Source organism: Streptomyces sp. NPDC002742 (genome assembly GCF_042888885.1).
Lineage (GTDB): Bacteria > Actinomycetota > Actinomycetes > Streptomycetales > Streptomycetaceae > Streptomyces.
The window spans coordinates 55,696-113,366 of record NZ_JBIAQF010000029.1; the positions used below are offsets into that span (position 1 = coordinate 55,696).

The window sequence follows — 57,671 nt, forward strand, 5'->3', positions numbered from 1 at the left end:
CGACCTGGAGGGTGAGCAGCGAGTGCCCGCCGAGCCCGAAGAAGTCGTCGTCGGGCGTGACGTCACCGCAGTCGAGCAGCTCGCGCCAGATGTCGGCGACGATCTGCTCGGTCCCGGTGAGTTCCCGGGCGGCCATGCCCCGGACGGCGCGCTCAACGACCGCGGGGTCCGCCGCGAGCCGGCGCAGCTGGGTGCGGTCCGCCTTGCCGTTCGACGTGAGCGGTAGCTCGGACAGCGGGACGTAGTGGGTGGGAAGGACCGGTTCGGGGAGCCAGCGGCGTACGTGGGCGTCGATCTCCGGAATGATCATTGCGCAGGCCCGGCGCCAGTGCGGGTCGTTGGTGTGCCGCCGTCCGTCGAAGACCTCGGCTTCCCGGCCTGTGGCGACGGCCGGGAGCGCGGACGGCTCGGCTGCCGCGTCGCGGCGCGTCAGGATCACGTCGTACGCGCCGTCGGCCCGCCCGTCCCGCCAGCTCAGCTCCACCTCGTACGCGCACTGCTCCGCAAGCTCCCACCAGTCCTCCGGCGCGTGACCTCGCGAGGTCAAGGCGCCGGCTCGCGCCCGGAGTTCACCCACGGAGGAGGAAGGCGCCCGCTGCTCGATGAGGTCGCGCAGGCTCAGTGCGGCGGACAGCCGGGCGTTGGGCACACCGGTGAGGCGCAGCCGCTCGGGGCGCTCCCGTTGGACGAGGCGCAGGAGCTCGTCCGGCGCGAGAGGTGATGCGGCCCAGTCGAGCACCGTGCCGGAGGGCTCAGATGCGGCCGTCTTGGGGCCGACGGCGAGGACGACGTCGTACCGATAGTGGGTGAGCTCGTTGTCGTCGCGGCCGCGCTTGGGCTCCACGCGGACCTGCGCCACCCGGGGCCAGCGCGCCGCGAGTTCCTCGAACAGGGCGGGATCGATGCACAGTTCGGGATCCAGGTCGCTCTGGCGGCGGATCTTGGAGCGGAGTTCGGCGATGCGCATGTTCACCGGGGCCCGGTGCGCCTGGACAGACGTGTGGAACAGGTCCAGCAGCGGCAGGCTGCGCAGATCGCCGAGGAAAACATGGCCGCCGTCGGGCACCGCGTCGACGGCCTGCCGGAGCACGTCGAGGAGGTAGCCGGCCGAAGGGAAGTACTGGACGACGGAGTTGAGCACCACCGTGTCGGGCGCCGGTTCCGTCGCCTGCGGGGTGATGCTTCGGTGCGCGGGAGCCGTGCGGACATCGACCCGTCCCGGCGGGAGGTCCATGGCGTCCACGGTGCTCCGCACGTAGGCGACGGCGGGGGCGGAGATGTCGGTGGCCCGGTAACTCCGGCAATCGGCGGCCAGGTTGAGCAGGATCATGCCGGTGCCGCTGCCGATCTCCAGGACGTCGCACGGCCGCAGGGCACTGATGCGGCCGAGCGTGTCGTCCAGCCAGGAGCGCATCTGTCCCTCGTCCAAGGGCCGGCCTGTGTAACTGCTCAGCCAGCCCGCGAGGTTGAAGGATGCTTCGTCCCGGCCCGTCGGCAGATCGCCGTACGTGGTCTCGTAGAGCCGACGCCACTCCTCGACGCGGTCTCCGTCCCAGTTCCTCTCGCTCCGGGAGCCGTCGCGCAGGCGGACGAAGGCGACGATCCGCTCATCGCCCGGTGCGCGGCTCACCACCTCGACGGCGCATTCGTGGACCTCGGGATGGCTGCGCACCGCGGCCTCGACCTCGGCGGGTTCGAGCCGGTGGCCCCGCACCTTGACCTGCTCATCCCTGCGGCCCAGGTATTCCAGGTCGCCGCCGGGCAGCAGCCGGACCAGGTCCCCCGTCCGGTAGAGGCGGGCGCCCGGGACGGTGCTGAAGGGGTCGGGCACGAAGCGGTCGGCGGTGAGCGCCGGACGCCGCCAGTAGCCCTGGCCGACTCCGGCACCGCCGACGCAGGCCTCGCCCGGCACGCCGACCGGCACCGGGCGCAGCGCCTCGTCCAGGACGTGTACGCGAACGTTGGCGATCGGCCGCCCGATCGGCACCCGGCCCGCGCCGCCTTCCGGTGGCGCGCTGCCCGCCTCGTACGCGGTGCAGGCCACGGCAGTCTCGGTGGGCCCGTATTCGTTGATGATCCGGGCCCCGGGTGTGCCGGCGCGGAGCGCCGACAGGGCGTCGTCGTGCAGACCCTCGCCGCCGAGGATGACGGTCCGGGCAGGCAGGGCGAGCGGGGCGCCGTCGGCGTGCTGTTCGAGGAGCCTCAGGTGCGAGGGCGTCAGTTTGACGAAGCTCAGGTCGGCGGCGTCGGCAAGGAGGTCGCGCAAGGTCACGTCCGGGGCGTCGGCGGCGGTCGCTGCCGGGAGCACCACGCGCTGCCCGGCAAGCAGGGGCGCGAAGATGCTCGTCACGGTCAGGTCGAAGGCGAGCGACGAGTGCACGGGCACGCCCGTCCCCATGGACGCGGAGTAGTGATCCCTGGCCCACAGCAGGTAGTTGACGACGTTGCGGTGGGTGAGGAGCGCCGCCTTGGGGCGGCCGGTGGAGCCCGAGGTGAACATGAGGTAGATCAGGTCGTCCGCCGTCACACGGACGTCCGGGGCGGTCGCGGGCCGCCGGGCGACCGCGTCGGCCTCGGCGGTGAGCCCGAGGACTCGGGCGTCGCCGGGTTCCACTTCCACCGGCAGGCCGTCGTCCACCACCAGGACGGTGGCCTCGCTGTCGGCGAGCATGGCGTTCGTCCGGGACGGTGGGTGCGTGCGGTCGAGCGGCACGTAGGCGGCGCCGGTCTTGAGGATCGCGAGCAGCGCGGTCACGGTACGGGGCCCGTGACCCATCAGGACGGCCACCACGGTGCCGGGCCGCGCTCCGGCGTCCCGCAGATGGTGGGCGAGCCGGTTCGCCGCGCCGTCGAGTTCCCCGTACGTCATCGAGTGGCCCGGCGCGCGTACAGCGACCGCGTCGGGCGTGCGGGAGGCCTGGGCCGCCACCAGTTCGTGCAGGGGCGTCTCGCAGGTCTCGGTGCCGGTGTCGTTCCACTCGGTCACGATCCGCCGCAGTTCGCGCGCGGAGAGCACGGGCAGGGCGGACAGGCGCCGGTCGGCGTCGGCGGTGACGGCCCGGAGCAGTTCGCCGAGGGAGTCGCAGATGCGGGCGACGGTGGTGGTGTCGAAGAGGTCGGTGGCGTAGTCGACCAGACAGTCGAGGCCTTCGTCGGTCTCCAGGATGTTGAAGTCGAGGTCGAAGCGCGATGACTCGGCCGCCGTGTCGAGCAGCTCCACCGTCAGGCCGGAAGGGTGCCCGGTCACGGCCGGCGTGTTGTGCAGGGTGAAATTCACCTGGTAGAGCGGGTTGCGCGCGAGGTCGCGCTCGGGGAACAGGCGCTGGGCGATCAGGTCCACCGATGCGTCCTGGTGGTCGTGCGCCGCCAGGCAGGTGCTGCGTACGCGGGCCAGTTGCTCGGCGAAGCTCGGGTCGCCGTCAAGGCGCACCCTGAAGAGCACCGAGTTGGCGAAGAAGCCCACCAGGCCGTGCAGTTCGCTCTGCCGCCGGTTGGCGACGGCGCCGCCGATGAGCATGTCGGCCTGCCCGCTGTAGCGGTACAGGACGGTGGCGAGCGCGGCGAGCAGCGTCATGTGGAGCGTGGTCCCGTGGCGTACGCCCAGCTCGTACAGGGCCTCGGTCAGCTCCGCGTCCAGCACGAAATGGTAGGTGGCGCCCCGGTGGCTCTGCACGGGCGGGCGCGGCCGGTCCGTGGGCAGGTCGAGGCGGTCGGGGGCGCCGCTGAGGTGCGTTTCCCAGTAGGCCAGCTGCCGCCGGGCCTCCGTGCCGTCCTCGCAGACCGCCTGCCAGCGGGCGTAGCCGCCGAACTGGACCGGCAGGGGCGGCAGCGCACTGGGCAGGCCGAGCGAGAACTCCTCGTACAGAGCGGTCAGTTCGCGGCCGAGGACGGCGAGCGACCAGCCGTCCACGATGATGTGGTGGAAGACCGCGACGAGCACCGACTCGTCGGCGGTCAACCGCAGCAGCCGGAACCGCACGGGCGGCGTGTCCGCGAGGTTGAAGGGGATGCCGTGTTCGGCCGCGATGAGCCGGTCCGCCTCGGCGGCGCGCCGGGCCGGCGGGAGTCCCCGCAGGTCGACGACGGTCAGCTCGACCCGCGCGGCGGCCCGGACGCGCTGCACGGGGACGCCGTCGACCGTGGGGAACACGGTGCGCAGGATCTCATGCCGGGCGGTGATCTCGTCCAGGCAGCGGCGCAGCAGGGCGGGGTCGAGCCGCCCGGTGAGCCGGAAGGGGTTCACGCTGGTGTAGGCGGAACTGTCCGGCTGCAGCGCGCCGAGGAAGAGGATGCGGCGCTGCGCCGACGACACCGGTGCGTCGCCGTCGGCGGGTCCGACGAACAGGCTCAGCGGCGGGGTGATGCCGCGTTCGCCCAGCTGCCGGAGCAGTTGTGCGCGCTGCTTGGCGGTGAGGTTCTGGATCCGCTCGGCGAGATCGGCTTCAGGCATGGTCCTCCTGTCGCTCCAGGGCGTCCACGAGCGCGCTCAGTTCATCGGCTTCCGTGCTGCCGCCGGGCCGGGTGCCGTCCGGCGAGGCGGCGGCGATCGCCTCGGCGAGGCCCGCGGGGGTGGGGCCGCGGAAGAAGGCCTCCAGGGTCACATCGGCGCCGTAGCGCTCCTGGACCCGGGTGATGAGCACCGTCGCGAGCAGCGAATGGCCGCCGTGCTGGAAGAAGTTGTCGTGCCGTCCGATGCCGGTGCGGCCGAGGAACTCCTCCCACAGGGCGGCGAGTTCACGCTCCATGGGGCCGTCGGGTGCGGAGTGGGCGAGCGGCTCGGTTTCGGGTTCGGGTTCGGGAGCAGCCTCCTGTGAGGGCGCGGCGACCAAGCGTCCGCTCCCGTCCGACTGCACGGCGACGCCGGTCGGCCGTGCGGGGGCGTCGGGCCCGTCGCGGCGGACGAGTTCACCGACCGATCCGCGTGGCGCGGGGTGGCCGTAGGCGTCGTGGACGGTCAGCACGGCGTCGGCGGGCAGGTCCGCGAGGGCGGTCGAGCGGCGCAGCTCGTCCGGGAGGGCGTCCGGTGCGTACGGGTGTTCCTCGGCCAGGGGGATGTCCCGCACGGCGCGGTCGGGCCGCTCGGCCAGCTCCCGCAGCGCCCGCTGCCAGGCCTCGCCCAGGGCGGCGACGGTGTCCTCGTCCCACAGCTCGGTCGCGTAGTCCAGGGTCGCCGACAGCCGTCCCGCCGTGTTCGTGACGGTGCACACCAGGTCGAAGGTGGTGACGGTGGTGGCCGCGTCGCGCATCCGGATGCGCAGCCCCGGCACGGACAGCTCGTCGTCCGCCTCGACGATCATCTGGAACACGATCTGGAACAGCGGGTTCTGGTTGGCGCGGCGGGCCCCGCCGTGCGCGGCCACCAGCCGCTCGAAGGGCAGTTCCTGATGCTCGTACGCGTCATGGCAGGTCTCTGCGGTGGCACGCAGCACGTCGCGCAGCGTGTGGTCGTCGCGGACCAGGGTGCGCAGCACGACCATGTTCACGAAGGAGCCGATCACGTTCTGGGTCTCGGAGCGGGCCCGCCCGGACGTGGTGCCGCCCACGGTGAGGTCGGCCCGGCCGCTGTGGCGGTGCAGCGCGACATAGAAGCCGGCGAGCAGGGCCATGAACAGGCTCGCGTCCTCCTCGCGGCCCAGGGTCTTCAGCCGTGCCGTGAGGCGGTCGTCGAGCGGTACGGAGAGTTCGCGGCTTCGGTAGGAGAGCTGTTCGGGGCGCGGACGCCCGGTGGGCAGCGGCAGTTCGGGCAGTGCGTGGATGCGTTCGCGCCAGTGGTCGAGGAGCCGGTCGTGGCCGCCGCTCGCCTCGGCGCGCTGCTGCCAGGCGGCGAAATCCGCATACTGCAGGCGTGGTTCGGGCAGACCGTGCGGGGATTCGGTGACGTGGGCGCGGTACAGCGCGGAGAGTTCGCGCAGGAAGAGGTCGAGGGACCAGGCGTCGGCCACGATGTGATGGAGCGTCACCAGGAGGACGGAGCGCTGGTCGGTGAGGCGGATCAGCGTGGTCCGAAGGAGGGGCACGCGCCGCAGGTCGAAGGGTTCGGCGGCCTCCTGCCTGGCCAGCCCTGCGACCAGGCCCTGCTCGTCGACCGACGTGTTCCGCCCGAGCAGGGAGCGCAGGTCGATGATGCGCAGGGCGGGCTCGTGGTCGGTGACGATCTGGCTCAGCCGGCCGTCGAGGACGCGGAAGCAGGTGCGCAGGCTCTCGTGGCGGCGCACGCAGCCCCGGACGGCCGCGTCCAGGGCCGCCGGGTCGAGGACGCCGGTCAGGTCGAGGACACGGGCGACCGTGAACACACTTGTCTGATCGGCCAGTTCATCCAAGAAGTACATCCGCGACTGGGCGTACGACGCGTCGCTCACCAGGGCTGAACCGGTCGGTCCCGTCGGTCCCGTCGGTGCCGTCACGCCGCTCACCTCCGCCCGGTCGTCGCGAGCGCCTCGGCCATGGCGACGGCGATCGTACGGGGACGGGTGTAGGGCTCCCTGCCGTGCGCGGTCAGCATGTTGTCGATGACCAGGACGTCGTCGCGGGACCAGTCGAAGCGGGTGGCCGAAGAGCGGTAGCAGTCGCGTACGTGCGCCATGACGTCGTCGGGGATGTCCCCGCCGTCGCCGAAGTAGCTCTGGTTGGGCAGGTCCTCCTCGCCGAAGAGTTCGAGCATGCCCTCGCGGTTCTCCGGCGACAGTGTCGAGAGGTGGAAGACCGCGGCGTGGTTGAACCACACCTCAGCCCCCGTCTCGGGGTGCCGGTGCACGGCCTCGCGCACCGATGACGTACGCAGCCTGCCGTCCGCGCGCCATTGGGCGGTGACGCCGTTGGCCGCGCAGAACCGCTCCACCTGCGACCGGTCGTCGGTGTCGTAGACCTCCTGCCAGCTCAGCCCGAACTCGGGGCCGAAGTTGCGCACCACCTTCCAGCCGCGCCGCTCGAACTCCTCGCGCACGGCGGGGTCGAGGGCGCGCAGGACCTGGCGGGTGTCCGACAGCGGGGTCGCCCCGCGGCCGCCCGGTGGCTCGACGCAGTGGAAGTACAGGCTCATCGGCCAGGAGACACGGTAGGAGTTCTCGTTGTGGAAGAAGATCTCCTCGTGCGGCGGATAGTCGGTGGAGGTGTAGACGTGGCCCTTGATGGTGCTGCGCGGCGAGGACCGTTCCTCGTACGGCAGCGGGTCCTCGCCGGACAGTCCACGCACGGCGGACTCGAACCCGTCCACGCCCCCGACGGCGAAGCCGCGCAGCAGCACGGCGCCCTCCATGCGCAGCCGCTGCCGGATCCCGGTGCGGTCCCTGCCGATCCGGTCGAGGAGGTCCTCGCCCTCGTGTGCCTCGATGACGTGGGGCAGCTGCACGGCCGTCACTTCCGTCCGGCGGGCGGCTCGAACCGCAGCTCGTCGGTGCAGTAGGCGCGCCACTGCGGTGTCGCCGCGTCCCACAGCACCCCTTGGTCGGCGAGCACGGGGTGCCGTACGACGGCCAGGTCCTCGCGCAGATACACCACGGTGTCGTCGGGAAGATCCCGCTGCTCCCGCGCCGCCGATTCGGCCCAGCCGGCGAATCCGCGCACATCGCCGAGGAGGCAGCCCTGGTAGTACGGCGTCATCCCGCGGCCCCCCGCTCGGTCCTGCGGCGCAGGCTCAGCGGCCGCATGTCGGTCCACACCGTCTCGATGTGTGCCAGGCACTCCTCGCGCGCCCCGCCGTACCCGGCGTCCTCCCAGCCCGCGGGCCGCGGCTGGTCGACGGGCCAGATCGAGTACTGCTCCTCGTGATTGACGACGACCCGGTATCCGCCCGGGTCTCCGCCGATGGGTCCAGTCGTCACTTAGCCCTCCTCGTACGCGATGCGTTGGCGGACGACCGGGACGATCCGGTCGGGCCCGCCGGGTGTCTGGTCCGTCCCGCCGCGTGCGGCGGTCTCGGCGAGCAGCTTCTCGACCAGCGGCGCGAGGCGGCCCACGGTCGATGCGCGGAAGAAGGCCCGTACGGTGATGTCCACGCCCCAGGTGTCGTGCGCGGCCGCGATCACGCGCATCACCATCAGGGAGTCGCCGCCGTGGCTGAAGAAGTCGTCGTTGACGCCGATGTCCGTGCGGCGCAGCGCGGTGCGCCACAGGTCGAGCAGGGTGTGCTCGACGGGGGTGCGGGCGGGCCTCGCGGTGCCGGGTGGAGCGACCTCGGTGCTGTGGACCCGCGGCAGCGCGGCGCGGTCCAGCTTGCCGTTCGGGGTGAGCGGCAGCTCGGTGAGGAGCGCCAGGCGGTCGGGCAGCATGTAGAGCGGCAGGTGTTCGCGCAGCACGCCGTGCCAGTCCACGCCGTCCTGGCCGGCACTCGGTACGAGGTAGGCGTGGAGGCGCTTGGCGTCCTGCTCCCCCTCGGTGAGGACGACGGCGTCCCTGATGTACGGGGAGCGGCGGAACGCGGCCTCGATCTCGCCGAGTTCGACGCGGTAGCCGCGCACCTTGAGCTGGTGGTCGCGGCGGCCGAGGAACTCGATGCGCAGGCCGTGCGGCCCCTGCCGGTAGCGGCCGCGGTCGCCGGTCCGGTACATCCGCGCGCCCGGCCGGTCGGCGAAGGGGTGCGGCACGAAGGCGTCCGCGGTGCGGCCGGGGGCGCCCAGGTAGCCGCGGCTGAGGGTGGGGCCCGCGATGTAGAGGGTGCCGGGCACGCCCGGGGGCACCATGCGCATCCGGTCGTCGAGGAGGTACGCCTCGGTGCCGGGCAGGGGCGTGCCGATGAGCACGGATTGCGTGTCGTGGTCGTCGGCGCCGACGGTGAAGTAGGTGCTGTCGATGGTGCCTTCGGTCAGTCCGTAACAGTTGACGACGTCCGTGTCAGGGCCGCACAGCCCGCGGATGCGCGCCAGTTCGTCGGCGGGGAAGGTGTCGGAGCCGACGATGAGCAGCTTGAGGAAGGCCAGGTCCGCGCCGCTCTCGGCGACATGCGCGGCAAGGGTGCGCAGCACCGTGGGCACGAAGTCGGCGACGTCGATGTCCTCGTCGCGCATCAGCCGCAGCAGCCTGGCCGGAAGGAGCAGCGTCTCGCGGGGGCAGACGACGAGGGTCGCGCCGGAGCCGATGCTGCGGACGAGTTCGCCGAGGTAGCCGTCGAAGCTGAAGTTGGCCATCTGCAGATGGCCGCGGATCCGTCCGCGCAGCGCGAAGGCGTGCTCCCATGCGAGCTGGATGCGCCGCAGCGATCCGTGCGTGGCCATGACGCCCTTCGGACGCCCCGTCGAGCCCGACGTATACATGACATAGCAGAGGCTGTCGGCGCCGAGCAGGCGCTCGGGCCGGGTGCCGGGGAAGCGGGCGGGGTCCGCGCCGTCCGGGCCCGCGACCAGGACGCGTACGGAGTCGTCGGCCAGGTCGGGGACGAGCGGCTCCTGGGTGACCACCACGTCCACCCCGGCGTCGGCGACGATCATCGCGCGGCGGGACGCTGGGCTGTCGAGGTCGAGCGGCACATGGGCGGCGCCCGCCTTCCACACGGCGAGGACCGCGACGACGCTCTCCGCGGAGCGCTCCATGTAGATGCCGACCCGGGATCCGGGCGTGACTCCCTCGCCGCGCAGCCGGTGGGCGAGACGGTTGGCGGCGCGGTCCAACTCGCCGTAGGTGAGCCGGGTTTCGCCGTGCACCAGGGCGGGGGCGTCGGGCTGGAGCTCCGCCCACTGCTCGAACACGTCGAGCACGCTGTCATCGGCCTCGGCGGGCTCGACGGGGGCGCCCGTCGCGGCGCGCAGCAGCGGCGTACGGTCCTCGGGGCCGGGGGCGCCGGTCAGGGTGACGGGCCGCTCCGGGTCCCGGGCCATGTCGCCGAGCACAGATTGCCACAGGCGCAGCAGCGCGTCGATGGTCTCGGGCCGGTAGAGCCCGCTGTCGTACTGGGCGAGTGCGTCGGTGTGCCCCTCCTCGGCGCACACGTCGACGGTCAGGTCGAACTTGGCGACGCCGATGTCCACTTCCTCGGCACTTGCGGTCAGCGCGCCGGGTCCGGTGCGGGTGGACGGCGTACCGATGCACTGGAAGGTGACGCCGAAGAACTGGCCGTCGCCCTCGGCGTGTTCGGTGTCTATGGCGGCGACGATGTCCTGGAAGGCGACCCTCTGATGGCCGTACGCGCCCAGGCAAGTCTGCCGCACCCGGGCCAGGGCCTGCCGGACGGTCGGGGCGCCGGAGAGGTCCGTGCGCAGGGCGAGCATGTTGAGGAAGGGGCCGATCAGCAGGTCGGCGTCGATGTCCTCCCGCAGGGCACTGGGCGTGCCGACCACGATGTCGTCCTGGTCCTGGTGGCGCGAGAGCGCGATCACGAAGCCGGTGAGCAGCACCATGAACGGGGTGGCACGCTCGGCTCGGGCCAACTCCCGTATTCGCTGCATCAGTTCGGGGTCGAGCGTGCGGAGCGCGACGGCGGCGGGCGGCGTGGCCCGCTCGGGAGGTGTGCGGTCCGGGGGCAGCCGCCGCAGTTCCGGGAGCCCGGACAACTGCTCGCGCCAGTAGGCGAGTTCGGCCTCATGGGCAGGGTCGCCCGCGCCCGGGTGGTGGCTCCGGGCGACGAGATCGGCGTACTGGACGGGCAGCGGGGGCAGCTCGGCGGGGCGGGACTCGGCCTGGGCCGCGACGAGTTCGAGGAACTCGTCGATGAAGACCTGCCGGGACCAGCCGTCGCAGATGATGTGGTGCCAGTTGAGGAGCAGGGTGTGGTCGTCGGCGGCGGAGCGCAGCAGCGCCGTGCGGATCAGCGGGCCGGTCCCCAGGTCGAAGGGGCGCCGGGCGTGCTCTTCGGCGATGCGCCGCGCCTCGGCGGCACGGAGCTCGGGGTCCAGCCCTGTGAGGTCGATCAGCTGTGTGGTCAGCGGCAGTTCCGGCTCGACGTGTACGCGCGGTACGCCGCCGTCGGCGGGGAAGCGGGCGCGCAGGACGTCGTGCCTGCGGACGATCTCGCCCACCGCCCGGGCGGCCGCGCCGGGGTCGAGCGGTCCGGTGAGACGGATCGCCGAGCACACGTTGTACAGCGCGGTGCAAGGATGCATCCGGTCCAGGAACCAGAAGCGTTCCTGGGCGGGTGACAGCGCGTCCGCTCCCGGGGAGGCTTGAGGGGTCAGGGGCCGGATACCAGGTGTGCCGAAGCTCATGCGACCTCTCCGGGGCTCATGCGACCTCTCCTGCCGGGCGGTCGACGGCGTGGGGCCGGGCGATGCCGGTGAGCAGCCCGGTCAGGGCGATGCCCAGGACGACGACGCCGATGACGACACAGACCGTCGTGACGCCGGCCCCGGCGGCGGCCGCGGTCGTGATGGCCGCGCCGATCGGCCCCAGCGCCGTATGGATGGTCCAGAACGAGGACGTGACCCGGCCGAGGAGATGACTTGGGGTCACTTCCTGACGCAGGGACATCGACGAGATGCCCGCGATGCCCGTGCACATCAGGGTGACCGTCATCAGTACAGCGATCACCGGGACGCTCCCGGACAGGCCGATCCCGGCGACGGCGAGACCCGCGAGCGAGAACGCACTGATCCAACTCACCCCGAAACCAAGCCGTTCGCGCACCCGGGCGACCGCCGCCGAGGCGATGAACGAGCCGACGGTCCCGGCCGTCAGCACATAGCCGACGGTGGTGTCCGGGTGGTGCAGCTCATCCTTGACCAAGTAGATGACGAGGTCGGTCAGGCCATAGATGAGGAAGGTGATCAGTGAGAGCAGAAATGTCAGCGGCCGCAGCACGGGGTGCGCCCACAGGAACTTCGCCCCGGCCAGGAACTCGTTGCGGATGTTGCCGCGTTCGGCGGTGTCGGCCCGCCGTGGCTTGCCGTCGAACTTGACGAGCAGCACGCCGAGCGCGGAGACCGCGAAGGTCGCCGCGTCGATGCCGATCGCGGCGGCAGGACCCGCGGACGAGGCCACGAAGCCCGCGAGCGCGGGCCCCGCGACGCTGGCCACGGCGTACGTCGCGTACATATGGCCGTTGGCCTTGGTGATCTGGTCCGGCTGGACGATGGCTGGCACCACGGTCACATAGGTGACCTGGAAGAGCATCGAGAAGCAGCCCGCGATGGGGACGACGGTGTAGATCAGCCAGAGCGGCGACGCGGAGATCCACGCCAGCGGGATCAGCAGATAGAGCAGACAGCGCGCCCCGTCGGCGAGCATCAGCAGCCGTCTGCGGTCGAAGCGGTCGGCGACGACACCGGCGAACAGGCCGGTCAGGATCGACGCGACACCGGTGAGCCCGGTGACGAGGCCCATTTGAAGGACCGATCCCGTGGTGTGGAGCACCAGCAACGGCAAGGCGACATACGAGAAGGAGTCACCGAGCGCGGAAAGAGTCTGAACGCCTAAGAAAATTCGATATGCGGGGTTGCTCCATAAAGAGGGCGAACCGCCCCCCGCACCCGTCGGCCGCGCCTGATCCTGGTCCTGGTCATCGGACAGTTTATCTGACGGCACGGGTTCCCCAATCCGGATCTGCCGGCGGGTAGTAGATCACAGGCCCACGAGGGCGTCAAGGTCGTCCAGGGTGTGGTGACTTGACGCACGTCTTGACGGTACTCCGTCACGCATGATAGGAATTCGATTTTGCCAGTACCGTCTGTGCGCAGCCCCATCCCCCTCTTCCCTGGAGAGAAATTGCGGGTCGCTTTTGTGCATACGCCCATGTCTACCGTTCCTATTGCGCAGCGCAAAGATTTCTGGCGGAACTTCGACATTCAATACCACGCGGCACATCCGGATCTCGACCATATGCGCAAGAATATGTGGGAGCTTCCACACTGGATGCACTGGCTGGCCGGAGTGCTCGTAGCGCACGGCTACGACGACATCGACGTGGTCGATCTCTACACCGATCCGGACACCTTCACACGGCCGGGCCATATGGCCGTGGACGTCGTGGAGGCAGCCGTGCGCGATCATCCGGCGGACGTCTACCTGTTCTCGCCGATGACGGTGAACCTCTGCTTCGCGTACGAGATCTCGGACGCCGTCAAGCGGATCCGGCCCGCGTCCTTCGTCGTGTACGGCGGGGTCGTCGCCACGCCGCTGAGCCACGAGGTGGCCGGCCACCCCAGCGTCGACTACGTCGTGGTCGACCGGGGCGAGCAGGCCCTTCCCGCGCTCCTCGACGCGCTGTCCTGCGGAGGCGACGTGGACGGCGTGGGCAACCTCGTGTACCAGCGCTCCGACGGCACGACGGCCCGGACGGCGCCCCGCTATCCGCAGCTGCACCCGGCCGACATCCCCTTTCCGAAGGTGGACCTTTTCCCTGCGAGTGCCGGGGAAGACATCCGCTATTTACGTCAGGTCTATGCGCTCGGCTGCCCCTATCAGTGCACCTTCTGCACGATCCAGACCATCGGCAGGCGCCCCGACTATTTCCCGCTGGACCGCGTGATCAAGGAGATCCGTGCCTACCGGGCCCGCTACGGCGAGCGCCACAACATCTACTGGGGTGACGAGACCTTCACCCTGCACCCGGAACGCACCCTCGAACTCCTCGAGTTACTGGAGAAGGAAGGTGACATCAATTACGACTGCCAGACCCGACTGAATTGCCTGACGGACGACCGTATCCTGCGCAAGCTGAAGAGCAGCGGCTGCCAATGGGTGGAGATAGGCCTGGAGACCGCCTCCCAGGAAAGCCATGAAACGCATAAGCATCACATGAAGCTGAGCGCGACAAGGGAAACCCTCAAGAAGGTCAGGGACGCCGGGCTCGCCGCCTGTTCCTTCACCGTGAACGGCTTTCCCGACCAGACACCGGACGACATGCGCCGCAGCATCGACTGGGTCTGCCAACTCCTCGACGAGGACCTGCTGCAGGCGACGTACCTCTTCGGCCTCGTGCCGTATCCGGGAAGCGCCATGTTCGACAACCCGGAGCGCTTCGGCATGAAGCTGCTCCACCGGGACTTCCGCCTCTACCACGAGGACCTGCCCCCCGTCTTCGCGACCGACAAGGCCACCCCTGACCAGGTGTACGACGTGTTCCTGGAGGGTCAGGTGAAGTTCGCGCAGGCCATGGACAAGACCCCGTACTTCGGTTCCGCGCCGGTCCCCGGCACCGCCGACGAGTACGGCACCTTCTGGGCCGATGCCCACGTATAGCCTTCCGCGGCCACGGACAGACGGGAGCACCATGACTTCTTCTCGATGGCAGGTACTGCGGGACGGCGACGCGGGCCTGATCCTCACCGTGGCCTTCGACGCCGGACGCGGCGATGCCCGGTTCGCCGACCTGGCGTCCTTCCTGGAGGGACGGCACGTCCTGGAGGGCGTGCCGCTGCGCAGCACGGTCGCCGAACTGGTCAAGGAGGGGCCCGACGCGTACGTGGAGCCGTGGCTCGAGGCCGTCCAGGAGCTCGGGCAGCCGGTGCGGGCCGTGTTCGGTCACTGCGCGGGAAGCGGCCTCGCGCGCGATTTGTTTGGCCGATTAAGGACGTTGGGACTTGGCGAGCCCACTGACGAACCCTCTGGAGAACCCTCCCTCATCACCTTCGACCCGATCCTGGTCGACAGTCACATCCTGGCCGACGACTACCGCACGGCTGTGCGCACGCTCGCCGCCCAGCTCTCCCCGCAGGACCTGGAGACCGCCCTGGTGGCCGCCGGGCCGTGCGATGACGGACCCGCGCTGACCGGAGCGGACGTCCTGCCGCTCGCCGAGGCGCTGGAAACGGCCTACGGAACGGCGGTGGCCGCCGCCTGCGAGCGCCTCGACGTCGCCCCGGCGGTCCAACAGCAGCTCTCCGACCGCTTCTCCCACTACCTCGCCTACCTCGCCGCCGCGGCCTGGGCACAAGCGGCTCCCCCGGCACGGGACACACCACCCGCGACGACGGTCCTGTCCACCACGGGCGGCGTCGGCACCGACGACGCCGACCCCCGCGGCACCATCACCCGGTTCACCGTGGACCGCACCCGCCTCCTCGCGGACCCCGATGTGGCGGCGTACGTCTCCCGTGCGACGGGCGGGTGACGCTCATGGACCCCAGACCGCTCGCTGTACCGGAGGCCCTGGCGCGCAGCGTGCGCCGGGCGCGCGCCGAGCGAATAGACCGTGAGCTGTACGAGGAGGAGAAGCGCTGGCGCTGGCACCCCGGCGACGGCGGGGACCCGCGCACCGTCTCGCAGGAGGCACTGCTCCGCGAGACCTCGCCCGAGCACGGGACCAAGTACTTCCCGGTGCTCTTCGTCAGCGCCCCGCACATCGAGGAGGGCGCGACCGGCGCGTTCCCCGGCATGCCCACGCCGCTGCTCTACGCGACCTGTGTCCTCGACCGGATGCTGCGCATCGACGAGTTCCCCGGCAGCCGCGTCCCCGACGTGGTGGCCGTCCTCAACCCCCCTGCCTACTCGGCCGCCTTCGAGAAGGAGCTCGTCGGCTGTCTGCGAGAGCACCGCCCGGTCGTGGTCGGCATCAGCAACCTCTCCGAGGGCCACCACTTCGCCCTGCGCATCGCCGCCACCGTCAAGAAGGAGTGCCCGCAGGCCATCGTCCTGCTCGGCGGCCAGCACGAGGACGCCGTGAACCCGGACGCCTACCGGGCGGCCTCGCGGCGCGTGTCCGGGATGAGCGGCCGCAGGCAGGAGAGCCACGACGACTTCCGCATCGGCGCGGAGGAACTCGGCCGGCTCACCACGCTGCAGACCTTCGCCCGCCCCGAGGAACGGGAGCTCGCGGACATCGTGTTCGCGGGCGACTCCGCGTTCGCGCTGCCCGAGGTGCTCAAGCTGGTGGCGGAGTGCCTGCCCGCCGACGCCGAGACCGTCAAGAAGCGCATGCTCGCCGAGCCGGACCGGTTCACCGAACTGCCGGGCGTGGGCAGCCTGTTCACCTACGACTGGAACGCGCGGCGCATCGAGTCGCTGCCGCTCAGCGGCGTGCCGATCGACGGCGACCGGCTCCCGTACATCGACGTGACCCGGATGACGCACGAGAACCGCTTCCCGGTCTTCGGGCATCGCCGCACCGCGCAGATCATGGCCTGCCTGGGCTGCAAGTACGCGTGCTCCTTCTGTCACGAGTCCGCGGACGCGTTCCTCTACGAACAGCCCAAGATCCGCCAGCGCTCCCCGCAGCACGTCATCGGAGAGATCCGGCTGCGCATCGAGCAGGGCTTCGAGGCGGTGTTCTTCGACGACAGCACCTTCACCCAGAACCCCCGCTGGCTGAAGGAGTTCCTGACCCTCCTCGAAGAACTCGCCGCCGACCACGGCACCTTCGAATGGGGCTGCCAGACCACCGTCAACGACGTGGACCGGGATCTCCTGCGGCGCATGGCGGCGGCCGGCTGCAGCTATATCTACTTCGGTGTCGAATCGGCCGAACCCGACGCCGTACGCGTCCAGAAGGTCCGCCAACTGCTCCTGGTCTCCGAGGGCGACTGGACCGAGCGCTTGCGGGAGGTGGCCCACTGGTGCCGCGAGGCCGGGATCCGGGTCGGTACGTCCCTGCAGTTCGGTCTCGGGGAGACGCCCGAGCAGCGCCTTGAGACGCTCGACCTCATCGCCGAACTGCACCGGGCAGGCTGCATCCCCGACGGGTGCGTCGCCCTCAACGTCAACAGCCCCTACCCCGGCACCCGCCAGTGGCTCCAGATGCTGCAGTCGGGCGCCACGCTGCCCGACTACCGCGAGAAGCTGGTGCGCCACCCGGCCTTCGAGACCGCGCACCAGTTCTCCTCGATCACCGGCCAGGACGTCGAGGCCCTGTATCTGCTGGCCGCGGACCGCCTCGGCCGGGCACTGCACCAGGAGGAACCGGCGTGACCCAACCACCGCGCCGGGGCCCTGCCGGGCTGCGGCAGGCCGTTCCCGCCCAAGTCAGCCTCACCTCCGACTCGCTCGTCAGCCACGCACCGCTCGCGGCCGACGGCGAACCGCCCCTGGTCGTCCGCCCTGCCGCCGCCGGTGTCGACGTCGCGGCCTGGGCCGCCCACGCGAGGGCCTGGCTCGACGAGACCCTCGACGAGCACGGCGCCGTGCTGCTCCGCGGGTTCTCGGTCACCACGGCACACGCTCTGGAGCCGCTGGCCGAAGCGCTCGTCGACGAGGTCTACCGCGACAACGGCGAGCATCCCCGGGCCTCGCTGAGCGGCAGCATCTCCTCTCCGGTGTTCTTCCCGCCGGAGGAGAAGCTGCTGTGGCACACCGAGAACTCCTTCAACGACTCGGGACCCGCGCGGATCGTGTTCTGCTGCGCACGGCCCGCGGCCTCCGGCGGTGAGACCCCGATCGTCGACAGCCGGCAGGTCTTCCGGCGGCTCGACACGGACCTGCGCGCCGAGTTCCTCGCCAAGGGCGTGACGTACGTCAGGAATTACGGGACGGGGCTCGGCCTCGACTGGCGTGAGGTCCTGCGCACCGACGACCGGCACGAGGCCGAGGCGCGCTGCGCCGAGCAGGGCCTGCGCACCACCTGGGACGGTGACCGTCTGCGCACCGAGGCGGTAAGGCCGGCCGCCGTCCGGCACCCGCGCACCGGCGTCTGGTCATGGATCAACCAGGCCCAGCACTGGCACCCGGCCTGCCTCGACCCCACGACCCGGGCGGCCCTTGAGGCCACCCACACCCCGGACACGCTGCCGCGGCAGTGCCACTTCGGCGACGGATCCCCGATCCCCGACGAGGCGATGGCCGAGATCTGCCGGGTGTACGCCGAACTCGAAGTCTGCTTCCCCTGGGAGAAGGGCGACGTCTTGGTCCTTGACAACATCCTCATCGCACACGCCCGCAACCCCTTCAGCGGTCCGCGTGAACTCCTGGTGGCCATGGGCGACTTGGTGCGGTTCGCATGACGGGGCAGAACACCGCCACGGACGGGAACCGCGGCGGGACGGCCAACCGGGTCGAGGGTTTCCGGCTCTCGTTCCAGCAGCAGCGCATCTGGCAGACGCACGCGTCCGCCGCTTCCCCCGGTTGGGCACAGGCGCTCGTCCACATCGACGGAGCCGTCGACCCGGACCGCCTTGCCGCCGCCCTGCGCACGGTCGCCGACCGCCATGGCGCGCTGCGGGCGCGCTACCGCCGGGTGCCGGGGGCGAGCACGGCGCTCGCGGACATCGCCCCGGAGGGCACGGGCAACGTCGAGTGGACGGTGAAGGACCTGCGGGCGCTGACCGAGGCGGACATACCCGGCCATGTGGACGCGGCAGTGCGGTACGAGCGTCTGTGCCCGGCGGGCATCGACGATGCGGCCCCGCTGCGCGCACGCCTGCTCAGGTTCTCCGGTCAGCGCCACGCACTGCTGATCACGACTTCCGGTCTGTCCGCCGACAGCCTGGCCCTGCGCGGCCTGACGGCCGAACTCGCCCTCGCCTACGACGGGCGTTCACCGGGCGGCGCCGAGCCTCTGCAGTACATCCAGTACGCGCAATGGCAACTCCAGCAGGGGGCCGACGAGTCGGTGACCGGGGACGGCGCCGATCCGGTGGCGGCCGGGAACGCCGGTGCCGCTTGGGGCCTGCCCCTGCGTCGGCTCCTCCCGCCCGCGGCCGGGGCACCCACCGATCCCGCCGTCGTACGCCTCGACCGCACCGTGCCGTCCTCGCTCGCGGGGGCCGTGCGGGCCTGCGCCCAGCAGCACGGCGTCACGACCGAAGTCGTCCTGCTCACCTGCCTGATGGCGCTTCTGCGCCGGATCACCGACCGCTCCGACCTCACCATCGCGACGGCCCTCACAGGACGCCCGTACGACGAACTGGGCGGCTGCGCAGGCCACTTCACCCACTGGTCGCCGATCCACACCGGACCGGACTCGGCCACGACCTTCTCCGGCCTCCTGAATGAGATCGAGCACGAGCGGTCGAACGCCGAGCGTGCCGCCGAGCTCGTCCCGGCTTCGTACGCCACCCGCCCGACCGGCTGGGCGGCCGTGTACGAGGCGAAGGAGGAGGCACCCGTCGAGCAGCACGCCGACGGCGTCACCTTCACCTTGGCCTGGGACGACGTCGAGGCCGAGCCGTGTGCGCTGAAGCTGGAGAGCATCGCGGGCGACAACTCCCTCAGCCTGGTGTGGCGTTACCGCGAGGGCGAGTTCCCCGCCGACTATGTACGGAGCCTCGCCGGGCAGTATCTGACACTGCTGGAGGGCGTGATCGCCGACCCGTCGGCCCCGCTCGACACCATCGGCGTGCTGGACCCGTACAGCCGCGACGTCGTGCGGGCCACCGCTGACCACGCCCGCGCCACCACCCGGCAGACACCCCTGTGTCTGCACCAGATCATCGAAGACCGGGCCGGGCGGTCACCGGATGCCGTCGCGGTCACGGACCCGGAGACCCGCCTGACCTACCGGCAGTTGAACGAACAGGCCGACCAAGTCGCCCTGGCGCTGGGCCAGTACGGCATCGGCCCGGATCAACCCGTCGCGATAGCCATCGGGCACACCCGTCACCTCCTGGTGGCGATGCTGGGCGTACTCAAGGCGGGCGGCGCGTATCTGCCGCTCGATCCCGAGCTGCCGCGGGCCAGGACCGCGGACATGCTGACGCGCTCGGACTGCTCCCTGATCCTCACGGGCCCGGACACCCCCCAGGACCGCTTCGGCCCGGCCCGCTGCCTGAACGTCGACGGACTGCGGGCGACGGAAGACCCGGTCGCCCCACGCCCCGAGGTGACACCGGACAACCTCGCGTACGTCCTCTTCACCAGCGGCTCCACCGGCGTCCCCAAGGGCGTGATGCTGCCGCACCGCGCCCTGGCCAACTACGTTCTCTGGGCGGCCCGGACGTACGGCCACGAGGAGGGGACGGGGGCCATGGTGCACTCGTCCGTGGCCTTCGACCTGACGGTGACCAGCCTCTTCGTGCCCCTGGTCAGCGGTCGTACGGTGCATTTGGACGCGGCCTGGCGCAATGTCTTCGACCTCAGCGGCGAGTTGACCCGGCGCACCGGCCTCGACCTGCTCAAGCTGACACCCTCGCATCTGAGCGTGATCAACCACGCGCTCGATCCCGGCGACACGTCCCAGGTCACGCACTCGCTGGTGCTGGGCGGCGAGAACCTGTCCTGGGAGCACATCGCGCCGTGGCGCAGGGCCGCGGCGCCCCCACGGATCTTCAACGAGTACGGCCCCACGGAGACCGCGGTGGGCTGCACCGTCCACGAGATCACGGCCGCTGAACCCGAGGTCGGCGACTTGCCGATCGGCCGCCCGGTGGACGGCAGCGAGGTCTACGTACTCGACGGCCGCCTGGCACCGGTGCCGGTCGGGGCGCTCGGCGAGATCTGCGTGGGCGGCATCGGCCTGGCACGCGGCTATGTCGCCGATCCGGCAGGCTCGGCGGAACGCTTCGTACCGCATCCCTTCTCCGAGACACCCGGACAGCGTCTCTACCGCACCGGCGACATCGGCTACTACGCCCCCGACGGAACGCTGCACTGCCTCGGTCGCCGGGACGAACAGATCAAGGTGCGCGGCATCCGCATGGAGCCCGCCGAGACCGAGCGGGCGCTGCTCGGCCACCCGTCCGTCCACGCGGCGGCCGTGGTGCTCAGGCAGGACGGTGCGGACGGCGGGCTGCTCACCGCGTTCCTCTCGGCCTCGGCCGAAGGGAGGGTCGCGCCGTCGGAACTGCGCGGCCATCTCGTCGAGCGCCTGCCGGCCGCCATGGTCCCCGACTCGTACGTCTGGCTCGACGGGTTGCCCCTCACGGCCAACGGCAAGATCGACCGCGACGCGCTGGTCGCCGTCGACGGGCAGGGGGGCCGCGACGGGCAGAGGGGTCCGGAGGCGAAGGGGGGTCCGGAAGCAACGGAGCCTCCCGAGCAAAGGGACGCCCTGGAAGCACAGGTCGCGGCCGTCTTCGCGGAGCTGCTCAAGCTCCCCTCCGTCGGTGCGGACGACGTCTTCTTCGACCTCGGCGGCCACTCGATCCTGGCGGTGCGGCTGATCGCGAGGATCAACGCCGCGTTCTCCGCCGAGCTGCCGGTGTCGGTGCTGTTCGAGGAGACAGCGGATGTCGACGGGGCGCAGGTCGACCCGGCCACCCCGAGGGCGCTGGCGGCGTTGCTCCGAGGCAGCGAAGAAGCAGGGAGCAGGGACGGAGGCGCCACCGCCGAACGGCCACGCCCGCTCGTCACCCTCCAGAGCCGGGGCGAGGGAACCCCGCTGTTCTGCGTTCATCCCGGCGGCGGCGATGCCATCACCTTCCGGAACCTCGCCGGTGGGGAGGTGCTGCGGCGTCCGCTGTACGCCGTGCACGACGGCACGCCGCGATCAGACGCCGGTCAAGGGCCCTCGGAGCCCGACATCGAGGCCCTGGCAGAGCACCACCTCGCACTGATCCGAGAGGTCAGGCCGCACGGCCCGTATCTCCTGATGGGCTGGTCGATGGGCGGCCTCGTCGCCCTGGAGATGGCCCAGCGACTGACCCGGCTCGGGGAGCAGGTCGGCATGCTGGTCCTGCTCGACAGCTACCTCGCCGAGCAGCTGCCCGCCGACACCGGATCGGCCCCGGGCGACGCGCACGCCCGCGCGGCCCTGCGCTACCGGCCGGTGCCGTACGCCGGTCGGACGGCGCTGTTCCAGGCGCAGGAGAGCGACCCGCTGATGCGGGCGGCGGCCGGTGCGGCCTGGGCGGAACTGTGCCCGGCGCTCTCCCCGCCGCGGGTGCTGGCCGGCGACCACTACTCCATGCTGGACGAGCCGTTGGTGTCCGGCCTTGCGGCGGAAGTGGAGAAGACACTTCAGGAGGCGGACGTTCCCGATGTCTGACGTGCTGCAGTACTTCGACGACACGCGACGCGCGTCACCCGAACTGCCTGCGGTGGAATACCGGGGGCGCCGCCTCTCGTACGAGGAACTGGGCCGTGCGGCGGACGAGTTGGCCGCACATCTGCACGACCTCTCCGTCGTCGGCACGGTCGTCGGCATCCGCACCGACCGTTCGTTCCGGCTCCCGATCGCGATCCTGGGCGCGCTGCGGGCCGGCGCCGCGTACATGCCGCTGGATCACGCCTACCCCCAAGCGCGCCTTGACTTCATGATGCGGGACAGCGGCATGCGCGTACTCCTCACGCACCGCACCCCGACGGGAGTGCCGCCGGTGCCGCCGGGGACAAAGGTCGTACTGCTGGACGAGGACCAGCCGACGACACAGGACCGCAGTCGCCCTACCCACGCAGCCACAGCCGACGATCTCGCGTACGTCATCTACACCTCAGGATCCACGGGCACGCCCAAGGGTGTCGCCATGCCGCACGGCCCGCTGCGCAACCTGATCTCCTGGCAGCGTGAGACCTTCAAGGCCGGGGTCGGGTCCCGGACCCTCCAGTTCGCGGCGGCGAGCTTCGACGTCCACTTCGAGGAGATGTTCAGCACCTGGAGCACGGGTGGCTGCCTCGTGCTGATCGACGAGGAGATACGCCGGGACTCCCACCGGCTGCTGCGCTTCCTCGACGAGCAGCGTCTCGACCGGGTGTTCATGCCGTTCGTGGCCCTGCAGTCGCTCGCCCACACGGCTCAGGACGTGGGCCGCCACCCACGCTCGCTGCGAGAGGTCGTCTGCGGTGGCGAGCAGCTCTACATCACTCCGGCCGTACGACGGTTCTTCGACGCCCTTCCGGGTGTCGCGCTGCACAACCAGTACGGACCGTCGGAGACACACAACGTGACGGCGCTGCGGCTGTCCGGCGAGCCGTCCTCCTGGCCGGAGCGCGCCCCCATCGGCCGGTCCATCGACGCCGCGCGGGTACGGGTTCTGGACGCGGACGGGAACCCGGCTCCGGTCGGCGTCACCGGCGAGATCGTCATCGGCGGGCCGGTGCTCGCCCGTGGCTACCTCGACCGGCCCGGTCTGACGGCCGAGCGCTTCACTCCCGACCCGCTGGGCCCGCCGGGATCGCGGGTGTACCGGACCGGGGACTCGGGCCGGGTCGATGACCAGGGGCGGATCCACTTCCTGGGCCGCGACGACGGGCAGGTGAAGATCCGCGGCTTCCGCGTGGAACTCGGTGAGATCGAGTCGGCGGTCAGGGAGCTGCCGGAGGCTGCCGACGCCGCGGTCGTGGTGAACGAGAGCCGCACGGCGGGCAAGCGCCTTGTCGCCTACGTCGTGGGGCCGTCGCCACTGCCCGACGACCTCCGGGACCGGCTCGGCCGGACCCTGCCCGAGTACATGCTGCCGGTGGCGTTCGTCCCGGTGGAGCGGCTGCCTCTCACGCCGAGCGGCAAGCTCGACCGCCAGGCCCTCGCCACGCGCGAGCTGACGGTCACGGGCAGCGGCGTCGGCCCGGCCGGGGAAGCCCTCGGCCCTGCCGACGACGGCGTACAGCATGAGCTGACCCTCCTGTGGGAGCACGTCCTGGACGCAAAGGACATCGCGCTCAGCGACAACTTCTTCCAGCTGGGCGGCACTTCGCTGCTGGCGGCGGTGCTGATATCCCGGATCAACGAGCGCTTCGGCGCGTACGCGGACCTGGAGACGTTCATCGCGCGGCCGACGATCTCGGAGATGGCCGAGTGGATCGGCGAGCGGTCGCAGGAGCGGTCGCAGGCTCAGGAGCGGTCGGACGCACCCCGACCGCTGTCCCAACAACCGGTGAGGCTGGATTCGTGATCGAAACTGACGACGGACATCTGGCGGAGCTGATCGCGGAGTACGAGGAGAACGGCTGGTGCCGCTCCCCGTTCCGGTTCACCGACCCCGCGGTGAACGTGCTCCGCGACAGCCTGGACGCCGTCTGCCGCCGAGGCGGTCCTGAGGTGGTCCACGAGAAGGGCAGTAAGGCCGTCCGCGCGGTGCACGGCTGCCATGAATTCGAAGAGGCGTACGCGATGCTCGTACGCCACCCCTATCTCCTCGCCCTTGCCGAGGCGCTGACGGGGACGCCGGTGTACGTCTACCAGTTCAAGGTGAACCTGAAGCAGGCGCGGGAGGGCCAGGCCTGGCCGTGGCACCAGGACTTCGCCTTCTGGAACGCGGAGGACGGCCTGCCCACGCCTGCGGCGGTCACGCTGGCCGTACCGCTGGACGACGTCCATGAGAACAACGGCCCGCTCAATCTCATCCCGGGCTCCCACCGCCTGGGCTATCTCGGCCCCGGCAAGGTCACGCCGGGCGACAGGAGCGACTGGCGCAGGAACTTCGACGCGGACCCCGAGCACACCATGGAAGCCGACCGGGCCCGGGAACTGATCGACTCCTTCGGCAGCACACGGGCGACCGGCAGGGCGGGCACGATCCAGGCCTTCCACCCGAACATCGTGCATTCCTCGTCGGACAACGCGTCCCCCGACCGACGGGCGCTGCTGATGGTCTCGTACAACTCCGTCGACAACGCCCCACCCCATCCGACCCGCCCCGAGTTCCTGGTGGGCCGCAACACGGACCAGCTGAAACCGAGGTGGGACGTGCGCTTCCCGCTGGAGGCGGTCTGAGGCGCGGCGCGCACAACTGATGAACGAACGACAGAACCCCACGGTCTCCGGGACCGTGGGGTTCTGGCTGGTGGATCGTTCACGAAATCCGCTGACCAGGGCCGACGATCCCAATCGATCAAGCGATTCCCAACGGCATGGAGATCACTCCCCAAATAGTTGCGTGCACATGCACCTGCTTGGTGCCGCTCGTTTCATCGAGAGCGGCGCACGCTCTCGGTGCGGGAGGCGAACACGATCGCATCTACGGCCGGCAGGTCGATGCCCTCGGACAGAACCTGGGCATTGGTGCTCACCGCGCGGTCGGCGTTCGCGAAGTCGTTCAGGAGTGTGGCGCGTTGGTCGGGTGTGTGGTTGCCGTTGATTGAGGAGATGGACAGGGCGCCGACCCAGGGCGGGCGCTGCTCGGGTGGGAGGGTACGCAGGGTGTGGCCGAACTGGCGGGCGAAGTCCGTGGCGCCGGCGACCTGTTGAAAGTAGACGATCACGTGCTTGAGGTTGAGCTCCGCTGCAGCACCAACCGAATCACCGACGTCGTGAAGGATGTCCTCGTCCTTCACCACGCGTCAGCTTGAGGCTGGAAAACGCTCAGTCAGCTCGATCTTCAACGTCCGTCGTCGAATAGCAGGTCGAACTTGATCACTCGACCGGGAGGTCCGGGGGTTGCCGTGGTCCGGCTGGCGCTTCTTCATTCCATGTGACCCGCTATTGCACAGTTGTGACAGCTGACGCACGGCTTCGGCATGCTCTGCCGGAAGACTTCTCTCATCGCGAAGGGACGGCATGCCGAGCGGACCGGTTCAGGTCCCGCATAAACAGTGGTCGGCTCCCGCGAGACTTCAGTCGCAGCGTCATCCATAGTCCTGGGGGAACCTCGATGTCCACTCGTACCCGTCGGAGCACCGCAGCCGGCCTCACCGTCGGCGCTGCGGCGCTGCTCACGCTGAGCGGCGCGGCCGCCACCGCGATGGCCGCTCCGTCCTCCAGCGGCGATGCCAGGGGCAGCGCCGCGATGGTCGCCGCAGCCGCGTCCGCCCACACGCTCACCGTGCCCAGGGGTCTGACCGTCAGCGACGGCACCCGCCAGGTCCTGGTCAACGGCAGGTCGATCGACTTCGGCACCATCGTCCGTGACCTGGCCTGGAACCCCAGCGGTACCAAGGCCGCCTTCATCGACGGTCACGGCAACCTGGACGTCGCCAACCCCGACGGCACCCACCGGGTGACGGTCGCCGCCAACCCCGGCGGGCAGACCTGGTCGCACCCCACCTGGCAGGTCACCGCGGTCGACAGGTCGAATCAGATCCCCGCGAAGAACAACCTCCTGTTCACCGCCAAGATCCACGGCAGCACCGTGCTGGAGGGTGTCAAGGCCACCAGCGACCATGGCAGGCCGGCCCGGATCAGCCTGAACGGTGACCCGGGCAGCGGCAACGTCCCGCAGACCGGCAACGCCTGGCCCAACGTCGGCGGGAAGTACGGGACTTCCGTCTACGAGAACACCCGCACCGGCGAGGTCTACATCCGCGACGACTACATCCGTCAGCAGGGCAGCGCGCTGACCAAGGGTTCCGAGCCCGCGCTCTCCCCCGACAACGAGGAGGTCGTATTCGTCCGCTCCGTCCACGGGCACGACCACCTCTTCGTCGAGGACTTCGGCGGCTCCACCAACGTCGTCAAGGACGTCACCCCCAACGCCACCACCGACTACACCGAGCCCACCTGGTCGCCCAACGGCAAGACCATCGCCTTCCGTGCCCCCACCGGTACGTACACCATCACGAAGACCGCCCACGGCTTCGGCAAGCCCGTCAAGGTCTCCAACCGCACCGGCCTGCCCGCCTACCGCGGCTGACTGCCACCCAACCGGCCGCCGGAGCGGGCGAGTTCAGCCTGGAGCTCCGGCAGGTGCTGGTCGGCCGTGTCATGCGGCAGGTACTCGACCACATCGAGAAAACGGAACAGGACCTGGGCCTTGGTGACGGCGAACTCGTAGTCGCCGTACCCCACCACGGCACCCATGTCCCCACGAACAGCGCCCCGGACGACATGCGCGGTCATGTCGTCCGGGCTTTGTGCCGTCAACCCCCGCCGCGCGTTGGGGCGCGCCAGATACGGGCAGACCATCGAGGCGTAGAGCATGCACGCGCGGTGCCCCGGAGCCTCCAGGGTCGCCGCCATGTTGCGGTACGGCCGCCCGGCAGCGAGCGCCTCGCGGATCGCGGCACTCTCCGCGGCGCCGACCACCCGCCACACCGGTCCTCTGGGCACCAGGGTGTTGCAGACCGAGCACAGCCGCTGCCGCGCACACTCGACGCTGCGCCCGTAGTCGGTGAGCGCGAACCGGGGCTCGTCGCCCTCCCACGGGGTGATGGCGGGCACGGGATAGCCACGGCTGTCACGAGGCCTGGCCTCGACTGTCGCCGGCATGGGAACGGAATCGAATCGCACACTCCATGTTGAACCACACCACCGCCCCGCCGCGACCGTCCGCCGGAACTGACCTCGCCGGGGGAATCACGACGAGGCCGGCGTATCCGTCCCGGTCGAGGACGGCGCTGCAGCCTCGCCGGGATGGCGAGTTGAGGACGGCTCATGGCCGAGACCGAAGGCTCCGTCGCCACCGTTCGCGGCGGGAGCGGCCGGATGGTGGCAGCTGCCCGACGGCGCCGAGCTCCTGGACGAGGACACGGCCCGCACCCTTTGCCGCACCCTGTCCCGCCCTGGTCACGGTGGGCAGCACCGAAGCCGGTGACCTCGTCCTGGCCGACCTCGCGCAGCTGCCTGTCCTGTTGCTGGACGGCAACCCCGTGCACATCAGCGAGGTGTGCACGTCGCCGGCGCTGGAGCCGGGCATGAGCCCGTGGGCCCAGGATGCCGAGGTGGTCGCCGTGGGGTTCGGCCAGGACCTGCCGAGTCTGCTGCCGAGTTCCCGGATCGCGCACATGCGCCGGCCCGCGCACGCACTGCGTGATCTGACCGAGCGGCTGCTGGAAGTGCATCAGATGCCCGAGACCGCCCACCACCCCTACGTGGTGCTGTGCGCGACGGCGCTGGACACCGACACGGCCTGGCAGTTCGCCGACGTCCTGGGCACCAGCCCGCAGATCCCGGTCACGCTGATCGCCCCGGCCGGCACCACCGCCGGCCACTTCCCCGAGGCGGACATCCTGGCCGTCTCCGCCACGACGCCGCAGCGCTTCGACCATCTCGGCACGGACATCATCGTGCAGCGCCTGGACCATGCCGCCTACCAGCAGATCGTCACAGCGCTCGCCGTCTCCGGACAGCCCGCCGCCAAGGCGCAGGGGGCATGGCAGCACGTTCCCGGCGAACCCGGCGGCACAGTACAGGCCGCGACAAGCCCGCAACGGGAACCGCCGCCCGGCGACGACAGCGCAGCTCCCCCACCGGCCCGCAACGGCTCAAGAGCAGCCGGCTCGGACAGGGACGATGCCGTGTTCCCGGCTCTGCTGAAAGCATCCGCCGATCCCGCCGCACCGCCCCCGCTTCCCCTGCTGCCCACACCGTCCGCCACTCCCGCCCGCACCGATGCCCAACAGACGGCCGCCGAGGCGAGCGCCGGTGCACCAGACTCGACCGCCACGGCAACACCCCCGGACCGTGCTGAGGCCGGCAGCGGTGCAACAAGCTGCTGGCCAGGCGGATCGAGGAACTGCCGGCGGCCCACCCTCTTCCGGAAATCCTGACGTGCATGCCAGGAGTCGGCGCCAGGTCCGGAGCCCGCATCCTGATCGAGGCCGGCGACGGCAGCACCTTCCCGACCGCCGGCCGCCTCGCCGCCTAATTCCGGCCTCTCGTCGGACCGGCCAGCGCGGTCCGCGCCAGTTCACGTAGCCACACATGTGCGGGGTCGGTGTCATAGCGCTGATGCCAAGACAGGTACACCGGGGCCGAAGGCAGTTCGAACGGCAGCGGGACCAGGATCAGACCGAGATCCGCAGCCGCTGAGCGTGTCGTGGATTCGGGGGCCGTGACAAGGAGGTCCGACTCGCGCACGAACTCCAGCCCGGCCCCTTCGGTGGGCGCGGTCGCCACCACACGACGGGTGAGGCCAAGCCGCGCCAGAGCCTCGTCGAGAGCGTTGTCGAACCTTCCGCGCCGCGAGATGGTGATGTGCTCGGCCTCGGCGTACCGCGCGGCGGTGACGGCTTCGGCATAGGCGAGCGGGTGCCCTCGCCGCATGACGATGACGTGGCGGGTTTCGGTCACCTGGTCGGCGCGGATCTCGGGCTGGGTCGGGCGGTTCGCGTTCGCTTCGAGGTCGACTTCGCCGCGACGCAGCCCGGGGGTGTCGACGCTCGATTCCGCGATGAAGCGCAACCGCACGCCTGGTGCCTGCTTACGGACCTCCGCGAGTAGCGCGGGACCGCTGAGGGCGACAAGAGAATCGTGCCAGCGGAGAGTGAAGGTGCGCTCGAGTGTCATGAGGTCGAGTTCACGGCTCGGTGCCAGCACCCTTTGGACCTGCTGCAGCAGATCGTGGACCTGTTCCCGAACAGCGATCGCGTACGGCGTCGGAGTCATGGTGCGCCCGGTGCGCACCAGGATCTGATCCCCCGTTGTTCTCCGGATCCGGCCGAGGCTTCGGCTCATCGCTGGGGCGGTCACGTGCAGGCGTTCGGCCGCGCCAGCCACGCTTCCTTCCTCGAGGAGCGCATCGAGCGCGGCGAGCAGGTTCAAATCCAATTGCATGTGAGTCACTCTAGCCATGCATTACATGCACTTGAGGTTAATGCTTGGTGCTCATACCTTCGAGGTGCGGGCGCAATGATCGACGGTTTCGCCCTCGGCTTCATCCCCTGCTGAGATGGGAGTACCGCCATGCCCAAATCGATTCAGAGCACTGGAAATGCCGCGACCACCGGCTCCGTGTCCGACGCCGAGCTGCTCGCGCAGACCGCGATCGCCGTAGGCGCGGCCGGCTCGGCGCTGCGGGAGCGGTTCAGCGGCGTGGTCCGCTACCGGACGCGCGAAGAGCTGATGCGCGCGCTCGCCGCCAACGACGACGCGGCCCTCGATGTCCTGCGCCCACGCCTCGCGCTCCTGCGCCCGATGGCCGGCTGGGTTGAGGAAGGGCTCGAAGGCGGGGCCCTGCCTCCCGGCGAATGGTGGGTCGTGGATCCTGCTGAAGGTAACGTCAACCACCTGCACGGCCTGCCGGAGTGGGCGGTGACCGCCACACTCGTGCGCGAGAACCGGCCGGTGCTCACCGCGATCCACCTGCCGTTGACCGGCGAGACCTACACCGCGCTCGCAGGCGGCGGCGCCTACCTCGACGGCCGGCCGCTGCGCGTTTCTGAGACCACGGACCTCGGACTGAGCCTCGTAGCCACGAGCCAGGCCCGGCCGGACGAGGACGAAGCGACCGTGCGGCGCATCGGCTCCTCGATCACCGCAATGCTGCTCGACGCGCTCGTGGTACGGACGTCTGTGCCCGCGACCCTGCACCTGCTGAACGTGGCCGCCGGGCGGATCGACGCCTTCTGGCAGTTCGCCGGGGCCCGCGCGGACCTGCTGCCCGGCGCACTGCTCGTAGCCGAGGCCGGCGGACGTATCTCCGACGCCGAGGGCCGTCCCTGGACGCCGGAGAGCGAGAGCTTGCTGGCCGCTGCGCCCGGTGTGCACGCCGATGCTGTCGCCACGCTCTCGCGCTGACCACCCTTGAGAACCATGAACACTGGAAGGACCAGATCAGCATGACCATGATCGCCGTACTCGGAAACGGCCGCGTCGGGGGCAGCCTGTCCGCAGCCCTCACCCGGGCCGGACATGAGGTGACCGTGGCGGACCGCTCGCCAGGCGCTGCCGCCGATGCTGCCCGGACAGGGCAGATCGTCATCAACGCCACGCCGGGCGCGGGCTCGCTGGAACGGCTCCTCGCTCTGCGCGAGCAGTTGGAGGGCAAGATCCTCGTAGACGTCTCCAACGCCACCGTCGACGGACCGGACGGACTGCCCGCGAACCTGCTCTACCCCGGCTCAAGCCTCGGGGAGCAACTCCAAGTTGCACTCCCCGCCACACGCGTCGTCAAGACGCTCAACACCATGCTCTACACGGTGATGACAGCGCCTGCCGCACTCGTCCAGTCGCCCACCGCCTTCCTCTCAGGTGAAGATCTGGGGGCCAAGCAGGTCGTCCACGGGCTTCTCGAAGACCTCGGCTGGCACCGGGAGTGGATCACGGACCTCGGCGGGATCGAGACCGCGCAGGCCGCCGAGGCCGCAGTCCTGTTCGTACCTCACGTAATCCGGTCCAGCGGATTCGTGCCCTTCGCCATCTCGATCACCCGCTGACTGGACGAAAGGCCGTGAGCCACGATCAAGAACCCCTGACGGAATGGTCCGCCCGACGATCCGCGAGCAGTCGGGCAAGGCGAGCGCGAGGGAGATCGCTACTCTGCATGAGTGCTCTCATACGACGAGTTGACTTCACCGGAGCGTGAGCTGTGGGACGCGTTCCCCGAGGGACGCCGCGTGGACCTGCGCACAGGAGCAGCGGAGGACGACCGTGTCGTCGAGGGTGGGCAGTGGGGCCCCGAGCGGACGGTTCGAGCTGCCGTGATCGCGGCGTTGCTCTCGGGTGCGAACGCCACGCAACAAGGCGTCGCCGCCTGCCTGGAGCTCTCCGGCGCACGGATAAGTGGCTGTCTGGATCTGTCGGACGTTGAGCTCGGTCAGGCTCTCCGGATCGAGGGGTGCTGGTTCGAGAACGCGCCGAAGTTCCAAGGGGCGTCGACTCGGACGATCCGCATGGTGGACAGCCGGTTGCCCGGCCTCGACGTCGCTCTGGTGCGTGTCGAGGGGCACCTCGACCTGTCGCGGTCGCGGGTGGAGGGGTGCCTGGATCTTCTGAATGCCTCGGTGGCAGGCGAGTTGGTGCTGAATGGCACGCGGGTGTGTGTGTCCGAGGGGTGGTCTGTGATCGCGGACGGCCTTGACACGGGGGGCGGCGTCTTCTGCATGCACGGGTTCACCGCCCGTGGCGGGATACGCCTGCTGGGAGCGCAGCTGCCGGGTGGACTGTACATGCAGGGTGCACACCTGGAGTGCCCCGTGCCGCTGGGGCGCCCCGGTCCGCGAGGACTGGCCCTGGCCCTGGACAACGTGGTGGCGTCGACGCTCAACTTCTCCGGGGGCTTCGCCGCGGACGGGACGGTGAGGCTGCGGGGCGCCCGGGTCTCGGACAGCCTGACCTTCGAAGGAGCCGTCCTGAACGCGGCACCCGACGGTGAGGGCCCGGCCCTGGCCGGCCTTCTGATGCAGGTTGCCGACTTCGACTTCACCCCCGCCCGACCGCCGTCCGGCGCGGTGGACCTGCGGGGCGCGCAGGTGTCCTACCTCCACGACAGCGAGCACAGCTGGCCGGACGTGGTGGAACTGGACGGTTTCGTCTACGGCTCCATCAAGGCGGTTGAGGGGGGCGAACGGCGGGAGGCGATGGGGCGTCGGCAGTCTGCGGCATACCGTGTGGAGTGGATACGACGCAGCCCCGGCTACAGCCCGCAGCCCTACGAGCAGTTGGCGAGCTGGTACCGGAAGGCCGGCCACGACGACGATGCCCGCCGGGTGCTTCTGGCCAAACAGCGTCACCGTCGCAGCACGCTGCATCCGGTGGGGCGGGCGTGGGGGCATCTGCTCGATGCGACCGTCGGCTACGGCTACCGTCCCTGGCTGGCCGGCGTCTGGCTCCTCGCGCTGACCGGGCTGGGGACGCTGACCTTCGGCATGCACGCCCCCAACCCGGTCCAACGAGGCGACGGTGTCCCGTTCCAGCCTCTCGTCTACACGCTCGACCTCTTGGTCCCCATCGGTGGTCTGGGTCAGCGCACGGCCTGGTATTGGTCGAATGACAGTCTCCAGTGGCTGGCCTACCTGCTGATCGCCTTCGGCTGGGTGCTGACGACCGCCGTCATCGCGGGTGTCACCCGCGCACTGCAGAAGAACTAGCGGGCGACAGCTGAGTTGAGCCGTCGCCGACAGAGCAGTGCGCATCCGAGAGCGAGGAAGGCTTCGTGGATGTCGTCGCGTATCTCCCAGCGGATCCGCAGGCGGCGGAACCTGACCTCCCCCTCATAGCGTAGAGACCGTGACTGCAGGGGAAGTTGAGGGTCGTGGCGGGCAACAGACGGAAGTTCGACGCGTTCGCCGCCGAGGTCGCACAGGCACTGGGCACTCACTGCCGCACCGCCCCCCATCGACGAGTGCACGCACGGTCTCGCTCCCCACCCGCCGAAGCAGCGACGCTTGCTGGTAGGGGGATGCCCGGTTGCTGGGGCACCGCGGCATCCGGCAGGCCGGCGCCGGTCAGAGGTCACTCGCGTACGCCCGCCAGCTCCACCGCCCTACGGCGCAGGAAGAGGCCGGCCGGAACGACCGCCGAGATCAGGGCGAGCACCGCGCAGACGCCCAGGGCCGCCGCGAGCGTCGCCCACGGGATCTCGATGGACGTCCGCACCGAGAGCAGGCGCAGCGAGCCCCACATCCCCACCAGGTTGAGCCCGGCGACCAGCGCTCCCAGCAGTCCGCCGACCATGACCACCATCAGTGCCTCGGCGCCCACCAGCCGCAGCACCTGCCACCTGGTGGCGCCGGCCAGCCGCAGCACAGCCAGCTCGCGGACCCGGTCGGAGGTCGCCATGACCATCGTGTTGGCCAGCGAGATACCGGTGTAGAGGAGGGCGATCCCGAGGACCAGGAAGAAGCCCATCCGGGTCGTCCGGTTGGTCTCGGGGTACGTCGCACGCACCCAGGCGTCCCTGGTGAGGACCTCCCCGCCCGACGCGCGCACCGCCTGACGCAGACCGGCGGCCACGGTGCCCGCGTCGGCATCGTCCGAGAGGCGTACGTCGACCCGGTCGACGGGCGCCGCGGGGGCGTTGCGCGGGGTGACGTAGACGCCGTTGTTGCCGGTGCCGATGGTCATGACCGCGGCGATCTTCAGGGACTTCCGCGTGCCGTCTCCGAGCCATACGTCCACCCGCTCGCCCACGGTGTGCTTCTGCCACTCCTCGTTGACGATGATCGAGTCGTCGTCCAAGTCGCTCACCTTCCCCGCAGCGAGCGGGAGACGGGCCGTTGTCGCGAGCGGTTCGGGCTCGACGGCCCTGGCATCGGACCTGATGAGCGCCACGCCGTCCTCCAGGACGTACACGGGGCTCGACGAGCTCGCCGAGACCTCGGCACCGGACACGGCCCGAAGCCGCTGCAGCGTCGCCTCGTCGAAGCCGGCGTTGCCCGCCGGAGTGACCACGAAGTCGGCGGCCGTCTGATCGCGCACCTCGGTTGCCTTCGCCTCGTTGAGGGTGGCGGTGGCGCCGAGCAGCGAGCCCGCCAGCGCGACCGTGACCAGCACGGGCGCCGCGACGGCGGCGGTGCGGCGGACCCCGGTGGCGGCGTTCTCCCGCACCAGCATTCCGCCGGCGCCCGGTAGTTGGGCCGGCAGCCAGGCGATCAGCCGGGCCAGTGGCCGCACCAGCACCGGCGCGAGCAGCGCGACCGCGGTGATCAGCAGCATGGGCCGGCTCACATAGGTCTTGCGCTGCAGCAGGTCGCCCGGGTTCGTCACCAGGGCCATGGTCAGTGTCACGGCGGCGGTGATCAGCAGGGCCGTGCCGAACAGCCAGCGGCCCCATGTCATCGGCCGGGTGTCCACGGACGCCTCGCGCAGTGCCTCGGTGGGACCGGTGCGCCCCGCCCGCCAGGACGCGGCCAGCACGCCGCACAGGGCCACGAACAGGCCCGTCCAAAAGGCCATGTGGTAGGGCCAGGTGTAGTCGCCGATGGTGAACCAGCGGGGCGCAAGGCTCTCGTCGACCGCCCACTCGGCGAGCTTCGGAGCCCCGTAGGAACCGAGCACACAGCCGGCGGCCGAGGCGAGCACACCGACCGTAAGCGCCTCGTAGACGACCATGCGGCGGATCTGGCCCGGGGTCGCCCCGGCGGTGCGCAGCAGCCCGAACTCGCGGCGCCGCTGGGCCACCGCGAACGCGAAGGTCGAGGCCACCACGAACACCGACACGAACCCGGTGACGCCGCCGGCCGTGCCGAACATGGCGTTCATCGCGGTGAGCGCCTCACTGTCCCGGTCGGGGTCGGCGTCCGCGTACCGGCGCGCGTCCCCGGTCAGGACCTGGACGCCCTCGCTGCCGCGCACCGCCTCGCGCACGGCCGCCGCATCGGCGTCGACCACGAGCTGGAGACTGCGCGGCGACAGTTCGGCGGCACGGGCGTCGGTGTAGAACACGGCGTTCTCGAAGCCGAGCCCGGCCGCGGTGCCGACGACGCGCACCGTGCCGCCGTCGGTCCGCACCCGGGTGCCCGGACGGGCCCAGTCACCGCTGACGACGACCTCGTCCGCGGCATCGGGCGCGCGTCCCGCGTCGAGTTCGTACGGCGCGAAGGCCGCCGTGGACCAGGGGTGGCCCACCAGATCGGCGGGTCCGCCCTCGGCCCGCACAGCGAACGACCGGTCCTCGACGACGGTCCCGAGATCCCGCAGCTTCGCAACCGCGTCGGTGGGCACGGCGCGCGGCTGCGCGAGCTTCCGGGTGCGGTCACCGATCGAGGTGGGCACCTTGAGGGTGTCCTGGCCCTTGACGACGACCCGCGCGGCGGCAAACCGCTCCGGTCCCCGGTCGGGTGCGTCCAGCGAGGACGCCAGGGCCAACCCCATCACGGCGATCAGCGCCACGCCCAGAGAGAGGGCGACGAAGCTGCCGACGAAGGTGATCCAGCGGGAGCGCAGGGTGAGCAGCGTGGTGCTCAGCACGGCGCCGCCTCGAGCTTGGTCATGCGCGCCGCGATGTCCTCGGCCAAGGCGCCGATCAGCTCGCCGTTGACACGGCCGTCGACGAGGAAGACGACGCGGTCGGCGTGGGAGGCGGCGACGGGGTCGTGGGTGACCATGATGATCGTCTGGCCGCCCCGGTCGGCCATGCCGCGCAGCAGGGTCAGCACCTCGCGGCTGGTCTGCGAGTCGAGCGCGCCGGTCGGCTCGTCGCCGAAGAGCACTTCGGGGCGGGTGATCAGGGCGCGGGCCAGGGCAACTCGCTGCTGCTGGCCGCCGGACATCTCCGTCGGGCGGTGCCGCGCCCGGTCGCCGAGTCCGACCTGTTGGAGTACCTCGTGCACCTGTGCCTTCTTCGGGCGGCGGCCGGCCAGCCGCAGCGGCAGGGCCACGTTCTGCTCGGCGGTCAGCGAGGGCAGCAGGTTGAACGCCTGGAACACAAAGCCGATGCGCTCGCGGCGCAGCAGGGTCAGCTCGGTCTCGCTCAGCGTGGTCAGTTCTGTGTCGCCCACGGTGACCGAGCCCGACGTGGGCCGGTCCAGGCCCGCGGCGCACTGCAGCAGGGTCGACTTGCCGGACCCGGAGGGGCCCATCACGGCGGTGAAGGTCCCCCTCGGGAAGGCGAGCGATACCTGGTCGAGGGCGGCTACGGCCGTGCCGCCCGAGCCGTACCGCCTGGTCACGGAGCGCAATCGGATCGCGTCGTTGGTCATGTGTCCCCCACCAGTACCTGCTCCTCGGCTCGTTGATGCCTCCACGAAACCTCGGAAGCGCCTCGTGACGCAGTACGGCCAGAACGAGACCTGGGGTAGGGCCAGGCATACCCCCGATACGCGCCCTGGACCGATGGCACCGGACCGGTGGGGCCACTTACGGTCATGCACATGCACCCTCGGAACGTATGGCAGGCCATGTCCCGGCCGGGCTTCCTGCTGTCGGCCTGGCCCTGGCGCTCCGCCGCGTATCTGCTCACCGGCGCGGTGACCGGCGCCGCCGCCCTGGTGGGGATCGTGACGGTAGCGGCGCTCTGCGGTGCGCTCGCCATCGTCTTGGTGGGGCTGCCGCTGCTCGTCCTGGTCGCCCTCAGCGGGATCCCGCTGGCCGAGGTGGAGCGGCGCAGGCTGCGCCTGATCGACCGCAACCCGGTGTCCGGCCGGCACCAGGTGCCGGCCGCGCCGGGACTGTGGGGCTGGCTGACCACCCGGCTGCGCGAACAGGCGACCTGGCGGGAGCTCGGGTACGCGCTGTTGTTCGCCGGGCTGCTGTGGCCGGTCGATGCGCTGGCGATCACGGTCGCCCTGCTCTTCCCGCTGTCCATGGTCTCCACCCCGCTGCTGATGGCCACGGTCGGTGACGGCCATGAGGCGAAGGTGCTCAAGCAGTGGACGGTCACCACCTGGCCGACCGCCTTCGGCGTCGCGGTGCTGGGCCTGCTCCTGATGGTCCCGTGTGCTTACGTGCTCGGCGTCACGGCGGGCGCCCGCGCCGAGCTGGCCCGGCTGCTGATCGCCTCCCGCGAGGGCGAGCTCGGCGCCAAGGTGGTCGAACTGGCTCGCTCCCGCGTCCGGTTGGTGGATGCCTTTGAGGCCGAGCGGCGCCGTATCGAGCGCGATCTGCACGACGGCGCCCAACAGCGCCTCGTGGCCCTGACGATGGCCCTCGGGCTGGCCCGCCTCGATGCCCCGCCCGGCCCGCTCGCCGACCAGCTCACCAAGGCCCACGAGGAGGCGGGCAAGGCGCTCGCGGAGCTGCGCGAGCTCATCCACGGCATCCACCCCAAGGTCCTCACGGACTACGGCCTTCAAGCCGCGGTCGCCGACGCCGCGGACCGCTGTGTGGTCCCCGTCGACGTCGGCCTCGAACTGCCGGGCCGGCCAACCCAGGCGGTCGAATCCGCGGCGTATTTCGTGGTCTGCGAGGCGCTGGCCAACGTCGCCAAACACAGCGGGGCCGATCGCGCGCAGGTGAGCGGCGGTCATCGCGACGGACGCCTGTTCCTCGAGGTGCGCGACGACGGCTGCGGCGGCGCGGACGCCTCGGCGGGCAGCGGCCTCACCGGTCTTGCGGACCGGGTATCGGTCCTGGATGGCAGACTTGCCCTGACCAGTCCGCCGGGTGGACCGACTCTGTTGCGTGTGGAGTTTCCTTGCGAGTTGACCAAGGCGGCCGATCACTCCGCGTAGTGCTGGCCGAGGACAGCGTGCTGCTGAGGGAAGGGCTCATCGGCCTGCTCAGCCGCTGCGGCCACGAGGTGGTGTCGGCCGTCGGGGACGCGCAGGCACTGGTCGCCGCGGTCGAGGAGCATGCCCCCGACATCGTGGTGACGGACGTACGCATGCCGCCCGGTTTCCAGGACGAGGGTCTGCACGCGGCAGTGCGGCTGCGCGCGAAGCACCCCACACTGCCGGTCCTGGTCCTCAGCCAGTACGTGCAACGGACGTACGCCGCAGAGCTCCTGGACTCCGGCGACGGATCGGGGGTCGGCTATCTGCTCAAGGACCGGGTGGGCCAGGTTGAGGAATTCGTGGAAGCGCTGCACAAGGTGGCGGACGGCGGGACGGTGGTCGACCCCGAGGTGGTGCGCCAATTGCTGCGCCGCCGCCGCGATCCGCTGGAGCAGCTCACCCCGCGCGAACGCGAGGTGCTTGCACTGATCGCCGAAGGCAAGTCCAACGGTGCGATCGCCAAGGAGCTGGTGGTTTCCGAAGCCGCGATCGGCAAGCACATCGGCAACATCCTCACCAAGCTGGACCTACCTCTGACGGACAAGACCCACCGCAGGGTCCTGGCCGTGCTCACTTACCTGCGGGCTTGACCCCGACCGGGCGCACCGTAGGGCGTTCGTTGCCGCGAGCATGCCCCGTCCGCTCTCGTGGATGGCGCGGACGGCCTCTCGATCCCTGATCTCCATCACCCATCACGTGATGTGGAATCCGAGCGCGAGGGCTGGAACTGCCGCGGTCCCGCGGATCGGCGCCAGGACCGTATTGACGGCCTGTTTGGCGGCGTGCACCGCCGCTGGGGGGCGCGGTGATCGACGCGAGCACGTCGCTTGTGGCGCTGTCCGGTTCGGCGTCGGGAACGCTGGCGTGGCCAGGTTGAACCGTACCGCTTCCGCGCCGTCGACGAGCCGCCCGGTCAGCAGCAGGTCGCGGGCCGCGGCGTTCACCCTGTACCTGGCGGTCGCGCAACCGGCCGATGCGGCCCTGCCGGAAAACCTCGCGCTCGCGGCCGTCCTGCACCTTGCAGCGGTGGGAGCGGGCGCCGCGATGTTGGGCGCGCTCGTTCGTACGCGACTGGTGTCGTCGAATGCGTAGCCCACTCTCTCCCGCGGGCGTCCTCGGCATGCCAAGCGCTTCAACGGGACCAAAGGCGCCATGTGGAGCGCTCAGGAACGCAAGGAGTGCTCACGGAGACGAGAACGACGGGGCCCAGACCGTTACGTGACGAACAACCTGGACACTCTCGCGAGAGCGCTGTGTACGGTGACCGACGATCTGCTGAAACAGTGTCCGGACGTGGCGCCGTGGCGGCCTCCGTGGGCATCTCGCCGCAGCACACCAACGCCGGGCTGGTCACCCTCGCGGGTGATGCGGGCGACGCTCGGTTTCACCGGCATTTCCCCGCGATCTGCATGATCGGCGTCACGTCAGTCCCCATCCCTACGATCATCCCCCATGGGGACGGCGAATCCGTCGGTGTGCACTCGGCAGGCCATGACCGGCCTCTACGATGGCCCGATGCGCCGTTCCGCCGCAGAGCCGTACTGGAACACCAACGTCGCCCGGCACCCGGGCATCCTTCGGGCTGTCCCCGAGGGGTGCGGCGAGGCCCTGGACGTTGGCTGCGGAGACGGGTTGCTGGCTCGGAAGCTTGCCGAGCGGGCAAAGCACGTCACCGGGATCGACAAGTCGCCGGACATGATCGCCTGCGCATGCGAGTCCGCTGCCGGCCACCCGCAACTCACCTTCGTCGAGGGCGATTTCCTCACCGCCGAACTTCCAGGTGCGGCGTACGACTTCGTCTGCTCGGTGACCACGATCCATCACATGGACTTCGAGGCGGCTCTCGTCCGCATGCGTGAGCTGCTGCGGCCTGGCGGCATGTTGGTGGTGGTCGGTCTGGCCTGCGAGGCGAGCGTGACGGAGTGGGCGATGTTGATCGCGGCTGCCCCGATCGTGCGGATCGCGAAGGTGCTGCGTCGCGCGCGTGGCCCGCAGGGCATGCCGGTCACCGACCCGCAGATGAGCTATGGGCAGGTGCGGACTGCTGCCCGGCGGCTGCTGCCCGGCGTGCGCTACCGTCGGCATGTGTTGCGCCGGTACTCGCTGACCTGGGAGAAACCTGCCCGCTGATCCGGCATCGATGCGTTTCCCCATCCTGGATGGTTTGAATGTCTGCCATTCTCCATGTCGGTGCCTCCCGATTGTCCATGCCTATCGCGGAGTTCGGGATCGAGGGACCTGGTCGTCACGACGGCTGTCCGCGCTCTCGACGACATGGTCACTGCGCCAGCCCACGGCGCGTCGGTATCGTGGCGCCGTGGAGAACGAGGAACCGGAGCGGTCGCGATGAACGTTGCACTGGACATGACCTCTGCTCTCATACGTGGAATCGATCCGCACACAGTGCCGGGTACGGACGGCGACGTTCTGCGCGCCGGCCTCGACAGGGAACTGGCTCGCTTTGGCGAGCACGGCATCGATGCGGCCCATGACGCTGATCGCATTGGATGACTCGGCCGAGTCCACGATGGTTAAAGTGCTGGCCGAGCGCGAGTGGGACGTCGTGGTCATCGGGGGCGGGATACGCAAGCCCGAGCCGCTTCTGACGCTCTTCGAGCACATCGTGAACCTGATCCGCCAGCATGCGCCAAGAGCGGCAATCGCATTCAACAGCAGTGGTGGCGACAGCGTCGAGGCCGCCAAGCGATGGCTGTGAGGCCGGGCCCCGGACAGCCCGATCACAAGATCAGCGACAGAGCCCGGAATTCCCAGGACGAACGTCACGCAATTCCCCAGGTGTCCGCCGTGGCGGGTCCAGATCAGACCCGTCGTCAGTGGTCGTTGCGAGGATGCTCACCGTGACGCCATTGCTTCTTATTGACCTCGAACGTGCTGTTCGCAGCAGCTGGGGTGCTGACACGAGCCCGCCGGAGTTCCGGTCACGACGGAGCCGGACAACCCAGCCCGGAGCCAGTACAAAGTCACCGCCATGGTTCCCGATGACTTGCTCGGCGGCGAGCTGATCCGCGGTGTTGAAACGGGTGCCGTTCGAGTGATGGTGCGGTGTCGTCGAGCGGTGGTGTGGGAGAGCCAGGCGGTGGGTGTGCGACGTTGAGGGCCGATTTGACCGCGAGCGGAGGGCCGACGCCATGACTTCAGCGGGGATCCGTTGTCTTGCCGCCACCGTGCTGGTCGCTGCGCTGGCGGCGACGACGGGCTGCAAGGGGGACTCGGGTTCGGGCGAAGGAACCGCGCCGAGGACCAGCCAGCAGGAGACCGGAAACGGCACGGGGACGCCGGAGGCGGCAGAGACGCTCGCCTCAGTCTTCCCGGGCAGTGACGACGAGGGCGGCTCCGAGCCGACGATCCACATGTCGCAGGCGAGGGTGAACAAGCCGACCACTGGCAACGTGGCGATCAACGCCCGGGGCGGCGAGCAGCCCAAGCCGCTACAGAACCTCGCCTACCGTGCCGAGAGCAATGGACAGGGAGGGATGCAGGGAACCAACTGCCTGGGCCCGCATCCGCCGAACCCATGCGCGGCGACCATCGAGCACACACCGGCGCAGCCGGGGCCGTACTCCGGAGAACTGGTCATCACGACTGCGGACGGCACCACCACGACCTACCCCGTGGTCGGCTTCGCGGTCGGGGACGCGGCCTCGACCACGCAGTCCCCCACTTCTGAGACCTCCACCCCTGAGAGCCCCACGACGACGGCGCCACCCACCCCTTTCGAACCCACCACCACGCCGCCGCCTCCCACCGAGAACGGCACATCGACGCCGTAGGCCCTTACATCACGCCGCGGATCTCCACCCACACGGTGCCGTCATCGGGCAACGCGACGACGACGCGGTCGTTCCATCGGGATGTGTGGGAGACCAGGTAGAAGCGGTTCGGTGCCTTCGCGATGATGCGGAAGCCCTGGTACTCGTAGCGATAGGGGCCGAGTCCGGGGCCGTGGTCCCTGGGGATAATGCCTGGCGCATAGTGAGCCAGGGGCACCCGCGAGTGGACCACCACCCACTGGGTGCCCCGGTAGCCCCCGTCGGTGTCCGACCTTGCGTCGCCGCGGCCGACCGCCGCCACGTACTGCGTCATGTCGTAGAACAGGCTCAGCGTGAGCAGGGCCAGGAGGAGTGTGCCGCCGGCCAGCCACATCCGGTCGCCGGGCGGGTGCCTGTTCCGGGCACCCGCGTCCGTGGTCAGGTGCAGTTGGACGGCGAAGACGGCCAGTGTCGCCCCCACGGCCACCGTCAGGGCCGGCACGAACTGCTGTGCCCATTGCGTCGGCAGGACCTCCCAGCCGAAGGCCACCAAACCCACCAGCACCACCCCCACCCCGAGGGCGAGCAGCCAGCTGATCACCATGCGGCGACGAGCAGCACGCCTCGGTCCGTCCAGCCGCTGCGCCAGCCAGCCGAGCGCCAGAAACGAGATCAGGCCACCGATCAGGAACATACACAGGGGCAGGAAGATCACGTTCGTGCTGTTGGCGACGGTGCCCTGGATCGAGAACCCGAGATCCTCGGGGAAAACACCGAGGGTGGTGTAGTACGCCTTGATGTAGAGGCTGCCGAAGTAGTAGAGCAATGCGAAAACGATGGTCCCCGGGGCGGCGATGTACGCCGTCTTCCTCATGAGGGTCGCCGCCGGCGAACGCGCGGGCTCCGGGCTGGGTGGCGGCTCCGGCGGGGTGGACATGCCCCGAGTGTCACCGCCGCCGGCCTCCGCTGCACCCGGTGGCGTGCCGTTCGGCTGAGTCGCACGAACGGCGTACGAAACGTGTGCGGTACGCATGCGGAGCTGAGCGGTTTCCGCCCAGGCGGAGCTTGTCGCCGAACGAACCGGTGCCGTTTCCCGGTAGTCGGGTTTGATCCACTGCCCAGGAAGCCGTATCTGGGCCTCCGAGCCCGGCTCGACATCATCCCGCAGCACCGTGACCTTCGAGCGGGCCGCCTCATCGGGCAGGTTCTCGTGGACCCAGCGGCGGAACGTCGACAAGGACGCCATCAACTCGCCCTCGTCCCTCAGCCGTTGATGGATCCTGGTGACCGTTGTGGTCTCCAGCAGGGACTTGACGTAGTTGCGGTGCGGTTCGGTCTCTCCCCACCGGACCTGGTTCAGCTTCCGGTCGGCCAGCTCCGGGAACCAGCTCTTGAGCAGTTTGGCCCAGTCCGACTCGCTCATGGGCGGGCCGCCCGGGACGATCCCGGCCGCCTCTGCCGGCGCCAGGCACTTCCTGACCGTCTTGCGGTCCCCCGGCGAGGCGGACACGTGTCTCTTCGAGCGGCCCGCGTACCAGTGCACGCAGATCTCGACGATGGGGGAATTGCCTGACCGTTGATACACCCCGGGGATCACGCAAGCCCGGACGGCGCGCCTGGCAGGCGTCTCCCGCCGGTGGTACAACGCCATCGAAGCGGGGCGCCCAGCGAACTACAGTGACGCCTTTCCGTATGCAGTCCGCCGCATCCTTGCGCTGGAGGCCGGAGTGGGACATCCTCCACCGGATTGTCCGCGGGGCCCCGGAGGCGAACCCCGCGAGCCCACATGACCGGCTGTTACCACCAGTTCTCCTCGCCCTCGTCGAACAGAGTCCGACCTGGGGCATCTACCTCAGCGACCACCGCTGGGACGTTCTCGCCTACAACTCACCAGTGCAGGAATACTTTCCACGGGTGACCAAGGGCCTCAACATCGCTGAATAGGTGCCGACTTGGCCGGAAGCCCGGACTCAGCTCATCAACTGGCAAGAAGACTGGGCACTTCCCGCGATCGCGGCACTCCGAGTTAATGCCGCGCAATGGCCGCGTGACGAACGCCTTGGAGAAGTCATCGAGACTGTGCGCCGCGACCCGATCGCCGCAAATTGTGGAACGCCCCTGATAGTTCGAGGGGATTGACACCCCGGAAACGACGATGATCCCGCCCGATCTTCCGATCGGACAGGATCCCGTCAACCGCTCCCGAGCAAACTCAAGAACGGTCGGTGCCCTGACGCGGAAGGGGTTCGGAAGACACCGCCACCGCATCCACCAGGCCAGTCCGTCAGTAGGTTCCGGTACGGATGTTCTCGTTGATGTAGCGGAAGTAGGGGCTGCTGACGTCCTTGGGTGTCCCGGTGTGGTTGGTTCCCTCGGGCACCTTGCTGCCGGCGAACCAGTCGCTGACCACCTGTGCCTGCTGCTCCAGGTTGAAGTCACCGTAGGCGGGCCCAGCGTGACCATAGACGTACGGGCTGTCGCCCGTCGCCTCGCAGACCTTGGAGGCGAAGGCATCCGCCAACAAGGTGAGTTCCATCGCCACGTGGTGGATCTGCCAGGCATGGACCAGTTCGTGGATGAAGACCTGTCCGGGAACACCGCTGGGGTATCTGCGAGGGTCGTCGAACGCACCGGCACCCATGTTGAGTGTGATCTTCCCGTCGTACCGGGGGAAGGTGAAGGCGCGGTCCCCGCCGCCGATGGTGTCCGTGAGCACGATCCTGTCCCTGGGCGGCAGCGACCCGCTGAACACCTCCGCGTTCGCCCAGTTGTATTCCTCGTCGGTGAGCTCGCGTGTACGGCTGCCGAGCGAGGCGACTCCCTCTGCGGCGATCGCGAGCAGAGTGTTCGCCGGGCCGGCCATCCACAGGATGCCCTCGGCGAGCCGTGCACCCGGCACCAGCGAACCGGTGCTGACCAGCGAACCGATCTCCAGCCCGACGAACACGATGGCCCCGACCGGACCGAGCAGACTGCCGACCTCCCACTTGATCAGCCAGGCGATCGCGCTCTCGAGCGTGCTGCCGATATCGCTGGCGTATCCGAGATTGGTCTCGAGCTGCGTGTCGTTGAAGGCCGCAAGATGGTCCCTGACCAGTGGCTGCACTGGTCCGTTCTCGTCCCAGTCGTTGTTTCGGGAGCCGGAGGTGAAAGTGCCGCCCACGTGGCCATAGTGCGCGAATGCCACTGCCTGGCCGGACGAGGCCCGCACAACTGCGGTGATGCCGAAGTCGTAGCCGTCCGCGCCGCTGTCGTGCGCATGGCCCTGCCAGCGCGTCGACCCGTCGCCGTTGATGGTGACCGTTACCGAGCCGCCGAGCGCGGCCAGTCCGCCGCTGACGATCGGGGCGCTGAGGACCAGTGGATCAAAGAATGCTCCAGTCTCGGGCGACCACGCGATGCGACCTCGTTCGAAGTTCTGCTCACGTCCGGGCAGGCCGCTGCGGTCGTGCTCGGCCTCGACCGGATATCCGACCGAGCTGGTTTCCCAACCGCGAACGGCCCAGCGGCCCCGGATCGCACCGTAGACGGGGTGTGCGCCTGTTTCGGGAGTCCAGTAGATGGAGGCTTCCGGGTTGCCGGGTACGTGCATGGCGACCGGCTGCGCCATCCCGCCTCCCCGCACCGATCGGACATGTCGTCACATCCAATCGGCACGAGGACCTGAGCCCCAACCCGGCGAACCTACGAAGGTCATCACTCTGCCGCCGAGCATCACGAGGCTGGTGGCGGTCAAGCACCTCGTGCTCTACGGCAGCACACAAGCGGGCAGAGCCGGAAACCTCTGCTCCGGCCGTGGACCGGCGGCCTTGGAACGACGCGCTGGCCATGGTGAGTCCGGTTGCCGACCATGAAACCGCCGAGTCTGCCTATGCCATCGACGCGGAGATCTGGCGGACTCATCTCGTCCTTGCCGGCGAGTCCACACGCAGGACCGGTAGTTCGTCCTGCGTGATCTGGTGGAGGACCGCCGCCGACTCGCTGCCGCGGGGCCGACCCCGCGGCGTCTTCACAGCCGTCCAGGTCCGGATGATCCGGTGTGGGCCACCCCGCAGGCTCGCCCCGGCGGCAGGTGGATCCAGGATGACTTCGCGCCCGCCGACCGGGAAGAACGGGCCGCTCGCGTCCGAGCGGGGGCGGGCGCCTTGGATCACTCTGCCGCAACCCTGCCGTACAGGCGTACGCGTTGGTCGAACGCCCCGTGACGGGTCGGCCACGACTGTCACGATCCGGCGATCAAGGGGCGGCAACGCACCGTGAGGATCAACCGACGGTGACAAGATCGCATCTTCATACCATCGAGGGGGACTTCATGCTGACCAGATTCCGGGGCGCTGTGGCCGCGGCCGTCATGGCGGGCGCGCTGCTGGCGCCCGTGGCCACTGCCACCGGTGCCGCGGCCGCGTCGTGCGCCCACCACACCACGGGTGTGTGCAAAGCGAACTCGCCCCATCCGCGCGGCGCGACGGCGAAGTGCAAGGACGGCACCTACTCCTACAGTGCCAGCTTCCGGGGGACCTGCTCCCACCACCGAGGCGTCAAGTACTGGTACCGGTAGGCGGACAGCCGAGGACGCCCCGCCCATCCACGGGCAGGGGCGTCCTCGGCTTTTGGCCCGAACCGTCGCGACGAGCGGCGCGGCGACGGGCAGCGATCCGTGTCCGATGCGGCGGACCCGGCCGATCGACTGGGCGGCGTTCCGCAAGGCGCTCCCGCCGGCGCCCGACGACGCCATGGTCACCTGTGCTCCAGGACTGCGCGGCCGACACCGGCGCAGCGCCGGCCAAGGGCGACCTGGGCAGCGTCAATCCACTGGAACTGGTGCTGAGCACCGACACGGTCATCCCCAGCCACGACGCCTTCCGGGGCCCCGAGCAGAACTACCTGGCACTGGACACCACGGGCGCGGCGACCGCGTGCGGGATCGCTCCGCCCGCCGGGACCGGGACCACCCGGTGCCCGGCACCCAGCGCATGGAGATCCACCGAGCGAACGGCAGCCGGCCGACGACGGCTGCCGCTACGAACCGGTGACCAAGAAGCTCAGGCGTCGATCCGGGCCATTGACCAGGCCATCCGCCCTCCCGGAGGCAGACCTTTCACGCACCTGGGGTCAGGCTGCTTGCCGACGCTTGCCGCGCCGGCTGTCGCTCTCCGAGGTGGACCAGGAGCGACGATCTCGAATCACAGGGAGGGCTCGGTCGCTCCGTTGGGCGAACCTGCCGAGATGGAGCCAGTTCGGTGTCGTATCCGGTCGGTGTCGTTCGTGGGTAGGTCAGCGGGCGGCACACGGTCGCCCCTTCCCGAGAAGGAGGCCGACGTGTCCAGAACTGCCTCGCTCACCTCTCAGGCCGGATCCCCCGAGGCGAACCGTCGCGCGCTGTGGTGGCCGGGTTTGGCGTTGGCCGTTGTCGGCGCGGCGGCCGCCACGGCGGTCGCGGTCGCGGCCCGCGCCGTTGGTGCGTCGCTTGAGATCGCGGGCGAGCCGACCCCTTTGCCGGATTTCGCCCAGCTGGGGTTCGTGTGCTCGGTGGTGGGCGTCGTTCTGGCGGCCGCGTGCCGTCGGTGGGCGGGCCGGCCGGCCCGGGCGTTCGTCCGGGTGACGGTCCCGCTGGTGGTGCTGTCCTTCCTCCCGGACCTGCTCATCGGCGATGTCGACGCCGCCACACGGGTGACGCTGGTCCTCACCCACGTCGCCGCTGCCGCGATCGTCGTCCCGGGAATCCGGTCCCGCCTTCGATAGCCGACGCGCACGTCCCGGAACCAGCCGGAGAGTCTTTCGCCCCTTCCCAACCTGCCGAACCTCGTGGGTGGTTGGGCTGGCAGGGCGGGTGAAGCCCCAGGCCGATGGGTTTCGACCGAGAGATTCGGCGGCGCGGCATCCTCACGGAGCGTGGGGTCGGAGCGCAACGTGTAACTTGCCAACGGGCCGGGACGGCGGAGGAGACAGATGGCTACGGGTGGCTTCTCGTCGAAACGGCTGCTCCGGGTACGGGAGTTGGTCGACCGTCACGTCAACTCCGGTTTCGTTCCCGGGATGGTGGCCGTCCTCGCACGTCACGGTCAGGTGCACGTCGAGGCAACGGGAGCGCTCGCGTTCGAGGACGCGGGCGCGGGCACGCCGATGGCGGTCGACACGATCTGCCGCATGGCCTCGATGACGAAGCCGATCGTCGCCGCGTGTGCCATGACGCTCGTCGAGGACTGCACCCTGCGCCTCGACGACCCGGTCGACGGCCTCCTTCCGGAGCTGGCGGACATGACGGTGCTCGCCGATCCCGACGGGCCACTGGAGGACACCGTTCCGGCGAAACGCCCGATCACCCTGCGGGATCTCCTGACCTTCACCCTCGGCACCGGCATGGTCCCGGCCGAGCCGGGAACAGTCCCGATCTCGGATGCGCTGGACACACTCGGCGAGCAACCGCCGGACGAGTGGATGCGCCGGCTCGGCACGCTTCCACTCGTCCATCACCCGGGTGAGCGCTGGATGTATGAGACCGCAGCCGACGTGACCGGCGTGCTCATCGCCCGCGCGACGGGCATGTCCTTCGGCGATGCCTTGCGCGAGCGGATCTGCGACCCGCTCGGCATGAAGGACACCGCCTTCAGCGTGGGCAGCGAAAGCGCCGACCGGCTGGCGACGGCGTACGCGCGCGAAAACGCAGCCGACGGTGAGCCGGTCGTCGAGGACGGCCCCGACGGGCGGTGGATCCGTCCACCGGTCTTCGAAGGAGGTGGCGGCGGGCTCGTCTCGACCGCCCAGGACTACCTCGCCTTCGCCTCGGCGCTGCTCGCGGGCGGCGTCCGTCACGGCGAGCGGGTGCTCTCGCGGCCGTCGGTGACGCTGATGACGAGCGACCACCTGACCCCGGCACAGAAGGCGGTCTCCGGATTCTGGCCGGGATACTTCGACACCATGGGCTGGGGGTTCGGGATGTCCGTACGCACCCGCCGTACGCAACTGGGCCCCTCGACCGGGAGCTACGGATGGCCGGGCCTGTACGGCACGGCCTGGTACAACGATCCCGCCGAGGACATGACGGCGATCTTCGTCATGCAGCGGGCGCACGCCGGAGACCAGATGCTTCCGATGTGGAACGACCTCTGGACCGCGGTCTACCAGGCGATCGACGACTGACCAGGAACGGTGCCGGCGGTCCGTCGATCCGAGCGTCCTCCCCTTGGCCTGCTCATCGTCCTGGCAGGCTCATCGACGAGCTTCCTCGTCGATGAGCCGCTTGCGCCGCTCGGTGGTCTTCCCAGCAGAGAACTGTCACCACGCTGTCGGAGAGGCACCTGACCGTGGGACGCGTGACCGAGTCGGCCGACGTGAGGGTGCGCGCGCCGCATCACTACGGCGAGATCGGCCCCGTAGGGTCGTCCACGCCTCGGCCGGATACCGGGCCTGCTCGGCGGGTGACGTGGAGCCGCCATGGGAATGCTTGCCTACCGGCGGCTGGGCTTCGGACTGCGCGAGATCGCGGATCTGATCGACGACCCGGACACCGACGCCGTCGGACGCCTGCACCGGCTGCATGGCCTGCTCCGGACCAGCGCAGCTCCGGACCAGCGCAGCTCTGGCCCGCTCCGCACCGCGCCGGACACGCGGACCTCTGCACGGCGCAGCGCGGACCGTGCGCTTCGACAGTGATCTCCTGCCACCTGGTCCGCGACCGGTTCCCCGGCGCCGGTTCCCGCCGCCAGTCGTCGCATGGCACGGCCCGGCGACTGGTGCAAGCATGGAAGTGGTGCTGAGCACGGCTCCCGCTCCGAGTTCTCGCGAGGAGGGATCGTATGTCCAAGCGCCTGGTCATCTGCTGCGACGGCACATGGAACTTCGCCGATCAGCCGAGCAGAACGAATGTCGCCAAGGTCGCCCTGTCCGTGCTCCCGGGTTCCGTGGACGGGAGAGAACAGCGCGTCTACTACCACAGTGGCGTCGGCACCAATCGGTGGGAGCGCCTCAGCGGCGGCGCGTTCGGCGTGGGCCTGTCCCCGAACATCCTCGACGCCTACCGGTTCCTCGTCGATACGTACGAGCCCGGTGACGAGCTGTTCTTCTTCGGTTTCAGCCGGGGCGCGTTCACCGCGCGCAGCCTGGCGGGGCTGGTACGCAACAGCGGGATCCTGCGCCGCGATCAGGCCGACCGGATCCGGCAGGCCTGGGCCCTGTACCGCGACCGGATCGAACGGCCGAGCGGCACGGCCTCCACGTTGTTCCGGCGCACCTACGCGCGCGAGACGGAGATCCACTTCATCGGGGTGTGGGACACGGTCGGCGCCCTGGGCATCCCGGTCCCGGACGCCGCTTGGCTCCGGCCGGCGGTGACCTGGTTCAACCACCGCTGGGCGTTCCACGACACCGACCTGAGTCGCTACGTCAAGGGTGCCTTCCACGCACTGGCCATCGACGAGCAGCGCTCGTCCTTCCGGCCGACTCTGTGGCACCAGCAGCCCGGCGCCGCGGAGCAGGGCCAGGAACTGAAGCAGGTCTGGTTCGCCGGGGTGCACTGCGATGTCGGCGGCGGCTACAAGGAGGCCGGACTGTCCGACATCCCGCTGCTGTGGATGGTGGATCAGGCCCGTAGGTTCGGTCTGCGGTTCGACTCCGACGTGCTCACCGAAGCCGGGCCGAGCGCGACGACGCCGCCGGAGGGCATCGACTTCCGCGTACAACCGGACAGTTCGGGGGACCTGCACGCCTCACGGACGGCGCTGTTCCGAATGGCCAGGCCTCTGTACCGGCCCATCGGCAGGGCCGCGAACGACGAGGGCGTGCTCGACGGCAACGAATTCCTGGCCGTACCGGCCAAGGAGCGCTACGACACGGACACGCACTACCGGCCGCCGGAGTTGGAACGGTGCCTCGCGCGCCGGGACCGGATCCGGCTGGAACCCGTGCTGCTGCCGGGACTTGGCGCGGGTCTTCCGCCCATGTCCGCCGCGGGATCCGAATCGCGGGCGGCGACCGACGCACTGCGTGGGCCCCGCCGTACCGAGTGACATCACGACGAAGAACCAGGGTGTGGATCAGCACCCGCAAGGTCAAGCCGCAAGGTCAAGTCACCGACGCTGCCGGTCGGTCAGGGTCCGGTCCGCGCTGCGGTCCTCCCCCGGCGCCGCGTACTGGTGGGCGTCGGGAACCACAGTTTGTAGTCGGGAACCACAGTTCGTAGCGGGCGCTCTCCGTGTTGTGCCAGCCGAACCACCACTCCCACATCTGCGCGGTGACGCCGAAGGTCAGCAGCGCTCAGCTCATACAGCATCGGGAGTCTGGTTGCGGGCTCGGCGTTCGGTGCCCAGGCGGGCGTAGTAGTCGATGAGGTCGGGCGCGTCCACCGCGGCCGGGTTGACGACCGCTTCGACCTGGGCGCCCTGGAGGAGTCGTTTGACGGGGACTTCCAGCTTCTTGCCGGTGCGGGTGTGCGGGATGCCCGGCACTTCGAGGATCTCGTCGGGGACGTGGCGGGGTGAGACGCCGCTGCGGATCGCGTCCTTGATCTGGGTGCGCAGGTCGTCGTCCAGGACGGCTCCGGCGGTCAGTGTCACGAACAGCGGCATCCAATGGCCTCCGTCGGGCTCTTCCGCGCCGATGACGAGGGCTTCGGTGATCTCGGGGAGGCGTTCGACGATGTCGTGGATGTCGGCGCTGCCCAGACGGACGCCATTGCGGTTGAGGGTGGAGTCGGATCGGCCGTGGACGATGACCGAGCCGTGTCGGGTTCGTGTGATCCAGTCACCGTGGCGCCAGATGCCGGGGTAGGCGGTGAAGTAGGCGTCGTGGTAGCGGGTGCCGTCGGGGTCGTTCCAGAAGTACAGCGGCATCGACGGCATGGGGCGGGTCACGACGAGTTCGCCGACCTGGTCGGTGACGGGGAGCCCCGCGGTGTCGTAGGCGGCCAGCGCCACGCCGAGGTTGGGTGCTGAGAGTTCTCCGGCCCAGATGGGGGTGTTGGGTGCGCTGCCGGCGAAGCCGGAGACGATGTCGGTGCCGCCGCTGGTGGAGGCGAGCAGGACTCCCTCGCCGACGTGGTCGCGGACCCAGGGGTGGGCAGAGGCGGGCAGGGCGGAGCCGGTGCAGCCGACCAGGCGGACGGACGACAGGTCATGGACGGCAGGATTGATGCCGAACTTGGCCATGCCCAGCAGGTATTGGGGGCTGGTGCCGAACACGGTGACCCGGTGGCGGGAGGCCAGTTTCCACAGGATGTCGGGTTGCGCGAGCGGTGCTGGGCTGCCGTCGTACGTACAGGTCGTGGCTCCCGTAAGGAGGGTGGAGGCGATCAGGTTCCACATCATCCAGTGGGTGGTGGTGTACCACAGGAGACGGTCGCCGGGACCGAGGTCGGAGTGCAGACCCAGGGTTTTGAGATGTTCCAGCAGGACGCCGCCGTGGCCGTGCACGATGCCCTTGGGCAGGCCCGTGGTACCGGAGGAGAAGACGACCCACAGGGGGTGGTCGAACGGTACGGGGGCGCAGGTGAGTTCTTCCGATCGGGTGGAGGCGTCCTCCCACGGGACGACGAGCGAGGGATGGTCGTGGGACGGCCAGGGCAGGCCGACGTGGTCCACGAGCAGGGTGGCCTTCAGTGTGGGCAGGGCGCCGGCCAGTTCGAGGGCGGCGGCGCGCCGGTCGTGTGTGGTGCCGTTGAAGAGGTAGCCGTCGGTTGCGACCAGAACGGTCGGCTCCAGCTGGGCGAACCGGTCGGCGGCCGCTGTGGGGGCGTAGTCCTGCCCGCACACCGACCAGACGGCGCCCAGGCTCGCGGCGGCCAGGAACGCGACGATGGCGTGCGGGGTGTTGGGCAGGTAGCCGACGACGCGGTCGCCGCGGCGGACTCCCAGGTCGCGCAGGGTGGCGGCGACGGAAGCGACCTGCACGCGCAGCTGGCTGCCGGTCAGCTCGTAGGCGGCGCAGGTCTCGTCCAAGGCGATGACGGCGCTCTGGTCGTCGGGGAGATTGCGCAGGGCGTGGTGGGTGTAGTTGAGGGTGGCTCCGGTGAACCAGCGGGCGCCGGGCATGGTGTCTTCGGCGAGGACCTGCTCGTAGGGGGTGTCGGCGTCGATGTCGAAGTACTCCCACACGGCACGCCAGAAGCCTTCGAGGTCGGTGACCGACCAGTGGTGCAGGGCGGCGTAGTCGGTGCCGTCCAGTCCTGCGTGGCGGGCGAAGTCGGCGATGCGGCTGTCGGCGACGTCCTTCGGGTCGGGTGTCGTGAAGGGGACCGGGTCGGGGCTGGTGGTCATCCGGTGGCGCTCCTCAGCGGGCTCTTGCGGGCAGTCCGTGGGTGGGGACGGAGGCGGGGGCTGCGCGTGGTGTGCAGGAGGAATGCCCAGGCGGCGGTGTCGGTGAAGGAATCGCATCCTGTGGGGATGACGTCCAGGACGACGCGGTCGGGGCGCAGGAGGACGGCGTCCGCCCGGCCGGCGCGCAGCCAGGCGGCGAGGGTGCCGTCGTCACCCAGTTCGGTCACGCGGATCGGGCGGGCGCCGAGGCTGTGGGCGAGGGCGTTCAGCGAGGGGGTGGGGGCATTGGCGGTCAGGATGGTGAAGGAGTCGCCGAGCAGGTCGTCGAGACGGGCTCTGCCGGTACCGGTACCGTGCCGGTCCAGGGCTGCGGGCAGTGGGTGCCCGCGAGGCCGCGCCGGCCCCGCCGCATCCGGCGTCGTACGAGCGGCCCGGTGGCCAGGGCGGGGCTGAGGTCGCGGCCGGCCGCTGCGGTCAGGCCGGGTATACGGCAGGCCGCGGCCAGGAGTCTACGGCGGAGTGCCGCGGCGCCGTCCTGGCCGCCGGTCATGGCCCAGCCCATGGCGACCGCGAGGCGGATCATGTGCCGGGCGTGCGGTCTGCGTTCGCTCTCGTAGGTGTCCAGCAGCCGTTCGTCGGCGCCTTGTCCGAGGACTCGGGCCAGTTTCCAGGTGAGGTTGTAGGCGTCGCGCAGCCCCGAGCACAGCCCCTGTCCGACGAAGGGCGGTGTCAGGTGGGCGGCGTCGCCCAGGAGGAAGACGCGTCCGCTGTGCCACCGGTCGGCGACGAGCGCCCGGAAGGTGTACTGCCTCTCTCGGACGACCTCGAAGTCTCCTGCGTGCGAGGGCGGCAGCCATGGGGCGAGGAGTTCACGGACTGTCTCGTGGCGGTCTTTGAGGCGGAACTCCCAGCGGTAGCGGTCCTCGCCGACGCGCATGAAGGTGGCCGGCCGGCTGGGGTCGCAGATCTGCTCGACTCCCTCCCAGCAGCGGACGTCGGCATCGGTGCGGATGTCGAGGACGGTCCAGCGTTCTTCGAAGCGCAGGTCTTCCCAGGCGGCGCCGATGGCGGTGCGGGTGATGCTGTTCGCACCGTCGCAACCCAGGACGGCCTCCGCCCGCAACTGGTGCTCGCCGTGCTCGTCGCGGTAGGTCACGCGGACGGGGCCCGCGCCGTGCGGGCGGATGCCGGTCACTTCCGCGCCGCTGCGCAGTTCGCACTCCGGGCGCAGGGTGAGGGCGTCGCGCAGCAACCGCTCCAGCTCGGGCTGGTCGAACATGCTGGTCTGCGGGTATCCGTGGTGGCCGAGCGCCGCGCGCGGGAACTCAGCCATCACGCGGTGCCGGGCGTCCAGCAGTCGCAGTCCGCGCGCCGGGCGGCTGATCGCGGTGAACTCCTCACCGACACCGGCGGCTTGGAGGATCCGGTGGACCTCGTCGTCGGCTGCTACGGCGCGTGGCAGCGGGTAGGGGGCGTGGTGGCGTTCCAGGACGACGGTGCGGACTCCGCGCCGGGCCAGGAGGAGGGCGGCGGTCACTCCCACCGGCCCGGCACCGATGATCACCACGGGTATGTCGGCCGGGGTGTGTTCGACGGTCATGTGCGGCTCGTTTCGGGTTCAGTACATGTCGGTCACTTCGCGTCCGTCACTTCGCGTCCGTCACTTCGCGTCCGTCACTTCGCGTCGGTCACGGAATTGCGCTGCTCGCCGAGGTCGATGCGCCCGTCCGGGGTGGCGATGGTCGCGGTCACGACGTCGCCGGGGTGCAGGTAGTGAGGATTGCGGGCCTGGCTCTTGAAGAACGCCCTCCATTTCACTGCGGGCGGCAGGAGAGCGCCGATCTTCTCGATGGCCTTCGGCGGGGCCTTGAGCGCCGTGCCGCCGGGGGTGCCGGTCAGCAGGAGGTCTCCGGCGTCGAGGGTCTGGAACCGGGCGAGCAGTGTCAGCGCCTCGGCCGGCCGCACGATCATGTCGGTGAGGGTGCGGTCCTGGCGGAGGTCCCCGTTGACGCTCAACTTCAGCCGCAGGCCGAGGAGGTGGGCGAAGTCCTCCTCGTCCAGCAGAGTCAGGTGGGGGCCGGTGGGGGTGAACGTCGGGTACGACTTGCTCTCGTAGAACTGCGTCTTGGTGAGCTGCACGTCACGCGCGCTGACGTCGTTGGTGATGACGAGGCCGGCGACGTACGAGGGAAGGTCGCCCTCTTGGACGACGGTGCCGACAGGCAGTGGCGTGGCCATGACCAGGCCGAGTTCCACCTCGTAGTCGAGGAACCGCACGTGCTGGGGGCGGACGATGGCATCGCCCGGGCCGCTCACCGAGCCGGACGCCTTGCGGAAGAAGGTGGGCGGGATGTCGCCGGTGAAGCCGGAGTCGCGTGCGTGGCTGCGGTAGTTGACCATCTGGGCGACGACCCGGCAGGGGGTGGTGACCGGGGAGAGGGCGGCCAGGTCCGCGACGGGTGTGCCCGCCGCGGTGCTCTCGGCGGCCTCACGGACGGCCTGACGGTCGGCGATCAGGTCGGCGGTGGTGACGGCCTTGGTGTCGATGAGGACGGCGTGCTCGTCGCGCACCACCCACCAGCCGTCGGCGGTGCGCAGGATGTTGGTGCTCATGTCGGTGCCTTTGTGAGGGTGCGGGTCAGGAGTTGGCGGCCTTCATCAGGCCGAGCAGACGGGCGGGGTCCATCTCGTTGTCGCCGCGCAGGGCCTGGATGACATCGCGGATCCGTTGCGGGGAGGGGCTCGCGCCGAGGAAGTCGCGGGTGGCGGGCGGCCCCCACTGGGCCAGTCCGCTGGTCGACATCGGCGCCCAGCCCGGTTCGAGGTCGCGGGAGAACAGGTCGCCGTCGGCGAAGTGCTCCAACATGAAATGGTCGGGGTCGCGCCAGTAGTCGAACAGTTGGCTGCCCTGGATGTGCCGGCCGATGCCCCAACTGCGCTTGTAGCCGCGCTCGCCCAGGTATTCGCCGCCTGCCGCGATCGAGTCCAGGTCGGTGACCTGGTAGGCGGAGTGGACGTAGCCGTTGGCGGGGCCGAGGTGCATGGCCAGGGTGTGGTGGTCGACGGCCAGACCGCCCTGGTCGCAGCGGATGAACGCCATCGTCGGGCCGCGCCCGCGCTGCCCGTCCAGGAACAGGAAGTCCGACACGATCATGCCGAGGGTGTCGAGGTACCAGTCCAGGGCCCGCGCGAACACCCGCGTCTCCAGCACCACGTGGCCCAGGCGCTGGATCCGGGACGGCTCCCGCGGTGGGCGCTGGGTTGCGTCGGTGCGACGCCGCTCGGTGCCGAAATTGAGGATCTGCGGCTGCTGCCCCGGCAGTTCGGGGAGCGGTTCCGCGCAGTGCACGACCCGTACCGGAAAGCCGGAGGGGTCGAGCAGGTCGACCACCGTGCCGCCGCCTGGCACGTCCGCACCGCGCACGTCGCCACCGGTGGCGCGCGCCAGACGGTCAAGGTCGCCCCGTTCCGCCGCGCGGAAGGCGGGACCTATGAAGCGGGACGTGCGGCCGCGCCGGATCACCATGCAGGGCGATCCGGAGAAGGTGCCCCGCAGCCACAGTTCGCGCTCGGTGCGTGCGGCGGTCTGGAAGCCGAAGTCGCGGGCGAAGACTTCCGCCCGCTCCAGGTCCGGCTTCTCGAATTCCAGCCAGGCCAGATCCGCCACCTTGATCACGGGATTCCGGGAGCGTCCCGGATGCTCACCGCGCTGGGCACCCTGCTCACTGTGGAGATCTTGATGGGCCGTCTTCGCGTCGGCCCCGTTGAGGCGGGTTTCAGACATGGTGCCCTCCCAGCAGCATCGCCGTAGTGATGAAATCATCAACTATGAGAGTCCCGTCGTCAATATGTTCAGGACGGGAAATGATGATTTCATCAGGACTGCGACAATCATCGCCACGGCGGTTAGAATCTGCGCATGCCTACGTCAGCCCCGCCCGGCAACCGGTTCGATCGACGCCGCGCCAAGACCCGCGGCGCCCTCGTCCACGCGGCCCGGCAGATCCTTGCCGAGACCGGGGACACCAGCGCCAGCATCCAGGTGATCGCCGAGCGCGCCGATGTCGGCTTCGGCTCCTTCTACAACCACTTCCAGTCCAAGACGGAGCTGTTCGACGCGGCAGCGGTCGACGCCCTGGAGGAGTTCGGCAGGACCTTCGACGAGAGCCTGACCGGGATCGGCGACCCGGCCGAGCTCGTCGCGGCCGGTTTCCGCCTCAGCGCCCGGCTGACCACGTCCCACCCGGAACTGATGCAGGTCCTGCGCCACTGCGGCCTGTCCCACATCCACTCCGACAACGGCCTGGCCGCCCGGGCGCTGCGGGACCTCCAGGCCGGCATCGCCTCCGGCCGCTTCACCGCCGTCGATCCGGCGGTCGCCCTCACGGCGCTGGGCGGAACCCTCCTGGCCCTGGTCGAGCTGCGGTTCGCGCGCCCCGATCAGGACGGGGACGAGGCGGCGGCGAACCTCGCCGAGATGGTCCTGCGCATGCTGGGCGTCCCGCCGGACGAAGCCCACGAGGTCGCCCGACGCCCTCTTCCCGACCTCGCCTCCCCGGCCGCTTGAAGCCTGGTGCAGGAGCCCGTGATTCGCAGCTCGGGGTCCGGGCCTCGGGTGATCTGATCACGAGGCCAAGGCGAGGTCGCGCATGTGGGCGACGGCTCGGACCACGTGGTGGAGGCCGCCGCCGGCAGTCGCGGAGGGCCAGCAACCGCTCGATCCGCTGCAGCCGCTGCCCCTCCTGGTCGGTCGGTCCGCGCACACGGACAGGCTGAGCCAGCGCGCCTCGAGCGGTCGGATCGGACGTCACCCCACGTCCGACCGCCGTGACCACCGACCCGGCGAACCTATGCGGCAGTGGACTGGACAGCACCCGTCGGTCAGTGGGCGATGCTGTCGATCAGTTCGCGGGCGCCCTGCCGCAGCAGTGCCAGTGCGACCGAAGCGCCGAGGTCTGAGGGGTTGAGCCGTCCGGCCCATTCGTGGGCGTTCAGGACGGTCTTCCCGTCCGGGCTGAACACGCAGGCGCGCAGCGACAGATCGCCCCGGGAGGCCTTGGCGTATCCGGCGATCGGGCTGTTGCAATGGCCTTGGAGGACGTGCAGGAACATTCGTTCCGCGGTGGCTTCCCGGTACGTGTCGGAATCGTTCAAGGCGCTGACGATGTCGATGGTGGGGGTGTCGGTTTCACGGCACTGAAGTGCCAGGATGCCGGCCCCGATGGGTGGGATCATCGCT

Annotated in this window: 42 protein-coding genes and 5 pseudogenes (2 of these 47 only partly in view); 26 read left to right on the top strand and 21 right to left on the bottom strand. The window is 70.1% G+C overall.

Translation table 11 applies throughout. The features are described 5' to 3' along the window. The 7 genes in view from ACFYW8_RS36650 to ACFYW8_RS36680 are tightly spaced (at most 16 nt apart) and all read right to left on the bottom strand, a layout consistent with a single transcriptional unit that may run on beyond the window. Positions 1 to 4,450, bottom strand: the 5' portion of a protein-coding gene (locus ACFYW8_RS36650; RefSeq protein WP_389088980.1) for an amino acid adenylation domain-containing protein. Its footprint begins 1,517 nt before the window's first position; only the first 4,450 of its 5,967 coding nucleotides appear in the window; the start codon lies at positions 4,448 to 4,450; its stop codon lies beyond the left edge, outside the window. Further along, complete coding sequence (locus ACFYW8_RS36655) at positions 4,443 to 6,404, bottom strand: condensation domain-containing protein (RefSeq protein WP_389088983.1); 1,962 nt, start codon at positions 6,402 to 6,404, stop codon at positions 4,443 to 4,445. Before ACFYW8_RS36655 ends, ACFYW8_RS36650 begins: the two co-directional genes overlap by 8 nt. 5 nt (positions 6,405 to 6,409) lie before the next feature. Next, entirely contained in the window at positions 6,410 to 7,348 is a 939-nt protein-coding gene (locus ACFYW8_RS36660; RefSeq protein WP_389088987.1) for a TauD/TfdA family dioxygenase, read from the bottom strand. A gap of 5 nt (positions 7,349 to 7,353) precedes the next feature. Next, positions 7,354 to 7,599 (bottom strand): hypothetical protein, encoded by a 246-nt coding sequence (locus ACFYW8_RS36665; RefSeq protein WP_363312515.1) that lies wholly within the window; start codon positions 7,597 to 7,599, stop codon positions 7,354 to 7,356. Continuing rightward, on the bottom strand, positions 7,596 to 7,820 hold the full coding sequence (locus tag ACFYW8_RS36670; protein WP_389088992.1) for an MbtH family protein: 225 nt from the start codon (positions 7,818 to 7,820) through the stop codon (positions 7,596 to 7,598). Before ACFYW8_RS36670 ends, ACFYW8_RS36665 begins: the two co-directional genes overlap by 4 nt. After that, positions 7,821 to 11,132, bottom strand: a complete 3,312-nt coding sequence (locus tag ACFYW8_RS36675) for an amino acid adenylation domain-containing protein (RefSeq protein WP_389088995.1) — start codon at positions 11,130 to 11,132, stop codon at positions 7,821 to 7,823. Positions 11,133 to 11,148: 16 nt separating this feature from the next. After that, entirely contained in the window at positions 11,149 to 12,447 is a 1,299-nt protein-coding gene (locus tag ACFYW8_RS36680; RefSeq protein WP_389088998.1) for an MFS transporter, read from the bottom strand. A gap of 306 nt (positions 12,448 to 12,753) precedes the next feature. Here ACFYW8_RS36680 and ACFYW8_RS36685 point away from each other — a divergent pair, with 306 nt between their 5' ends. From ACFYW8_RS36685 to ACFYW8_RS36715, 7 genes are read left to right on the top strand one after another with little or no spacing between them, the layout of a single operon-like run. Further along, positions 12,754 to 14,103 (top strand): B12-binding domain-containing radical SAM protein, encoded by a 1,350-nt coding sequence (locus tag ACFYW8_RS36685; RefSeq protein WP_389089002.1) that lies wholly within the window; start codon positions 12,754 to 12,756, stop codon positions 14,101 to 14,103. A gap of 31 nt (positions 14,104 to 14,134) precedes the next feature. Continuing rightward, on the top strand, positions 14,135 to 14,974 hold the full coding sequence (locus ACFYW8_RS36690; RefSeq protein WP_389089005.1) for a hypothetical protein: 840 nt from the start codon (positions 14,135 to 14,137) through the stop codon (positions 14,972 to 14,974). A 5-nt stretch (positions 14,975 to 14,979) separates the two neighbouring features. Beyond that, positions 14,980 to 16,767, top strand: coding sequence for a B12-binding domain-containing radical SAM protein (locus ACFYW8_RS36695; RefSeq protein WP_389089008.1), 1,788 nt, complete (start codon positions 14,980 to 14,982; stop codon positions 16,765 to 16,767). Then, complete coding sequence (locus tag ACFYW8_RS36700; RefSeq protein WP_389089011.1) at positions 16,764 to 17,795, top strand: TauD/TfdA family dioxygenase; 1,032 nt, start codon at positions 16,764 to 16,766, stop codon at positions 17,793 to 17,795. The genes ACFYW8_RS36695 and ACFYW8_RS36700 overlap by 4 nt, the downstream gene beginning before the upstream one ends. Next, a complete protein-coding gene (locus tag ACFYW8_RS36705; RefSeq protein WP_389089014.1) occupies positions 17,792 to 21,715 on the top strand; it encodes an amino acid adenylation domain-containing protein in 3,924 nt (1,307 codons plus the stop codon). Before ACFYW8_RS36700 ends, ACFYW8_RS36705 begins: the two co-directional genes overlap by 4 nt. Continuing rightward, positions 21,708 to 23,558 (top strand): non-ribosomal peptide synthetase, encoded by a 1,851-nt coding sequence (locus ACFYW8_RS36710; protein WP_389089017.1) that lies wholly within the window; start codon positions 21,708 to 21,710, stop codon positions 23,556 to 23,558. The genes ACFYW8_RS36705 and ACFYW8_RS36710 overlap by 8 nt, the downstream gene beginning before the upstream one ends. Next, a complete protein-coding gene (locus ACFYW8_RS36715) occupies positions 23,555 to 24,379 on the top strand; it encodes a phytanoyl-CoA dioxygenase family protein (protein WP_389089021.1) in 825 nt (274 codons plus the stop codon). The genes ACFYW8_RS36710 and ACFYW8_RS36715 overlap by 4 nt, the downstream gene beginning before the upstream one ends. A 194-nt stretch (positions 24,380 to 24,573) precedes the next feature. Here ACFYW8_RS36715 and ACFYW8_RS36720 read toward each other — a convergent pair whose 3' ends face one another. Further along, complete coding sequence (locus ACFYW8_RS36720; protein WP_389089024.1) at positions 24,574 to 24,939, bottom strand: helicase-related protein; 366 nt, start codon at positions 24,937 to 24,939, stop codon at positions 24,574 to 24,576. A 317-nt stretch (positions 24,940 to 25,256) separates the two neighbouring features. Here ACFYW8_RS36720 and ACFYW8_RS36725 point away from each other — a divergent pair, with 317 nt between their 5' ends. After that, entirely contained in the window at positions 25,257 to 26,234 is a 978-nt protein-coding gene (locus ACFYW8_RS36725; RefSeq protein WP_389089027.1) for a TolB family protein, read from the top strand. Here the strand turns inward: ACFYW8_RS36725 and ACFYW8_RS36730 are convergent. Then, positions 26,222 to 26,809, bottom strand: a complete 588-nt coding sequence (locus ACFYW8_RS36730; protein ID WP_389089030.1) for a hypothetical protein — start codon at positions 26,807 to 26,809, stop codon at positions 26,222 to 26,224. The two genes, ACFYW8_RS36725 and ACFYW8_RS36730, sit on opposite strands and share 13 nt — an antisense overlap. A gap of 302 nt (positions 26,810 to 27,111) precedes the next feature. Between ACFYW8_RS36730 and ACFYW8_RS36735 the strand changes: the two genes are divergently transcribed. Together ACFYW8_RS36735 and ACFYW8_RS36740 are read left to right on the top strand one after the other, a co-directional pair. Continuing rightward, positions 27,112 to 28,089: a hypothetical protein gene (locus ACFYW8_RS36735; protein ID WP_389089033.1), complete on the top strand. Its 978-nt coding sequence runs from the start codon at positions 27,112 to 27,114 to the stop codon at positions 28,087 to 28,089. After that, a pseudogene (locus tag ACFYW8_RS36740) lies at positions 28,029 to 28,184 on the top strand (transposase); the annotation flags it as partial. The gene ACFYW8_RS36735 and the pseudogene ACFYW8_RS36740, both read left to right, overlap by 61 nt. On the opposite strand, the gene ACFYW8_RS36745 reads toward ACFYW8_RS36740, so the two are convergent. Next, positions 28,184 to 29,095 (bottom strand): LysR family transcriptional regulator, encoded by a 912-nt coding sequence (locus ACFYW8_RS36745; RefSeq protein WP_389089036.1) that lies wholly within the window; start codon positions 29,093 to 29,095, stop codon positions 28,184 to 28,186. The pseudogene ACFYW8_RS36740 and the gene ACFYW8_RS36745 overlap by 1 nt on opposite strands. A 129-nt stretch (positions 29,096 to 29,224) precedes the next feature. Between ACFYW8_RS36745 and ACFYW8_RS36750 the strand changes: the two genes are divergently transcribed. The 3 genes from ACFYW8_RS36750 (at position 29,225) to ACFYW8_RS36760 (ending at position 32,349) form a co-directional block, all read left to right on the top strand. Beyond that, positions 29,225 to 30,058, top strand: a complete 834-nt coding sequence (locus ACFYW8_RS36750; protein WP_389089039.1) for an inositol monophosphatase family protein — start codon at positions 29,225 to 29,227, stop codon at positions 30,056 to 30,058. A 41-nt stretch (positions 30,059 to 30,099) separates the two neighbouring features. Next, complete coding sequence (locus ACFYW8_RS36755) at positions 30,100 to 30,696, top strand: NADPH-dependent F420 reductase (protein WP_389089042.1); 597 nt, start codon at positions 30,100 to 30,102, stop codon at positions 30,694 to 30,696. A gap of 111 nt (positions 30,697 to 30,807) precedes the next feature. Then, complete coding sequence (locus tag ACFYW8_RS36760; protein WP_389089045.1) at positions 30,808 to 32,349, top strand: oxidoreductase; 1,542 nt, start codon at positions 30,808 to 30,810, stop codon at positions 32,347 to 32,349. Here the strand turns inward: ACFYW8_RS36760 and ACFYW8_RS36765 are convergent. The 3 genes and pseudogenes from ACFYW8_RS36765 to ACFYW8_RS36775 all read right to left on the bottom strand — a co-directional run. Further along, positions 32,346 to 32,459: pseudogene (locus ACFYW8_RS36765) on the bottom strand (IS5/IS1182 family transposase); the annotation flags it as partial. The gene ACFYW8_RS36760 and the pseudogene ACFYW8_RS36765 overlap by 4 nt on opposite strands. 254 nt (positions 32,460 to 32,713) lie before the next feature. Continuing rightward, a complete protein-coding gene (locus tag ACFYW8_RS36770) occupies positions 32,714 to 35,170 on the bottom strand; it encodes an FtsX-like permease family protein (protein ID WP_389089048.1) in 2,457 nt (818 codons plus the stop codon). After that, a complete protein-coding gene (locus ACFYW8_RS36775; RefSeq protein WP_389089051.1) occupies positions 35,164 to 35,901 on the bottom strand; it encodes an ABC transporter ATP-binding protein in 738 nt (245 codons plus the stop codon). Before ACFYW8_RS36775 ends, ACFYW8_RS36770 begins: the two co-directional genes overlap by 7 nt. Before the next feature lie 198 nt (positions 35,902 to 36,099). Between ACFYW8_RS36775 and ACFYW8_RS36780 the strand changes: the two genes are divergently transcribed. The 7 genes and pseudogenes from ACFYW8_RS36780 (at position 36,100) to ACFYW8_RS36810 (ending at position 41,204) form a co-directional block, all read left to right on the top strand. Beyond that, positions 36,100 to 37,371: a sensor histidine kinase gene (locus ACFYW8_RS36780; RefSeq protein WP_389089130.1), complete on the top strand. Its 1,272-nt coding sequence runs from the start codon at positions 36,100 to 36,102 to the stop codon at positions 37,369 to 37,371. Beyond that, entirely contained in the window at positions 37,335 to 38,003 is a 669-nt protein-coding gene (locus ACFYW8_RS36785; RefSeq protein WP_389089055.1) for a response regulator, read from the top strand. The genes ACFYW8_RS36780 and ACFYW8_RS36785 overlap by 37 nt, the downstream gene beginning before the upstream one ends. A gap of 274 nt (positions 38,004 to 38,277) precedes the next feature. After that, a complete protein-coding gene (locus tag ACFYW8_RS36790) occupies positions 38,278 to 38,505 on the top strand; it encodes a hypothetical protein (protein WP_389089058.1) in 228 nt (75 codons plus the stop codon). A 399-nt stretch (positions 38,506 to 38,904) separates the two neighbouring features. Beyond that, a complete protein-coding gene (locus tag ACFYW8_RS36795; RefSeq protein WP_389089062.1) occupies positions 38,905 to 39,543 on the top strand; it encodes a class I SAM-dependent methyltransferase in 639 nt (212 codons plus the stop codon). A gap of 234 nt (positions 39,544 to 39,777) precedes the next feature. Further along, a pseudogene (locus tag ACFYW8_RS36800) lies at positions 39,778 to 40,129 on the top strand (hypothetical protein). 133 nt (positions 40,130 to 40,262) lie between these two features. Further along, positions 40,263 to 40,447, top strand: a pseudogene (locus tag ACFYW8_RS36805) (hypothetical protein); the annotation flags it as partial. 115 nt (positions 40,448 to 40,562) lie between these two features. Next, the gene (locus tag ACFYW8_RS36810; RefSeq protein ID WP_389089065.1) at positions 40,563 to 41,204 is read left to right on the top strand and encodes a hypothetical protein; all 642 of its coding nucleotides are present in this window, start codon (positions 40,563 to 40,565) and stop codon (positions 41,202 to 41,204) included. Positions 41,205 to 41,208: 4 nt separating this feature from the next. Here the strand turns inward: ACFYW8_RS36810 and ACFYW8_RS36815 are convergent, their stop codons facing one another. Further along, positions 41,209 to 42,768, bottom strand: a complete 1,560-nt coding sequence (locus ACFYW8_RS36815) for a hypothetical protein (RefSeq protein ID WP_389089068.1) — start codon at positions 42,766 to 42,768, stop codon at positions 41,209 to 41,211. 699 nt (positions 42,769 to 43,467) lie between these two features. Then, positions 43,468 to 44,793 (bottom strand): LGFP repeat-containing protein, encoded by a 1,326-nt coding sequence (locus ACFYW8_RS36820; RefSeq protein WP_389089070.1) that lies wholly within the window; start codon positions 44,791 to 44,793, stop codon positions 43,468 to 43,470. Between the two features lie 702 nt (positions 44,794 to 45,495). Here ACFYW8_RS36820 and ACFYW8_RS36825 point away from each other — a divergent pair. From ACFYW8_RS36825 to ACFYW8_RS36845, 5 genes are all read left to right on the top strand, one after another. Next, positions 45,496 to 45,741, top strand: a complete 246-nt coding sequence (locus ACFYW8_RS36825) for a DUF3761 domain-containing protein (protein WP_389089073.1) — start codon at positions 45,496 to 45,498, stop codon at positions 45,739 to 45,741. A gap of 761 nt (positions 45,742 to 46,502) precedes the next feature. Next, a complete protein-coding gene (locus tag ACFYW8_RS36830) occupies positions 46,503 to 46,925 on the top strand; it encodes a DUF6069 family protein (protein ID WP_389089076.1) in 423 nt (140 codons plus the stop codon). 207 nt (positions 46,926 to 47,132) lie between these two features. Beyond that, positions 47,133 to 48,323, top strand: a complete 1,191-nt coding sequence (locus tag ACFYW8_RS36835) for a serine hydrolase domain-containing protein (RefSeq protein ID WP_389089079.1) — start codon at positions 47,133 to 47,135, stop codon at positions 48,321 to 48,323. A gap of 294 nt (positions 48,324 to 48,617) precedes the next feature. Further along, entirely contained in the window at positions 48,618 to 48,836 is a 219-nt protein-coding gene (locus ACFYW8_RS36840; protein WP_389089082.1) for a hypothetical protein, read from the top strand. A gap of 143 nt (positions 48,837 to 48,979) precedes the next feature. Continuing rightward, entirely contained in the window at positions 48,980 to 50,188 is a 1,209-nt protein-coding gene (locus ACFYW8_RS36845) for a DUF2235 domain-containing protein (protein ID WP_389089086.1), read from the top strand. 55 nt (positions 50,189 to 50,243) lie between these two features. Here ACFYW8_RS36845 and ACFYW8_RS36850 read toward each other — a convergent pair whose 3' ends face one another. The 5 genes and pseudogenes from ACFYW8_RS36850 to ACFYW8_RS36870 all read right to left on the bottom strand — a co-directional run bounded on the left by ACFYW8_RS36850 (position 50,244) and on the right by ACFYW8_RS36870 (position 56,216). Continuing rightward, positions 50,244 to 50,432 carry a DAPG hydrolase family protein gene (locus tag ACFYW8_RS36850; RefSeq protein WP_389089133.1) on the bottom strand — a complete coding sequence of 63 codons (189 nt, stop codon included), beginning with the start codon at positions 50,430 to 50,432 and terminating at the stop codon, positions 50,244 to 50,246. An 8-nt stretch (positions 50,433 to 50,440) separates the two neighbouring features. Next, positions 50,441 to 52,432 (bottom strand): acetoacetate--CoA ligase, encoded by a 1,992-nt coding sequence (locus tag ACFYW8_RS36855; protein ID WP_389089089.1) that lies wholly within the window; start codon positions 52,430 to 52,432, stop codon positions 50,441 to 50,443. Further along, a pseudogene (locus tag ACFYW8_RS36860) lies at positions 52,429 to 54,032 on the bottom strand (bifunctional 3-(3-hydroxy-phenyl)propionate/3-hydroxycinnamic acid hydroxylase). The gene ACFYW8_RS36855 and the pseudogene ACFYW8_RS36860 overlap by 4 nt, the downstream one beginning before the upstream one ends. Positions 54,033 to 54,106: 74 nt before the next feature. Continuing rightward, positions 54,107 to 55,045: a fumarylacetoacetate hydrolase family protein gene (locus ACFYW8_RS36865; RefSeq protein WP_389089093.1), complete on the bottom strand. Its 939-nt coding sequence runs from the start codon at positions 55,043 to 55,045 to the stop codon at positions 54,107 to 54,109. Between the two features lie 25 nt (positions 55,046 to 55,070). Next, positions 55,071 to 56,216, bottom strand: a complete 1,146-nt coding sequence (locus ACFYW8_RS36870; protein ID WP_389089097.1) for a VOC family protein — start codon at positions 56,214 to 56,216, stop codon at positions 55,071 to 55,073. A 135-nt stretch (positions 56,217 to 56,351) separates the two neighbouring features. On the opposite strand from ACFYW8_RS36870, the gene ACFYW8_RS36875 reads away from it, so the two are divergent. Beyond that, positions 56,352 to 56,999 carry a TetR/AcrR family transcriptional regulator gene (locus tag ACFYW8_RS36875; protein WP_389089100.1) on the top strand — a complete coding sequence of 216 codons (648 nt, stop codon included), beginning with the start codon at positions 56,352 to 56,354 and terminating at the stop codon, positions 56,997 to 56,999. Positions 57,000 to 57,313: 314 nt separating this feature from the next. On the opposite strand, the gene hemC is transcribed toward ACFYW8_RS36875, so the two are convergent. After that, positions 57,314 to 57,671: the final stretch of a hydroxymethylbilane synthase gene (hemC, locus tag ACFYW8_RS36880; protein WP_365874888.1), read on the bottom strand. 575 nt of this gene lie beyond the right edge of the window; only the last 358 of its 933 coding nucleotides appear in the window; its start codon lies off the right edge, out of view — the gene reads right to left on this strand; its stop codon occupies positions 57,314 to 57,316.

Coding starts and splice junctions, on each gene's coding strand:
- ACFYW8_RS36780 (WP_389089130.1), top strand. CDS start 36,100: ATGTCCCGGCCGGGCTTCCTGCTGTCGGCCTGGCCCTGGCGCTCCGCC.
- ACFYW8_RS36710 (WP_389089017.1), top strand. CDS start 21,708: ATGTCTGACGTGCTGCAGTACTTCGACGACACGCGACGCGCGTCACCC.
- ACFYW8_RS36750 (WP_389089039.1), top strand. CDS start 29,225: ATGCCCAAATCGATTCAGAGCACTGGAAATGCCGCGACCACCGGCTCC.
- ACFYW8_RS36730 (WP_389089030.1), bottom strand. CDS start 26,809: ATGCCGGCGACAGTCGAGGCCAGGCCTCGTGACAGCCGTGGCTATCCC.
- ACFYW8_RS36690 (WP_389089005.1), top strand. CDS start 14,135: ATGACTTCTTCTCGATGGCAGGTACTGCGGGACGGCGACGCGGGCCTG.
- ACFYW8_RS36665 (WP_363312515.1), bottom strand. CDS start 7,599: ATGACGCCGTACTACCAGGGCTGCCTCCTCGGCGATGTGCGCGGATTC.
- ACFYW8_RS36825 (WP_389089073.1), top strand. CDS start 45,496: ATGCTGACCAGATTCCGGGGCGCTGTGGCCGCGGCCGTCATGGCGGGC.
- ACFYW8_RS36685 (WP_389089002.1), top strand. CDS start 12,754: ATGTGGGAGCTTCCACACTGGATGCACTGGCTGGCCGGAGTGCTCGTA.
- ACFYW8_RS36745 (WP_389089036.1), bottom strand. CDS start 29,095: ATGCAATTGGATTTGAACCTGCTCGCCGCGCTCGATGCGCTCCTCGAG.
- ACFYW8_RS36835 (WP_389089079.1), top strand. CDS start 47,133: ATGGCTACGGGTGGCTTCTCGTCGAAACGGCTGCTCCGGGTACGGGAG.
- ACFYW8_RS36855 (WP_389089089.1), bottom strand. CDS start 52,432: ATGACCACCAGCCCCGACCCGGTCCCCTTCACGACACCCGACCCGAAG.
- ACFYW8_RS36845 (WP_389089086.1), top strand. CDS start 48,980: ATGTCCAAGCGCCTGGTCATCTGCTGCGACGGCACATGGAACTTCGCC.
- ACFYW8_RS36695 (WP_389089008.1), top strand. CDS start 14,980: ATGGACCCCAGACCGCTCGCTGTACCGGAGGCCCTGGCGCGCAGCGTG.
- ACFYW8_RS36725 (WP_389089027.1), top strand. CDS start 25,257: ATGTCCACTCGTACCCGTCGGAGCACCGCAGCCGGCCTCACCGTCGGC.
- ACFYW8_RS36775 (WP_389089051.1), bottom strand. CDS start 35,901: ATGACCAACGACGCGATCCGATTGCGCTCCGTGACCAGGCGGTACGGC.
- ACFYW8_RS36795 (WP_389089062.1), top strand. CDS start 38,905: ATGACCGGCCTCTACGATGGCCCGATGCGCCGTTCCGCCGCAGAGCCG.
- ACFYW8_RS36840 (WP_389089082.1), top strand. CDS start 48,618: ATGGGAATGCTTGCCTACCGGCGGCTGGGCTTCGGACTGCGCGAGATC.
- ACFYW8_RS36755 (WP_389089042.1), top strand. CDS start 30,100: ATGACCATGATCGCCGTACTCGGAAACGGCCGCGTCGGGGGCAGCCTG.
- ACFYW8_RS36870 (WP_389089097.1), bottom strand. CDS start 56,216: ATGTCTGAAACCCGCCTCAACGGGGCCGACGCGAAGACGGCCCATCAA.
- ACFYW8_RS36675 (WP_389088995.1), bottom strand. CDS start 11,132: ATGAGCTTCGGCACACCTGGTATCCGGCCCCTGACCCCTCAAGCCTCC.
- ACFYW8_RS36875 (WP_389089100.1), top strand. CDS start 56,352: ATGCCTACGTCAGCCCCGCCCGGCAACCGGTTCGATCGACGCCGCGCC.
- ACFYW8_RS36820 (WP_389089070.1), bottom strand. CDS start 44,793: ATGGCGCAGCCGGTCGCCATGCACGTACCCGGCAACCCGGAAGCCTCC.
- ACFYW8_RS36705 (WP_389089014.1), top strand. CDS start 17,792: ATGACGGGGCAGAACACCGCCACGGACGGGAACCGCGGCGGGACGGCC.
- ACFYW8_RS36810 (WP_389089065.1), top strand. CDS start 40,563: ATGACTTCAGCGGGGATCCGTTGTCTTGCCGCCACCGTGCTGGTCGCT.
- ACFYW8_RS36865 (WP_389089093.1), bottom strand. CDS start 55,045: ATGAGCACCAACATCCTGCGCACCGCCGACGGCTGGTGGGTGGTGCGC.